This is a genomic window from Vibrio sp. (genome assembly GCF_984391705.1).
In genome coordinates this window covers 1-57,671 of the sequence record NZ_CFHWOM010000005.1, presented here as the reverse complement: position 1 = coordinate 57,671, position 57,671 = coordinate 1, and the positions used below count along the sequence as shown (strand labels likewise).

The window sequence follows — 57,671 nt, the reverse complement described above, 5'->3', positions numbered from 1 at the left end:
ATTCGCTGCCCACGACAAACACAACATGCCAACAATATGATTCTTCAGCATGAATTAGAAGACGCCGAGCACTCCACTCCGATGCCAGGATGTTTACAGCTACTAGAATTTATTGATAGTAATGACCTTCAAACCGCGATTATCACCCGAAATTGTGAGCAGGCTGCAAAACAAAAAGTGGCTCACAATCAACTGAACATTTCACGCATTATCAGTCGCGAACACTTTCCCCCTAAACCTGCTCCCGATTCCTTGCTGGCCCTTGCAAATGAATGGTCTCTTCTCTCTCATCAAATATTGTATGTCGGAGATTATCTCTATGACTTACAAGCAGCCTACAACGCCAATATGCCTTCTTGCTTGGTCACTCACGGTCAAAATGTGCAATTTGGAGAACACGCTTCACTCGTGGTTGATTATTTGGACGAGATCATCGAGGTATTTTAGAGCCTATTATCAAATAGTTTTTGATACTGTTTCTTAAGTTACTGACAGGTTACCAATGGTTAACAAGGTTTCAGTATGCAAAAATAAGCGCATAAATAAAACGAATAATCAGTGAGTCAAACATGCAAAAAAACAGAGTCCTTGTCCTTTATGCACACCCTTCACCTAGGCGCTCAGAAATAAACCAACCACTGTTCAAAGCCGCTCAAGATATTGAAGGCGTTACCGCAGTAGACCTGTACTATGATTATCCGACTTACAACATCAATATCGATCGCGAACAGCAAAGATTACGAGAACATGATGTAATCATTTTTCAGTTCCCTCTTTATTGGTATTCAACCCCTTCTATTCTTAAAGAGTGGCAAGATCTGGTCTTAGAATACGGCTTTGCTTACGGCAGTGAAGGGACTGAACTCCACGGTAAAAAATTCCTCTGCTCTCTTACCGCTGGAGGGAAAGAGGATGCCTATCAAACCAGTGGCTACAACCATTTTACCATCCGTCAACTGCTTCACCCTCTAGAGCAAATGGCTTCATTGACAGGAATGCAATATCTTGCGCCGTTCGCTCTCTTTGGCGCCCGAACCGCAAAAGAAGACGGCCGAATAGACCACCACGTTAAAGAATGGAAAAAGTTACTGACTGCTTTAGTGCGTAATGACTTCGATTATCAAAACGCAGCCAATGTTGAAAAACTGAGTATGTGTTTGGCTGATGTACAAACAGAGGACAAAGCATGACCGGATATTTCCTCCAAGCCTTTATTTATCTTGTCGCGGCAGTTATTGCTGTTCCTATCGCTAAGCGTTTAGGGTTAGGCTCAGTTCTCGGTTACTTAATTGCAGGTGTTGTCATTGGGCCTATCATTGGCTTAGTTGGCGAAGAGACGACAACCATCCAGCATTTTGCTGAGTTTGGTGTAGTCATGATGCTGTTCTTGGTCGGCTTAGAATTAGAACCTAAAATGCTTTGGTCGATGCGCAACCGACTACTTGGCTTAGGCGGTTTGCAAGTTGGTGCAACTGCAGCGATTATCATGGCGATTGCTATCTACTTTGAACAACCTTGGACTGTTGCGCTTGCGATTGGTTTGATCTTCGCACTATCTTCTACCGCAATTGTGCTGCAAACCTTCAATGAAAAAGGCCTGAGTAAAACAGAAGGCGGCCAAAACGCCTTTTCGGTGCTTCTTTTTCAAGATATCGCCGTGATCCCAATGCTCGCCTTCATCCCTCTACTTGCTCTACCAGAATTGGTTGAAAAGGCGCAATCTAGTGCCGCTGCAGCTGCGGAGCATCATGAAGAGTTGAGTCTTGTAGCAGGACTTCCCGGCTGGGGCTACGCTCTGGTTATCGTTATTTCTATCATTGGCCTTGTAGTCGGTGGTCATTACTTGAGCCGCCCCCTATTCCGCTTTGTCGCCAGCTCAGGTTTGCGAGAAATATTTACCGCAACGGCATTGATGTTAGTGGTTGGTATCGCAGCCTTAATGAGCTTAGTGGGGCTATCCCCTGCGCTTGGTACGTTCTTAGCTGGTGTTGTGTTAGCCAACAGTGAATTTCGCCATGAGTTGGAATCGAACATTGATCCGTTCAAGGGCTTACTGCTCGGTTTGTTCTTTATCACCGTCGGTGCTGGCATCAATTTCACGATTCTTTTCGATCAGTTCTTTGTTGTCATCGGATTAACACTTGGAGTCATGCTACTAAAAGCTGGCGTCCTGTTTGTTTTAGCACTGATTTTTCGTATCAAAAACAGCAATCGCTGGCTGTTTACGCTTAGCTTGGCGCAAGCGGGTGAATTTGGCTTCGTTTTGCTCAGTTTTACGGTTCAAAACCATGTCATTCCAGTTGACCTCGCGCAGACATTATCACTGGTAGTAGCGCTCTCCATGTTCCTAACGCCAGGTCTATTTATCTTCTTTGATAAAGTGGTTTTACCGCGTTATGAACATCAGTCTAATGACGGTGTTGCAGATGAAATCGACGAGCAAGGTACAGTTATCATCGCCGGAATTGGACGCTTCGGACAAATCGTCAATCGATTACTTGTCTCCAATGGCGTAAAAACCGTGGTTTTAGATCACCAAGCCGATCAAATAGACGTAGTTCGCCAAATCGAGACTAAAGCCTATTTTGGTGATGCTACACGCCCTGACTTACTCCATACAGCGGGTATTGAGGAGGCGTCCATGCTAGTCATTGCCATCGATAACCGAGAGAGCAGTGTCGAACTGACCAAATATGTGAAGCATACTTATCCACACGTCAAAGTACTTGTGCGAGCCTTCGATCGCGGTCATGGCTATCTGCTTCGCCAAGCTGGTGCTGACATCGTTGAATCCGAAACCTACCACTCTGCTCTTGAATTAGGAGCTCATGCAATGCGTGGCCTTGGTCACCACCCATTCTTTGTAGAGCAACAAAAGGCGGCTTATCAGCGCGTTGAAAACCGTAAATCTGATCGACTCTACCAAGCTTGGGAGGATGATTCAGAAGGCGAACGTTTCGATAACAACTATCGTAAGCTCTTTATGCATCTAGAAGAGCAGATCAAGGTCGAAATGTCTCGTGACCGCTCAGACAAACATGCCGCAGACGAACGCGGCTGGACTCCGCCACCAAAAGGGTACGCGGATGATTTTCAAGATTGATGCAATAGCATAACCCACACACAACCGAGGCTAAAATGCCTCGGTTTCAGTCTAAATCTTACTAAGCAAAATTATGACTACTCAAACAATCGACACGACACCGTCATTAGCAAGACAGCTTTTCAAAATGACATGGCCTATGCTGTTTGGCGTTTTATCCATTATGAGCTTCCAACTCGTTGACAGTGCCTTCATTGGACAACTAGGAGTGCTGCCTCTTGCCGCCCAAGGGTTCACGCTCCCAATCCAAATGATCATTATTGGTATCCAAGTAGGCTTGGGCATTGCAACGACTGCCGTTATCTCCAAAGCTCTTGGTGCAAAACAAGACCGCTACGCTCAGCAACTTGGCGGCCTGATTGTCGTTATGGGTAGCGTAGGCGTAGCGCTAATCTCAGTATTTATCTACCTCTCGCGCGAACCGATTTTAGCGCTGCTAAGTGCACCAGACACAGTACTGCCAATTATCGATAGCTACTGGGTTGTTTGGCTAATCAGTGCATGGACTGGGGCCCTACTCTACTTCTTCTACAGTATCTGCCGAGCGAATGGCAACACCATGCTACCCGGCACAATGATGATGGTGACAAGCTTACTCAACTTAGCCTTAGATCCAATTTTCATTTTCACTCTAGGTATGGGAATCAATGGCGCAGCGATTGCTACAATCCTCGCGTTTGGCATTGGCATTGTCGTCGTGGCCCCCAAAGTTAGCCGAAAGAACTGGCTTTGTTACAACTGGAATGATCTTGATATAGGCAAAAGCATTCGCTCGATCGCCAATATCATGGGCCCTGCCATGATCAGCCAATTACTTCCACCACTCTCTTCTATGCTGGCAACTAAACTGTTAGCCGGATTTGGTACCGCGGCCGTGGCGGCCTGGGCTCTGGGTTCACGCTATGAATTTTTCGCTATCGTCTCAGTGTTAGCGCTCACTATGTCAATGCCTCCAATGGTAGGACGACTGTTGGGAGCCAATAAGTTGGACGACATCCGAAAACTAGTGAGCATTGCATGTCGATACGTGCTTGGTTTTCAACTGCTCATTGCATTGCTGACATGGCTAAGCTCGCAATTTCTTTCCGATTTGATGACCAGTGAAGGACAAGTCAGCGAGATATTGCAGTGGCATCTGATGATAGTTCCGTTTAGTTTAGGTGCGCTGGGTATTTGTATGTTGATGGTCTCGATTGCTAATGCGCTGGGTAAATCCTATACGGCTCTAATGATTTCCGCCCTACGTTTATTTGCATTTTTCTTACCCTGTTTATGGGTTGGTGCTCAATTAGGCGGTATTGAAGGCCTATTTTGGGGCTCTTTAGTTGGAAACTTTCTTGCCGGCGGATGTGCATGGCTAATGTACCAAAAAGCGCTCAAGCAATTAGAACAAACATTAACCAACAAAGAAGTTGCATAGTACCCGCTATCACGTTAGTCTGAATTTTCAACACAATTGGAAATAACCATGAATTTTTCATCTACTTACCTTTGGCTCCTTCTCAATAATACCCGTAGCTGGTAGGTAGACTTATGCCTGGCTACGAGAGACCGTAGCCAGAGCCTTCGCCCTCTCGTAACCTGTCTAATAACTTTCAAGGATACGAGAACATGACAGACGAAACACAGCCCATCCCTTCCTCCAGCAATACTGTGACTCAGCTAGGTATATTGCTTGCCTTGGCCGGTTGTATTCTTTTTTCACTTAAGCCGGTTCTGATTAAGGTTGCCTACCAACATGATGGTGATGCCACATCAATCATGGCGCTTCGAGCTTTTAGTTCTTTACCCATGTACATTGCTATGTTTTTCTATCTTTGTCGGCTTCCATCAAATCGCGCCAAGGTCTCTAAACACGGACTAAAAGCGGTCGCAATAGGTGTTCTGGGCTACTACTGCGCTAGCTACTTAGATATCGCTTCACTCGCATTTATATCAGCTCAATTAGAACGCCTTCTTATCTTTCTATTTCCGACTTTTGTCGTCCTGATAAGCTGGGCTTTATATAAACAAATCCCTACCAAGCAAATTATCCTATCCGCCCTAATTGGATATTTAGGTATCGCGTTTATATTCGTGCACGATTTTCAAACTTTAGGTAACTCGATTGTAAAAGGAAGCTTGCTGGCCGCGGCATCTGCACTTGTATTCGCTTTCTATTTAGTATGGAGCAAACCATTGATCTCAAGTCTTGGTAGCTCATTGTTCACCAGTATTGGGATGGGCAGTGCAGGTATCGCAATCTTAATCCATCTAACCAGCAGTGGAGCTCAGGTAGAGCAATGGAGTTTTGAACTTATCGTTATTGGCGTTCTGCTTGGCATCTTCTGTACCGTACTCCCCTCTTATTTGATTGCTGCTGCGATGGCGAGGCTATCACCGACTCAGCTTAGTTTAACCAGCAATATTGGCCCTGCGATTACCGCTGTAGCAGCGGTATTTATATTGGGAGAGGAGTTTACGTTCTGGCATGCAATAGGTATGACCCTTGTTGTTTTCTCGGTAGTGGCGATGAACCGAAAGAAACCTTAATAAAAACAGGGCATTAATACTCTAAGATTTTGAACGTCTACAGCAAGATATAGTGATGACGGAAGATAGATAAACACGTATGATTCGGCATACGATTTTTATCCAATCAAGATTATGAGTACAAGAGCCCACCACCCTATTAAAGGCGCTAGCTGGATGCTAACTGCAGGTCTAGCTTTCGCTATCGTTAACAGCCTCGCGCAGGTTGCGAGTATCAATTTTGGCCTTTCTTCGACCACAGTAGCCTTAGTTCAATATGCCATTGCACTGGTCGTCATCTTGCCATATTTGAAGACTTTGGGTATTCGCCAGTCTTTAAAAACCAATCACTTAGGCATGCACATTTTTCGTGTCTTTCTATCGGTAATCGGTATTCAATTGTGGCTTTGGGCTTTAGCTTATCCAGTACCTATCTGGCAAGGTATTGCACTACTCATGACATCACCGTTATTTGCAACCGTGGGCTCAGGCTTATTCTTAAAAGAAAGAGTTGGCCCAGCTCGTTGGTTTGCGACAATTACCGGTTTCGTCGGAGCCATGATCATTCTTGAACCATGGGCAGACACTTTCAATTGGGCGTCATTGCTTCCTGTTGGCGCAGCGTTCTTTTGGGCATGCTACTCTTTAATGGTGAAGAAGCTCTCTTCCGATGACTCCCCATCTACCATGGTGGTGTACTTACTGGTTCTCATTACTCCATTTAACATCTTACTAGCGATACCAGATTGGCAAACACCGACAGGTGCTTCACTTTGGCTGGTCCTTCTTGCTGCAGGCGCTATGACAGCCCTAGCTCAATGGGCTATCGTTAAAGCATACTCCGTTGCTGACGCATCCTTTGTTCAACCGTTTGATCATGCGAAGTTGCCATTAAACGTGTTAGCGGGTTGGATGGTGTTTGGATGGGTTCCGCCAGGAAGGTTGTGGCTTGGCGCTGCTATCATCATCGCTTCGGTAGCCTTTATTACACAATGGGAATCAAAAAAATCGCGTAAGGCTGAAATTAAATCGGCCTAGTTCCTTTCTACTAGGGAAAGGTATTTCGGGAGAGAGCTCAATGACAAAACCAATCAAGATTACACTTTACCGCTGGGGCGGAAGCTGGGGACCATTCAGCGTAAAGATTCCTTGTGGCGAATGTACTTTAACTAAGGACATTCTTAAGGACACGTTTGAGAATGAGTTAGCTGATGTGCCGATTGAGCTGGAAGTTAAAGATTGGCTGTCTCACTGGTGGGAGCCATTAAAGGTCGGCGCTTGGCATGCTCCGATCCTTATGGTCGAAGGCAAAGTTATTAGTCAAGGTGAGGCTCTTAACCGAGGTGTGTTAGTTCAATCAGTCATTAAAGAGTGGACTACGCGCGACACCCTAAAAGGCAACATTGTTTATGGTAAAGCAACTTGTCCTTACTGCGTTAAAGCAAAGAAAATGCTCAACGATGCAGGCATTGAATATCAATACCATGATGTAGTGAAGGAAAGCGCTGCACTCTACCGAATGATTCCAGAAGTCAAAGCCATTATCGGTGAAAAAACTCCAGTGACAGTCCCTCAGATTTGGCTGGATGGCCAATATGTTGGCGGCGCAGATAACTTAGCTGCGTGGATTGAAGAACAAGGCTTAAGTAAGGTTCCAAATAACGTCGTCAACCTCGATGAGAATCAAAGCTCTGTTGGGTAAGCTCAACTAGAACTAATAAAACAAAAAAGCCGGAAAACATATCTGATTCCCGGCTTTTTAGCTATATCTCTATACAAGAAGTCTAAGCAACCTCTACCAAGCATACGGTCCCACTAACTTGATTGCGCCCCAGCTCTTTTGCTTTGTACAAAGAGTCATCCGCTTCAGAGTAAAGGCGGTCGAAACTAAACTCATTTTGATTGAGTTCCAATACTGCATAGCCGACAGACACGGTCAAATACTCACTACATGTATTTAAGTGATGTGGAATTTCCTCCTTCTCAATACAGGTTCGTACGCATTCCGCCAATTGTGCAACACTCTCAGGAGAGTGATTAGCAACTAACAGAGCAAATTCTTCTCCGCCAATTCGACAAAACACTTCGTTTTCCGACTGAGTGTGGTGTTGAAGGATGTTACCTATGCGCATCAAGGCGATATCACCCTGCATGTGACCATAGTGGTTATTGTAGAAACCAAAGTGATCAATATCGACCAAAATCAAACCGTAATGCTGCAGTCCCTCATCGCAAGCAACACACAATTCTTCTAATGAAGCTTCAAGCATGCGGCGGTTACCCAATCGAGTTAATGGGTCCATCTTCGCCATCACTTCTAGTTGCTCATTGGCTTTCTGTAACTCTCGAGTACGAGCTTTGACTTCGCGTTCAAGGTTCTCGTTCATTTCATGAATCGCCTCTTGAGCACGAGTTCGAAGTAATACTTCAGTTAGGTTTGAAGCAAACATTCGAATGACTTCACGCAATTGATGCGTCAATGGTGAACGCTTGATTAAGTTGTCGGCAGCGATAAAAGCAATTGGCTCACCATTATTGTCCACCAACATCGTCATCGCAGTCCAACCGAAGCCAACAATGTGAAAGTCATGATAAATTGGCACCGATTCTTCAAACACCACATCATTAGGGTTAACCCGAGCTGCATTCACAATCGCGCGATCAATCGTGTCAGAGCGATAATAAGACTCGTCAACCACGTTGCCCTGTATATCAGTTCCCCATGTACCTTGCATATAGGTACAACCTTTATCGGTTAGAAACACTGCAAAGCGGTCAATACCTAAGCGATTAATGGCAAACGTCACCGCAGATTTACAAACTTCGCTCACCGTCATACATCGAGAAAGTTCTACCATACTCGCATGCAACATGCGTACATTCTGCTCTTGGCGTTTACGAATATAAATTTGAGAGAGTAAAGAACCAAACGACTCTAGCATTTGGCGCTGGTAAGACGTAATCGGGTTACGGTTTATATAATTGTCCAACGCGATCCAGCCAATAATCTCATCACCATCACGCAAAATTAGCATTCCGTTCCAGCCTTGGCCAATGACATTACCTGCCGTATACAAAGGTGCGCCATCAACAATGACTAAATTCTCTTTACCTTCGAACAGTGCATCGATATACGTTTCTTCGAGCTGATGTAAATCATATTGGGTGTGGTGTTCACTGGCGGTGTTACCATGCTCGTCGGTACCATATGTGCCACTAAAACAACGTTTCTTAATATCGAGTAACATAAATACAGCTCGATCAAATCCAAGCTGATCTCGAACCGCTTCAACCGCCATTCGATATAACTCATCAAGGTTAGAAGGGTTAGAAATGCCAACGGCTACCTGCTGTACTAACTTCATGTTGTCGATAAACAGTTCTCTCTGTTTAATAACATCTAGATACTTAGCTTCTTTTATATCGCGCTGTTTGAATTCTTTTGCGGCTTCGGTTTCGGCTCGAACACATTGCCATCTTGCGGCAATGATCTGTAAAGCCTCTAGTTCATTATTTTCGTTAGACCGACTAACCAGCTCTGGATCGACATTTTCGGCAACCAAATAGGTACGCATTTCGGGGTGATTGTCGAGCATGAATACATAGCTTTCCGCCGACATGTGCTCTTCATACACCCATTGGCAGGTGTTCATTTTTAAAGGCAATAACCCATCAGAGGTGTCAAACTGAGACACCCAAGTCCAAAACGTTTCTGGATACAACTCTAACCCGGCAGGCTCCCCCTTTTTGTAGAGAAAACCTGCGAAGTCACTACCTTTTGGCTCTCGAAAAACACCGATATTTTCTGCGCCAAGTAGCTCATCGATATATTGGAATAGCGAGTTCGCAAGGAACCTCTGATTCCTCGCTGACAAGATATTTTTGAGTAGCATTCGGGGGAACATAATCCTAGCCTGGACCTTTTTATTATCTTTTTTCGGTCAAAAAAGTAACAGTTACCCTTATGCAATCAAATGATATTAGCGCCTCATTGTTAAGTCACTCGCATTTGTTAGTTGGCAAGTTTACGAGATATGATACCTCTTACATTTTTCATGTTGTGATTTCCCAAACTTTCATTATTAAGCTATCAGAAGATAAACACGGCTAGGAGGCGATGGGAACGAACAATCACTCTAACATCAAGGTTGAGATACAATTAAAGTACTAGACCATTTTGAGCACAAAAATGACAGGAGACTAGTTTGAAGGGTAAGTTATTGTTGTTGATGCTATGTATTTTTAGCTCATCAACTTTTGCTGCAGTAGATTTGGTAAAGGTCGATAAGTCCAAGCGCCGCATGTACTTGTTAGAAGGCCAAGACATTGTTCGTGAATACCGAATAGCTCTAGGACGTTCTCCAAAAGGTCACAAAAAGCAAGAAGGCGATCAAAAAACCCCAGAAGGCCGCTACTACTTAGACTTCGTCCTCGAGGACTCGAAGTTTTACAAGTCTATGCATATTAGTTATCCCAATCTAAAAGACCGTACCCTTGCGAAAAAGCAAATGGTCGATCCAGGTGGAGACATTAAGATCCACGGTTTGAAGAATGGAGAAAGTCGTCCAGCCAACTATGTACAAAGTTTTGACTGGACAGATGGCTGCATCGCTATTACCAACCAAGAAATGGATGAATTACTGAGTTTGGTTGATATCGGAACACCGATTGAGATCTATTGGTAGATTATTTTTCTCTTGTCACCCACCAGCACATCAACGAACCAATCGTTACCATCACAACACCTTGGAGGAAACTCTGAGTCAATGCGATACCTAAGATTACAGAAGAAATGATGGTCGACAAAACTGGAGTAAAGTATGAAAGCGTAGCCAGTAACACCATGTTCCCACCAATGATGGCATAGTTCCATAACGCGTAGCCACTTCCCATAAAGACACCAGCAACCAAGAGTAGTGCTCCAGACTCAAGATTTAGGCTCATGCCCGTTTCACCACTGAAAGCATATTTAACCCAAAGTGAAACTGCCGTCATGATGAAAAACAGTGTGATAGCATTTTGACCATTGGCGATACGCTTGGTTAAGTTGCAGTATATCGCCCACAAAAATGCCCCCGTAAACGCCATCGCGTAAGTGACTGGGTTAGTCGCAACGTTGGCACTAATCTGTGCAAGAGACAGACCTTGATCACCAGTAATACTCCACGCGACACCTAAAAACGCCAGTGCCACACTAGGGTATACCAGTAGATTGGTTTTCTTACCGCTAACGATTACTGCCAATAACACGGTTAACGCCGGCCATAGGTAGTTAATAACCAGCATTTCAATCGCTTGCTGACGGTCATTGGCCATCGCTAGTGCCAGAGCCAAACAGATCTCATAGGCAACAAAAAGGCCCCCGCCAAGAACGACGTAACGGAGGGAGTAATTGCGCCATTTTGGCACTCCCATTACCGCTACAAGAAACAAGGCCGCAACCGTATAAATTGCAGCTGCGCCGCCTACAGGACCGAGCATCTCTGTTACAGCTCGGGCAACACCCATCACGCTACTCCATAATAAAATGGCAGCAACCCCAGCAAGCGTAAATTTATGGCTTTGAAACATAATTATTATCTTTATTAAAAAAGCCGAGCTGTATGCTCGGCTTGCAGTGATAGCGAGAACCTAAGCCGAATTAGATGATTTCCCAACTATGGGTCATCTCTACACCTTGACCCAACATTAAACATACTGAACAGTATTTTTCTAGAGAATCAGCAGCTACTTGTGCCACTACTTCAGGGTCGAGATTATCGCCCGAAACAGCGAAGTGAATATTCACTTGGGTGAAAATACGCGGTGCAGTCTCACGTCGCTCCGTGGTTAACTTCGCGGTACACTCTTTTACCGCCTGACCTGCCTCTTTTAGCCCATCAACCACATCTACTGAGCTGCAGCCGCCTGCTGCCATTAACACCATCTCCATCGGGCTTGGCGCTGTCGCCCCACCATTACCATCCATCACCACTGAATGGCCTGATTGGGAGTGACCTAGAAATTTAAATTCTTCAATCCATTTAACTTCAGCTTGCATCTATATCTCTCTTGTTCTGTGCTAAAACTAAAACCGTAAAGTTCAAGTTATCATCGTTTGCATCTGCGGGCAGCTTATCGCTTTTCTCAAGCTCTTTTACACTGAATCCGCCGTTCAATCTACCCGCGATTCAATGTTTATTCCTCATTTTTCCTAAACGGTCATCACAACTCTAACTGCCAGTAATATTAAAACTGCACCTGATAGCCTGTCTATTAACTGAGCCTTTGATCGGATCTTATCAATAACCTTTGGGCTCGAAAGCAAAAAGGTTATTAGTGTGTACCAAAGCCCATCAACAATCAGTGGCGTTGCAACAATCACCGCTTTAGCGCCATAGCTGTCACCAACCGCGACAAATTGGCTAAATAGGGCGATAAAGAAAAGCGCAATCTTTGGGCTAAGCAATGAAATCAGTAATCCTTCTTTTGCTGATTGTATTACGCTGGTTTCCTCACCCGATTCCAATTTAGCGGCAACTCCCCCTTTAGAACGCAGAGCGTTGTATCCTAAGTACGCAAGATAGGCAGCACCCGAATAGCTGATTATTTTAAATAGCAGAGGCGATTGCTGCAGTACGACAGCCAAACCAATTAGAGTAATAAAAGCGTAAACACCAATTCCTAACGCGTGAGCCCAAGCGGTTGCAAGCCCATTGATTCGTCCACCAGCAAGGCTGTGTTTAGCGACTATGGCTAAGCTTGGGCCAGGTGACATCGCGCCAAGCAAACAGATAGTAAACAGTGAAAACCAAACGGTAAGAGTCATAAATCAATCCCGATATATTCTAGATGACCATAAATTAAATCAAGCGAAGTATGATTTGAAATTGAAGTTTCTCATTACCATTATGATTTCAAATCATACCTATCGAATATGGACAAGTTTGCATCACATGAAGAACACGTTCCCTCATCCACTGATGGGCTTTATCTAAATCATATTTGGGATGCCACATTAGCCAATATTGATGAGCTTCAGTATCAAATGGCAAACTGGCATAGGTTAAGTCATGATCTCGAGCCAAATTAAACGCGATATGCTCCGGAACGATCATCAAATGATCACTTGATAACAATGCGTTGGTTGCAGCAGAGAAAAATGGCACCCTTAACGCAATACGTCGCTGAAAGCCTAATTTTTTAAGCGCAAGATCTGCTGGGGTATCTTTATCTCCCCCTCCCGTGACCTTCACATGGGAATACGAAGTCAACTGGGTACAGCTCAATGAGCTCAAACCCGACAGTGGATGCGATGACCTCATCAAGCAAAGCGATTTATCTTGACCAATTTTCACACTGCTCAGGTGCTTGGGCTGGCTCGGCAACATAGTGGATGCCAAGTGTATGCCTTGCTCGTTTAGCTGTGACAAGTACTCTGGTTGCCATAACCGATAGGCAATATCCACATTCGGAGCAGCCTCAGACATTTGCGCCGCGACAGTGGGCAGAATGTTCTGCGCAACATAATCGCTAGACGACAACACAAACTCTTGCTGCCAAATTTTCGGGTCGAAAGGCTTATCACTAAGCAGAACATCTACTTCCCCCAGTAGCTCGGTCAGTTTTGCTCTCATCGCTAACGCCTTAGGGGTCGGTAACAGTTGATTACCATCTCTTACTAACAGAGGGTCGCCACATAATTCCCTAAGCTGTGATAACTGACGACTAACCGCTGATTGGGTAATGCTTAGCTTATCCGCTGCGCGACTGACGTGGCATTCATCAAGCAATACCTGCAGTGAGCGTAATAGGTTTAAGTTAACGTGTTCAAGAGCCATGGGTATTAAAAAACTCAGTTAAAACAGTATGGGTCATTAAATGCCTAAGCTCCGGGATCGTTTGTAGTTGATCACGAATTTGATTCAACCTTTGCATAGTCGGAGCCTCAACAAATAGCATCATGTCAGTTTCACCACTGATCGCATGACACCACTTTACGCCATCAATTTGATAGATTTTTTCCGCATATGTTTCACAATATTGAGTGGTAGAAGACATATCAAACTTCAAAGCCAAATATGCTTGGATCATAGGCGCTTCATCCGCAGAGGACGCCACTTGAGCGTGGTAGCCCAAAATGACCTTGTCGCCTTCTAACTTCTGAATCCGAGCTGTCACCGCTGAGCGAGACAAACTCACCTGACGTGCTATTTCACTCACGGATGCTCTGGCATTGCGTTTCAGTATCTCTATGATTTTTTGATCAAATTTATCCATATTCGTTATTCTCATAGCCCAACTTATCCTGTTGATTACAAGTAATGTGACACAAATATCGCGATCGTGAAAGTTATCAATTTGACTATTTCATCTTGTTATTCCGTCAAAGTGACAGTTATCTACGACGAATTGATGGCTGCCTAACTGACCACTATTAAGTAAGCTGTAGTCATGACGCTAAGGAAGGAATGCAATGAGCGAACTCAAAAAGGAAATTACCTTAATATCAGGCATTGGCCAGCTTTCAACAACATTACTAGGTACTGGGCTATTTATGGTACCCGCTATCGCTGCGGGAATTGCTGGACACTTTTCATTATGGGCGTGGTTGCTACTCTTTATCGCAATCTGCCCAATAGCACTGACTTTTGCTCAATTGGGAAAACGTTACCCTAATGCCGGTGGAACCGCATATTTTGTCCGCCAAGCTTTTGATAAGAAACTAGAAAAAAGTGTCGCATGGTTATTTGTTAGCGTCATTCCTGTAGGCGTCCCTGCTGCGATTGCTTTAGCAGCAGGCTTTTTACAACAGTTGCTCCCCGAGGCCATTAACTCGTCGATGGTCGCGCAATCTTTAACGGTCTTGTTGCTCGTCATGGTCAATCTTGCAGGAACCAAGTCCTCTGGACGACTCCAAACGGCGATTGCGTTAAGTATTTTTGCCTTAGTTGGAGCGTTTTGGTGGCAAGGTGATGTGCAGGCTAGCGATCTTTCCATGCCGACTCTCACCAGTGACTCTATGTGGAGTATTGGTGCCGCACTGGGCGTCATGTTTTGGTGTTTCGTAGGAATTGAGGCGTTCGCACATATGGGAGAGGAATTTAAAAATCCTCAACGTGACTTTCCCATCGCAATCCTGATCGGCTGTTTCGTGGCGGGAGCCACTTACTGGGCTTGCTCGGTGGTCATTCTGAAGCATCAGGCTTATGGTTCAGCCGCTTTTGACAGTGCATCGATTCCTTGGTTATCCGAGCAACTGTTCGGACAAAATTTCAAACTGCTTATTAGTGCCCTTGGCTTTGCCGCCTGCTTTGCCAGCGTGAACCTCTACACCCAAAGTTTGTCTCGCATGGTTTGGGCTCAAGCTAGAGAGTATCGGCCAAAGAGCGCATTAGCGAGACTCTCTCTTCGCGGCGTCCCCGCCAATGCGACACTCGTAATAGCAGTTGTATTACTAGTCTCATGCTTAATTGGAGAGTTATCTGGCCTAGACTTAGAGTTCTTTTTAAAACTTGCAAACGGCATATTTGTACTCGTTTATCTTCTAGCGATGTTAGCCGCGTATAAGTTACTTTCTGGACCAAGTCGATGGCTAGCGGGGTTTTCTCTAATATTGTGTGTTGTTGTCTTCATCTGCCTGAGCTGGTCAATGCTTTACGCTCTGTCAGTTTTCGCCTTACTCTCGTTGCCCTGGAGCAAATGGTTAGGCAGCAGGTCAAGCAGTATCGAGCAGCCTTAATCTAACAGTGAGCCAAATATCTTTGCTAGTTCAGCGATGTTTGGCTCTATTTTCTCTTTCGCTACATTACCAAAACCAAGCACAATACCACTCCAGTCACGTGTTATACCTTGCTTCACGGCGCTGTCTTCATAGTAATTCAGCGCTCTTAACACCAAACCTTTGTTTTTTGCTCGTTGCACAAAGTCATCTTCATTTACAGAGTTCCGCCACTTCAAAGTTACATGCAATCCAGCGGCTTGGCTGACCACTTCCACACAGTCGCCAAAGTAGCGCTCCACAGATTGGCAAGTAAGCTGATGTTTCTCTTGGTACAAACGGCGCATTTTACGTATGTGACGTAACAAATCACCTTCGCGAATAAAATCTGCCAACGCTTCTTGAGTGTGAGCAGGGGTATCTCCCCCCGTGGCATCCTTAACGGCCAAACAAGGCTCGACTAGAGACTCAGGTACAACTAAGTAACCCAACCGCAAACCATTGAACATCACTTTACTGAAAGAGCCAACATAAATGACACGCTCTGAACCACCAATGTCACTCGCCAGTCCTTGTAGGCTCGTATAGGGGCGGTGCGCGAACTGAAACTCGCTATCATAGTCATCTTCAATAATCCACCGCTTACCTTCGACCGCCCATCGAATCAACGTCAGCCTCTGTTCGGTATTCAAAGTCGTCCCCATCGGGTACTGGTTACTTGGCGTGATATAAAGCGCTTTAGCCTTGCTTGATAATACCTCTTGTACATCAAAACCATCTCGCTCTTTGACCATCAACGGCTTAACATTTACGTCCCTTAAGCTAAGTACCTTGCTCATTTGCGCGTAGCCAGGTTGCTCCATTAGCAAAGAATCATTGCGTTGCAAAATCACGCTACTCGCAATATATAGTGCTTGCTGTGCACCAGAGGTAATAATGATTCGTTGTGGCGTACAAGAAACACTTCGGCTGCTCGCTAAGTAATCAGCAAGCGCGGTTCGTAGAGCCAAGCTTCCTTGTACATCTTGGCTTCCCAATAAACTTACTCGCCCTGAGTGGCGCTGTAAAAAACGCTGCCACTTTTCAATAGGAAACTGCGCTAAATCAGGTATGCCCGGTGAAAAAGGTTGGTTAAGAAGTTGCGGCGGCGATGCAGTTATGGGAGTTGGTTTATTTTTGGGGCCAACCTCATTTGTATTTAAGTAGTACTCTGGTAAGTCAACAGAGACAAAGAATCCCGCACCAGGTCGACTCTCTAGATAACCTTCCGCAACTAACTGTTCATAGGCAGCAATAACCGTATTGCGACTGATTGATAGCTCTCCCGCCAGCTTTCGAGTAGAGGGTAACTTTCCCCCTAAAGGCCAAAGTAGGCGAATAATTTTGTTTCTGATGGCATGAAATAACTGCTCTTGAAGTGAGCAATTATCGAGCTCAAGCGTTAAGTCTCCGACGTCGATAGGTGTCAAACTGGATCCATCCATATGTATAAACTGGCCCTAATAAAAGTACCACTATAACGATACCTTGTAACCATTCAGTCAATAAGAATGGAAGCTAAGCAATGCTATCGACAACAAAGAGAAGTGAAATCAACAAAGCACAACATAAAGCCGTCTTTGACCCTGAGAAGCTCAACGCCATTATCGACGAGTCTCTTATCGCGCACATTGCTATCGGGTCCGAAAGTGGTCCCGTCGTCATTCCAATGCTTGCGTGGCGAGTCGACAATCACGTCTATATTCACGGCGCAAACAACAGCAGGCTAATGCGAAGTCTCAGTAAAGGCGAACAGACCTGTCTCACCTTTACTTTGTTTGATGGTTGGGTACTTGCTCGCTCAGCGTTTCATCATAGCGCCCATTATCGCTCCGCAGTCGTATTTGGCGGCTTTGAACGAGTTGAAGACAAAGACGAAAAAAATAGGGTGCTTAACTATTTTGTGGAGCACATCGCTCCAGGAAGAACCCAAGAGGTCAGGCTAAGCAGTGATAAGGAGCTAGCAGCCACCATGGTGCTCAAACTGCCTTTAAGTGAAGCATCTGTAAAAATCAGTAACTTTGGCGTTAACGATGACAAAACAGACTTAGATCGCCCAGTCTGGGCTGGAGTGTTACCTTATCGAACCGTTGTTGGTCCACTAGAGCCCGTCGAAGCTTCAACTCACCTCGAAGAACCCGATTACAGCAAAGCTTATGGGGATCGTTGGCACAACTCATAACTTGTGATGTTCACTAAAATGTATCGTGGAAATGCTGAAGATACTGCTTTGGCGTCAAGCCACGATGCTTTTTAAACATTCGGTTAAAACTGGCACAGTTCTGATAACCCAAACGCTGAGCGACCTCTTCCACTGGGACTCCTTTACTTAAAAGGTTCGCCGCTGAATTGGTCAACACATATCCCATAACAGTAGTAAAGTTCATACCAAACGCGTGTAACTTACGCTGAAATTGTTGCGTTGATAAACCCAATAAGCCTGATACTCGCTCTAACGTCGGTAACCCATAGTGGCAACTGTAGTTGATCACTTCATAGATCACTTTAACTTCGTCATCAGGCTCAGGCATATTAAGAAACTCATCCAAATCGGAAAAATTCATCGCTAACCGGCGCTGAGAAAACTGAGTTTTTTGCTGTGTCGCGAGACGCAGATCCGAGTGGAACCATATCTCCGTTTTAGAGTGACTCCATTCGACATTGCATCCGAAGTAATCTTCGTATTTGGTGATGTTTTTCCTTGTACCTGAAACGAGCACTCGCATCGGGCTAAACTCTTCGCCTAAGTAAGTGCGTAGGATCTTAGTCATGAATACCGCCACTCTGATACTATCGTGGACTTTACACTGCGGCTCTACATAAGGGTTATGGTAAACCCACTTTAAGATCGAGCCACTCTGTGCGCCTGACAAATACGCGCCAGACTGAAGTGAACTAAGACCATAGTTAATTCGGCGAAACGTCGATGCCAAATCGTAGCCGGACAAAAACCAACGTGAAATAGCGCCAAGTTTGTCTAAGTCGATCTCACGGCTTAACTCGAGTACAACATCGGGATTACCAGAGCACTTTTCCAACTGCTCATACCAACGGTTGACTTCCGAAAGGGGCAACAACGTCATCGAGTTTTCCAGTGCACTTTCTGGGATATGAAGCGCCCCTTCCTCAATGGAATATCGATGTCTTGCTAAGTTGTGCAATTGTTTAATACCCAACGCACGAATAAATCGCACTCTAACCATACTGATTACATCATAATTAAATAAGTTTTGATTCAATCTGTCACAAAATATCGAAGTTAGCAAATCTTGATCACAATTACTGTCACTTAGAAAACTTGGAGACCTAGATGAGTCTATTAAGCGTCCCTTTTGTTGGCACTGGTGCCGATACCGCGCTGCACGTCGTCGCTGCCATCGTGTTAGTAGGTACTGTCGGAGCTGCGATATACGGTTTCTGGCGATTCCACGAACTTCCGATTAATAAAGCGCACAGTAAAGATCACCATCAGATTGGGCTAATCACAGCACTCACATGGATAGGATTTATTTGGCATTGGGTATGGGTTGTCGCCGTTATTCTTGCCTTCGTCGATATGGAAAAAGCCATCGTTAACCTACGTGACACTTGGCGTCACGCGCCAAAACACGAACCAAAGCAAGAGGAAGCGTAATGTTAGAAGGCTTAGCTGTATGGGCATTGTTCATCTATCTACTTCGTTTAGTGGGGATGCCTTGGAACAAATTCACTCAAGGATTTGCGTATCTAGGTGGGGCGTCATGGTTAATGTTTGTTTGGGTTGGCTTAATAAACTTTACGCCCATGGATCTCTCTGGTGGTTCTGTCGTACAGTCTCCACACATACAACTTCGTCCAGACTCAGCCAATGTCACCGGTAAAGTGGACAAGATTTATATCGAGCCAAATCAACAGGTCACTAAAGGCCAATTAATCTATCAACTCGATGATACCCAGTACCAAATAGCCTATAACCAAGCGAAAGTTAGCGAAGAAGCAGCGCTTGTGGCAATGGACGTCGCACAAGAAGATATAGCAATCGCTCAAGCAACTTACGCTTCAATGCAACAAGATCTGGCAACGACCGAAAGCCAACTCGCAATGGCAAAGGTAGATTACGATCTACAAAAGAAAATGCTCAAACGCTACCAAGATCAAAACCGTGTGGTTAAAAACACCATTACAGATAGTGACATCGACAAGCAAGAAACTACAGTTGCAAAAGCCAAACTTAATATTGAAACGATCAAATCGCAGTTAAAAACCAAGCAGGTGGAAGCTGACAAAGCAAAGCTTTCGATCAGTAAATCTGAACTTGCAGTTAAGAGTAAACAAGCTGATTGGCAAAAAGCGAAAGAGCAATTAGCCAAAGCGCAATGGGACCTAGACAGTACCAAGGTTTACGCGCCAGCCGATGGTTTTGTGACTAACTTTATTTTGCGTGAAGGTCAGCGCGTTTCTATGATGCCTCGCCTGCAAATGTATACCGAAGAAAAGTACGTCTTAATGCGCGTAAATCATCAAGCAATTCGAAATGTAAAACCTGGACAAGCAGCCGAATTTGCCTCTTCCGTCTATCCTGGAAAAATCTTCACCGCAGAAGTCGAGGGAATTGTAGAAGGTACCGGAGAAGCGCAAAGCAACTTACTCGGATTAGACCAATCCGTACGTAAAACGACGGGGCAAAACCTACAAAACAAACACCACTTTGTACGCCTTAAAATCCAAGAGCCAGAAGGCTATGATATTCCTGTGGGTTCGGTGGGGCTAGCATGGGTCAGCGGTGAAAAGCCGATCAGTTTTATGGCATTTCTAGATGTTATTCGCGGCATAATAATTAGAATGAAGTCCCAACTTTACTTCTTCTATTCTATTTAACTTCAATAAGTTAGAAGTCATTTCATTAAAACAACCGCTTCCAAGTAGAAGCGGTTTTCTTTTCAATTGTGTTCAATTTCTCACTTTTCCCGTATAAATAATTTTAACTGTGGTAAACGCCACATTACGGGAGAAAATCATGCCGACGAAGGAACGAAGCCTTCCTACTCACCGCGTCTCTAGGTTCAGCAAATTTGCTTCACTGGCGACTCGCGTTGCGGGCAACGTCATCGCTGAAGGAACAAAACAACTAGCTCAAGGAAATAAACCCAAAGCTCGTGAACTCTTGATGACCCCCAAAAACATTAGCCGTCTAACGCAACAACTCGCACACCTTAGGGGCGCTGCAATGAAGATGGGCCAAATGTTGTCGATGGATGCCGGGGATATTTTAGAACCCGAACTCGCGGATATTCTGGCGCGATTACGCTCTAATGCCGATCCAATGCCAGCGAAACAGCTAAATCAAGTGATGGTGGATGCACTTGGTGAACAATGGAAAACAAAGTTTTTAGCATTCAACTTTAAGCCGATAGCCAGTGCTTCCATCGGGCAGGTACACCATGCATACAGTGATGACGGACGAAGTCTAGCAATGAAAGTCCAATACCCAGGTGTCCGAAAAAGTATTGATAGTGACGTCGACAATGTCGGCTCACTATTGAAAATCGTAGGTCTAGTTCCAGATTCAGTCGACTACAAAGGATTACTGGAAGAAGCAAAACTGCAACTGCATGATGAGGCCGATTACCTTAGAGAGGCTCAATTTGCTACTCGTTATCACCAGGCTCTAAGGAATTCAGAGCAGTTCGTGGTACCTGAAATATACGAAGAACTGAGCTCGGACACTGTATTGGCAATGGAGTTTATTGAGGGAGAACCAATCGAAGCCATTGTTGAGTGCGAACAAGAGGTACGAAACTCCGTCATGTCGAGCCTAATAACTTTGCTATTCAAAGAGCTTTTTGAATTAAAGATGGTGCAAACGGATCCTAACTTCGCAAACTATCTTTTTTTACCAGAAACCCTACAAATAGGTTTATTAGACTTTGGCGCTACTCGTAACTTTAGCGAAGCATTCAGCTCTGGCTACCGGAAAGCGTTTCGAGCGGTTTTAGATGGTGACGACGGGGCCCTCAATAGTGCCCTCGAACAAATTGGTTTTTTCAGCCAAGACATTTTGGAAGAGCAACGCCTAGCAATTCTAAATTTGGTCAAAATGGCCTGTGAGCCAATGCTCGTCGATGAAGAATACGATTTTAGTAGTAGTTCATTAGCTCTGCGCCTTCGAGAAGCAGGAACAGTTCTTAGTATGGAACAAAACTACTGGCACTCCCCTCCAGCAGATGCTTTCTTCCTACACCGTAAAATTGGAGGGATGTATCTCCTTGCAGCCCGAATCGGTGCAAAAATCAACATTCATCGACTTGCTAAGCCTTATCTTGACACTAAGCCACGTTAGGGGGATTGTTTTTCTGTCACTTTCAAGTACCTTGATGTTCAGTTAATTTGACCATACTGATTGTCGGGGTGCTCAGTGAGCCAATTCCAAGACCTCTCCATATTAATTGAACAAATTGTTCAAGCCGAAGATAACGATCAAGTTACGATTCTTAACGACTCCATAGAGCTTGGTTTAGAACCAGGTTCCGTCGCATTGATACTAGAAGCGTTTCCAATCGACGAGCGTGTTCGTTTATGGCGTAGCTTACCCCTTGAACTGCATATTGAAGTCCTAACTGAGTCGCGTTCTGAAGTTCGACATTCAATCATTGATGAATTGTCTGAAACTGAGCTAAAACTCACCCTTGCTAAACTCGATAACCTTTCTTTGATTGAATGGGCGGATTCGCTTCCAGAAGAGATCATCAACGAAGCCCTCCAGCTAATCGAAAAAGATGAGTTAGAGCTGTATGACCAAGCGAACGAATATGAAGATGACGAGTTAGGCCGCTGGGCTGAGCGTAAAGTAGTAACGCTACCATTTAACATTTCGGTCGAAAAAGCCAAAGTTCTCATGGAGCGTCATAGTTATGACGCCCCCCAGCAAATCTACTTAATCAACAAACGTAAACAGTTTCGCGGCGTTGTAAGTTATATTGATCTGCTTCGCGCTTCACCAAGCGACCGCTTAAGAAGCCTGACTGTTGAGAATACAGTTACATTGAACGCCAAGCTCACGCTTGCGGAGAGTATTGAAGCGTTAGAGCACTCTTCTCTAGCGGCCATGCCTGTGACAGATGATGAACAACTGTTGGTCGGTGAAGTGGATTGGCAATTTGCACTCAGTACGCAACGAGAGATCTACGAGACTCGCTTGATGGCGGGTACTGGTATGGATGAAGGCGATGACCTATTTGCGCCGATTCTAAAAAGCTCGCAAAAGCGAGGGGTGTGGCTTGGGATAAACCTAATGACGGCGATTCTAGCTTCTGTCACGATTGGTCTATTCGAAGATGTTATTGCTCAAGTGGTTGCTCTCGCAGTACTGATGCCGATTGTTGCCTCAATGGGTGGTATTGCAGGAAGTCAGACTCTGACCCTAATGATTCGTGCTATGGCATTAAACCAGATCACTTCAGGTAACCGCTGGGCTCTACTCAAGAACGAGATCGGCATTGGCTCAATAAACGGCTTACTCTGGGCTGTTATTATAGGTGCGATTGCTGGGCTTTGGTTCCAATCCATGATTTTGGGGGCCACAATCGCTTTGGCGATCATCGTAAATATTATTACTGCCGCATTATTTGGCGTGCTCATTCCAATAGCCCTAGATAAGTTTAAGCTCGACCCTGCATTGGCCGGCTCGGTAGTTCTAACTACAGTAACAGATGTCGTCGGTTTCTTTGCTTTCTTAGGCACCGCTAGTTTGGTTATGTTATAGCGTTATTGATATCAATTATATCATTAGCAAATGTATGGGAATTCGCATTTTGCATTTTCAATTTGCAAAAATCATAAGCTAAATCAGCGAAAATCGACCAAAAATAACGCAATTAGGCGCTATTAAAGTTGGCACATATACTGCAATAGTATTCATGACCCTTATTAAGCCGAGGGTCACCTAGCCAACTGACGTTGTTAGTGAACCATTTTGTTCACAGATATATCGGCCAATCTCAAGTATTGAGGTTGGCCTTTTTTTATCCCTTATCGCCATCGATAAGTTGAACATCTCATTCATTTTTCGTTCATTATCAGTATGACATCCTATTACCTAACACGTTTAGATGAGAGTCACAATGAACCTAAAAACAATCACCCTAGGCCTATTCTCTGCTATTACAGCTTGCCTTGCTCTTTGGAGTCTTCTACCGGCCGAACTTGAACTAGCACGAAAAGTACCCGCATTTTTTGCCACCATTTCAATGTTTTCAATGGCACTAGCGATCTTTCTTAGCTGTCGACCTAAATGGATTGAACGCTTCATTGGCGGTATGGATAAAGCGTACATTTGGCATAAGTGGCTAGGTATTTTTGGTTTACTTGGCGCATCGTTCCATTGGATGCTAGTTCCCGGCCCTGCTGGGAATGGTATTGACCCAATTATCGCAGAAGTCGGTGAAGAAAGTGGGCAATGGGCTATGTATGGCCTACTACTTTTAGGCGGTGTAAGTATGGTTAAACAAATCCCCTACCGCATTTGGTATTACACTCATAAACTTATGGGGCCTATTTTCCTTGTCTCTATCTACCATACGTTTTTCTCAGACGTGCCTTTTGAAGTAGGAACAAAAACCGGCGTTGCGTTAGTCGTTGTGTCGCTTATTGGATGTATAAGCTGGATCTACAAAATGGTATTGAAGCCACGTGGTTATTGCCAATATCGAGTAAGCGAATCCGTGCAACTCGACGATACGATTGAAGTCCATCTCACCCCGATTGAAAAGGGTATCCAATACCAAGCAGGCCAATTCGCGTACTTAGATTTTGGCTATGACAAAATTGAACACTTTCACCCCTTTACGATCGCTTCAGAGCCAAATGAAGACCACTTAACCTTCGTTATTCGTAAACTGGGTCGCCACACAAACGAACTTTATGAAAGAGTTAAGCCAGGTGATATTGTTACTGTTGACGGTGCCTACGGCCAGTTACATGCACGCAAGTCTCTGCAGCAACCTCAAATATGGATCGCAGGCGGAATAGGTATTACACCATTTTTGGCTTGGATTAAGAGTCTTAAAGGTGAACATCCTCCAGTCCACCTCTTTTATGTCGGGCGTGGAAAACTCTACACTCAAATACTCAGTAAGCTTGATCAGTTACTTCCGACCAGCCAAGTAACGCTGTATACCCAAACGGAGATTGGTGAGCTTCTGAACGGAAAATTCATCCGCCAACAGCTACAAAGCGAACTACATAACCATCAAGTTTTCGCATGTGGGCCAAAAAAAATGATGAATGACCTAAAAATACAACTTTTATCACTTGGCCTTCCTGCCACACAATGGCACAACGAAAACTTCGCCATGAGATAACGTTTGCATAAGCTAAAAAAAGAAGTGCTTGCCACTTCTTTTTTTATAGAATGACATATAAATACAATTAAGACTAAAAAAAACAATACCTATAGATATATTCATATTTTCACTCTTAATTTACTCATAGGAAACGATTTCATCGAAAAATACACCGCAAACTAAATTATTGAATTTTAAACATAAAAATACAAAACAAACCAATTAAATCGTTAACCATTAAATTTATCATTGACAGCTTGATTTAGATCACCATAATACCGGCCGTTTACCTGAAATTTACACACAATTTGTATTGATAATCTATTTGCGGAGGTTATAGATGGCTGCGGACAATAACTACAGTCTTGGACCGGTACCGGCAACGGCAAGGAAAGGCGTCGCTTCATTAACAATGGTAATGTTAGGGCTCACTTTCTTCTCTGCAAGTATGTGGACAGGCGGTTCACTTGGCACTGGCCTTTCATTCAATGATTTCTTCCTCGCTGTTCTCATCGGTAACCTAATCCTCGGTATCTACACTTCTTTTCTTGGTTACATCGGCGCTTCTACTGGCCTCTCTACTCACCTTCTTGCTCGTTTTTCTTTTGGTACTAAAGGCTCTTGGCTTCCTTCTGCGCTTCTTGGCGGTACACAAGTTGGCTGGTTTGGGGTTGGCGTTGCGATGTTTGCCATTCCGGTACAAAAAGCAACGGGCATTGATACCAACACATTAATCATCGTCTCTGGCTTACTCATGACCGCGACGGTTTACTTCGGTATCAAAGCGCTAATGATTCTATCGGCGATTGCTGTACCCGCAATTGCAATCTTAGGTAGCTACTCAGTTTCAATGGCGGTTGATAGCATTGGCGGGTTGGAGCAACTACAACTAATTCAGCCAGAGACACCCATGGATTTCTCTGTCGCACTTGCAATGGTAGTAGGTTCATTCGTTAGTGCCGGCACGCTCACTGCTGACTTTGTCCGCTTTGGTAAAAAGCCAGCTGGCGCAGTATTAGTGACTATGGTGGCTTTCTTCATTGGTAACTCTCTGATGTTTATCTTTGGCGCTGCGGGCGCCGCGGCAACCGGTAAAGCTGATATTTCTGACGTAATGATTGCGCAGGGTCTTCTGCTCCCTGCTATCATCGTGCTTGGCTTAAACATCTGGACAACCAACGAAAACGCCCTGTACGCTTCGGGCCTTGGTTTCTCAAACATCACTGGGCGTTCAAGCACAGTAATGTCTATCATTAACGGTATCGTCGGCACTGTCTTCGCGCTGTGGTTATACAATAGCTTTGTAGGCTGGTTGACCTTCCTTTCGACAGCAATCCCACCAATCGGCGGTGTAATCATTGCTGACTTCTTATTGAACCGTAAGCGTTACCAGGACTTCGAAAAAGCGAAATTCCAAACGGTTAACTGGGCAGGTATCATCGCAGTCGCTATAGGTGTTGCGGCAGGTAAATTCATCCCTGGTGTTGTGCCGCTAAACGCAGTATTAGGTGGCGCACTAAGCTATGTTGTACTTAATTCACTACTAAACAAACAAGCGCTGAAATCACAAACAGCGTAAGGAAGCATCATGACAACGCTATTGATCAAAAACGCGACGCTACGCAATCAAGAAGGTCTCAAGCAGATTCTGATTGAAGACGGTCAATTCAAGCAAATTCTCGAAAGCGATGCGGATATTGCTTACCAAGGTAACATTCTTGATGCAGAGGGCGGCCTTGCGGTGGCGCCTTTCTGCGAGCCTCATATCCACTTAGATACCACTCAAACAGCCGGCGAACCAAACTGGAACATCTCTGGTACTTTGTTTGAAGGTATCGAGCGTTGGGCGGAACGTAAAGAGATGCTGTCAATCGAGGATGTAAAAACTCGTGCTAAGCAGACTCTAAAATGGCAAATCGCCAACGGTATTCAACACGTTCGTACTCACGTTGACGTTTCTGATCCAACATTGGTCGCACTTAAAGCAATGATCGAAGTGCGTGAAGAGATGAAAGAGTGGGTCGACATCCAAATCGTTGCATTCCCACAAGAAGGCATTCTTTCTTACCCGAACGGTAAAGAGCTACTAGAAGAAGCAGTGAAGTTAGGCGCAGATGTTATCGGTGCAATCCCTCACTTTGAGTTTACTCGTGAATATGGTGTGGAATCTCTGCACTATGTGTTCGAATTGGCACGCAAATACGATCGCCTGATTGACGTTCACTGTGATGAAATCGATGATGAGCAATCTCGCTTCGTTGAAAATCTGGCTGCACTGGCGCACAAATATGAGATGGGCCATAAAGTAACGGCTAGCCACACAACAGCGATGGGCTCTTACAATAGCGCTTATGCTTCACGTCTATTCCGTCTACTTCGTATGTCTGGCATCAACTTTGTGGCTAACCCACTGGTGAACATTCACCTACAAGGCCGCTTTGACGACTATCCAAAACGCCGTGGTATGACTCGAGTAAAAGAGATGCTAAACGCTGGCATTAACGTTTGTTTCGGCCACGATGATGTGTTTGACCCTTGGTACCCACTAGGCACAGCGAACATGCTGCAAGTTCTGCACATGGGTCTGCATGTTAGCCAAGTGATGGGTTACGACCAAATCAACAACGGTCTAGATCTGATTAGCGATAACTCAGCGCGTACGCTGAACATTCAAGACAAACACGGTATCGAAGCCGGTAAGCCTGGTAGCCTACTGATCCTTCCTGCTGAAAACGGCTTTGATGCTCTGCGCCGCCAAGTGCCTGTGCGTTACTCTGTTCGTCACGGTAAAGTGATTGCAGAAACGCAACCTGCAACAACGCAGATTCATCTTGGTGAGCAAGAGGAAGTGACGTTTAAACGTTAAACAATAAAGGAGGCGTTATGCCTCCTTTTCGTTTGCCAACTGGTTGTTATTATTTACTTAAAGCGGTGTTTTAGAAGCTATACTTCGCGCCCAAACGTAACGTATCTTCACCCGACTCAATCAAGCCGTTTGCATCTTTAACGTCTTTCAAGCCATTAGACATGAACGATATGTAGCTCGATAAGTTACTGTTGAATTTGTAGTAACCAACAACTTCAAAGAAATCTGCTGTATCCACTTTTGTCTTGGCATCCGTATTCTCATCTTCAGCTTGGCCGTAAACCACTTTTGCTGTGATTTGGTCAGTAAACTTGTACGCTACGGCCGCTTCTACTGCAGTGAATTCACTCTTGTAAGGAGCATTCCCAACCTGGTCATTGTCACCAAACGAATAAGTAACTGCGAGGTATAATGCATCCATGGTATAGGCCGCACCAAACAAAGCTGAAGATTGTTGATAATCTTTGGTTAAGTCCGCTTTAGAGTATGCAGCACCAAAGTCTAACCCCATAGGTAAGGAATAAAGAGCAGCCAGTCCAAAACCGTCTGAATCTTTTTCGTCACTCGCGGTAAAAGTGGCTTGTAACTCTAACGCATCAAACTTGCCTCGATACGCAAACGTGCTGTCTTCCTTATCTGAAGCAGCATCAATGTATTGCTGAGTACCAGAGAATTCAGATACGTCTGTTAAATCTGAGATGATCACCGCTGCAGTATCTTGACGCCCCACCGAAAATGCGCCGATGTTTGTTTCAAGACCTGCATACATGTAGCGATTCTTAAAAGTATCTTTACCCGTTCCTTGCTCCGCTTCATAAACAGCAAAGCCTGTTAGGTCGTTAGTCAGCTCCGTTTTGCCTTTCAAGTTAAGTCGGGCACGTGACTTATCTTCCATTGTGCCTTCAACCTCAGCACCACCAGAGCCAATGAAGTCACCACGAAACTCTACTCGCCCCCCGACTTTCAGCTCTGTACCTTCAGAATCATAAACGGTCGCCGCTAACGCCCCACCCGAAACCAAAGCCGATACCATCACCGTCGCTACCACTGTCTTTTTCATCGTTACTTACCCTGTAGATTTAATATGGGCATCTGCCCTAATCAATAACTGAGGGTAGGGTAAAAGCTGAGCGTGACTGTTTGATTGCTAATCAGTGGCACTTTAATGGCAGTTATGTGGAATTCAGATGACAGCACAGGAAAAATTTTAAGCAGAAAAAGAAAACCCCACTAAGCTCTCGCCTAGTGGGGTATAGTCTTACTCGCAGCAATCCGGCTACTAATAGGTGCTCCCTGCATCTATTCCTTGATAGTACGCTGAATCCTTCAGCACTTTCCGTATCATCGCCATCCTAGCGGTGTCCTTGGCAATCCAGCCCGTTAGCTATCCTCGCTAACTCTCATCACTTAATCCTTAAGCGGTGTCCCTGATTCTATCGTCCTGATAGCATTGCCTTAGTCCGTCAAGCGTCCATTGTCTTTCCTTGTGTAACCATCCTAGTTACTAGCGTCCAGCCAATGTCCTTTGCTTTCCATGCCGACCATTCGTCCTGAATAATCGAATCTTCATCCTGAAGATGACCTATCCTTGGGTCTTTCCTGTTCCGTGTCTGCTCCCTGCTGACAAATTAAGATTATGCGAATCACGCTATTTCACAACGATGAATTAAGACAAAAACTCCACGGTAAACACGAACAAAATTCACACATAGCAATTAAAAACAAATACTTACAGAGACACTTTAAAAATATCTCAGTCATAGTTTCTCTGAACGCTCACGCCTTTGTAAGAGATCTCGCACAAAGCAACTAGCTAATTTCCACTGTGCATCTCCCACTACCAAAACCTATCACGTGATTAAGATCACTTAAAATAACGAAATCATGATGAATACATGGAAAACAAAGTGCATTTTACTGGACTAAGCTCATCTAAATTAGGATATTATTAGCAGATCTCTATCACATTTAACGCTATACCTATCCCGGATAGGCTGTCACCTCTAGAGGAAAGACTCAATGATATCGAAATGGGCACAACGCTTTTACCAAATGGCGGAACTTGTTGGCTCTTGGAGTAAAGACCCTTCAACGCAAGTTGGCGCGGTAATTACCAAACAAAACCGTATTGTTTCCGTCGGGTTCAATGGTTATCCACATGGCATTTCAGATAGTGCAATGACAGATGATAGAGAAATGAAATATTTAAAGACTCTGCACGCCGAAGAAAATGCCATCTTATTTGCCAAAAGAGACTTAGATGGTTGTGAAATTTGGGTTACCCACTTCCCTTGTCCAAATTGCGCAGCGAAGATCATTCAAACTGGTATCTCTGCAGTCCATTGTCCGGAACAAACACCAGACTTCTTATCTCGCTGGGGAGATAAAATAAAAGTGAGTCAAGAAATGTTCCTTCAAGCCGGAGTGAAAGTTAACTGGCTGCCGCTAAGCGACTTAGAAGGTGACGTGTAACCTCTCGAAAATATCAAATAGCTGCTTTGATTTATAAGGTTTTGGCAAATATGCATCCATCCCTACGTCGAAGCAGCTTTGAATTTCTTCAGGAAGAACACTCGCCGTCAAAGCAATAATAGGTACTGGCGGATGGTTGTTCTCTTTTTCCCAACATCGGATTTCTTTTGTTGCTGTCAGGCCATCCATAATTGGCATCATGCAATCCATTAGTACTGCACAATATTCCTGTTTACTTTTGACCAAATTAAGCGCTTCTAGGCCGTTACTAGCGATCGTGAACTCAATACCAACTTTACTCAAAAAGAAACTCGCAATCTTCTGATTCATTAAGTTATCTTCAACAATAAGTACCCGTTTAACGCTACCGACATCTGGCTTAGGGGGAGAACTTGCCCGTTGAGCAATGCTAAATCGTGAATCCTTCTGGCATTGACTCAAGATGTTTTCAAAACGCTTACCTAACAATGGTAAACTCACCTGAGTAGACAGCAAAGCCTCCAAATCTGACTCGACATACAAGTGGTGTTGCATGCCAATAATATCTGCAGATGGAAACCTCGCTCTTAGCTCAGACAAATCTTTTCTCGATCGGGTATGGCGGGCCAAACAGTAAACCACGACATCAAACTCATCTTGAAGATCGTATACCTGGGTACAGTTCTCGCATTGAACCAAGCTTAGCCCCAGTCGCTGACACTCGCTGTACGCTAACTGTTGATGGACAGCTTGATTGGATATAAACAAGCCTTTTAACTCATATTGAGTTTGCATTGGGGAGGTTTCTGGCAGTTGAAGTGGGACTGAGAACATAAAACGGCTCCCTTCCCCAGTTCTGGATTCCACACTGATATCTCCCCCCATCAGTTCCACCAGTTGGCTGCAAATCGTTAACCCTAAACCCGTTCCCCCAAATCGACGGGTAATCGTTCCATCTTCCTGGGTAAAAGGTTTAAAAATATCCTGCAGTTTATCTTCCGCAATACCGACCCCAGTATCCGTTACCTCAATACTCAAATGATCACCATCAAGAATAGAGACACGGACCATTACGGAACCGTTAGGGCTGAATTTAATCGCATTGCTAAGCAAATTCATCAGAACCTGCTTAACACGGAATTCATCCATTTCTACATGAACGGGTATCTCACCAGAAAACTCAACTTCTAACGTGACTTCTTGCTTAAGCGCTTGAGCATTCACCATGTTCATCGCTTCGAAGGCCAGCTCTCGGATATTTGCAGTATGAGGAGAGAGAACCAAGTTACCCGATTCAATCTTCGATAAGTCTAATATGTCATTGATTAGGACAAGTAGTGCATGGGAAGAGGCGTCCACATCATTTAGGATTTCTTTCTGGCTCGAACTCAAATGGCTATCGGACAGAATCTCAGTCATGCCGATAATGCCGTTCAACGGAGTTCGAATTTCATGAGACATATTTGCTAAAAAAACGCTTTTCGCTTGGTTAGCCGCTTCTGCATTATTCTTCGCATCGACAAGCTTTAATTCATAAGCTTTCTGGCGCTTAATTGTATAATTGAGCTCATGCGCAAATCGAGTAAACTCGTCATTACCATCAATGGGGATTTGTTCGACATTCTCGCTGTCTCTCATATTACCCATCACACGCAGTATTCGAGAAAGCTTCGAGTTAATTCGATACAGCGTGCTCGCTCCCCAGGCAAACATAACGATAAATACAAATACACCCGCGCCAGCAATTAACCACATTGAGCGCTGACTGGCATCAATAGCCTCTTGCAATTCGTCTTGTAGTTGGCGCGAGAAAATCGTCAGTTGCTTTTCAACTAATTGGTTTCGTAGTTCAACAATACCAACCGACTGTTTAAGTTCTTCCGCTGAAAAACGGTTATATAAAATTTGTTCTTTGACGAAAGCACCTTGTTGGAAGTCTCGGCTTGTAAAGATGGCCAACAGAGCCTCAACCTGCTGTGTATCAGCTCCTAATCCAATGAATTTATCTAAGTAATACTGTTGCCTCTCGCTTATTCGGAAATACTCCGGCGCATATTCAGCGTATGGCCACCCTTCCACTTGAATTTCTTGAACCAACCAAGCTTCTCTCTCCATCCAAAAGTGAAGCCAGCTCAAATCGCTTAAAATAAGGTCCAATTGATGGACTCGATTGTTAGTATGTGTCCCCTCTAAGGAAAGTACATTGGCGTATAAGTCATAGAACACGGTATAAATAAGTCGTCCCAGCTCAACCGTTTCTTCAGGAGAAGCATGCTCAAGCTCAGGGAATAACTGGATTAACTCCTGAATATAACTTTCCGATATATCTTGTTGGTGCTTATGGAGTAGGTCTTCTCGTTTACGCTGTTCATTTATAGAGAGTAATTCTAACGTACCATTCGCCAGAGCGATGGATGTTTGACCACTTTTGCCACGTAAACGCTTAGTTAATGCCGAATAATTATGATGTGAAAACTCCATCAATAAATTGATAGATGAGTTTTTGTCACTGATGAGTTGATAGCTGTGAAGCCGACCCTGAATCTGATTGACTAAGTTGGCACTTAGCAAAATGATGACTATGGTTGGTAATAAACACAGAACTAATAGGCGACTTTTAATCGACATTCTTGTCAAAAGCATTTTGAGTTCAATCCTTGAATCAAATTTGCATTCCAGTTACCAAAGTGTAGAAGAATATTGGAGACTAACCACACTTAAGCATTACTAATTGAATATATTACTCCCTGAATTTCAATACTAATTGCTAAGGAAATAAGAGTTTATAGCTAGTTTGCTAGGAATAATTAAATTTGTAAAACCATCCAATAACTCTATGGACAGAAATAACAATAATGAGAAAAATCCATAACCTATTTCGGTGTTCACTGACAAAGCTAACTTTCATCGTAAGCTTAATGTTCGGTTTGGCAGCGTATGGTCAATCCACGGAAGGTGTTAGTTTTGCAATCGTAACCTTCAACGTCGAAATGGGAAACTTGAGATCTAACCAAGTAAAAATGCTCTACCGGGGTAGGCTTTCTCATATAAATGGCATACCCGCACGGTTAATGGACTTACCTAAATCGTCCAATCTTCGCAATCAATTCTATAAAGAACTGCTCAATAAAAGTCCTAGCCAAATGAGTGCTATATGGGCAAAACAAACCTTTTCTGGTAAGGCTCTTGCGCCTTTCGAAATAAAAAACGAATCAAAAAACGAAATAACCAGTTGGCTTAAACATAACGAGAATGGCGTGGCATATGTACCAACCCATCTTATTCCTGAGGACGCTTATGTCATCTATCAAATGTAACAATTCCGGCTTACGATATTATTTAAGTTCGCTACTCATGGTGCTTCTGCCCATGACAAGTTGGGCGCAAATTCAACTGGGTGATGACATCCAACTCAGTGGTTTTGGTACGGTAAGCGCAGCGAAAAGTGACAACTCAACACCAGTATTGTTTTCTAGAAACATCACCGATGAATGGTGCTTTGACTGCGATACCACGTTTGGTGCTCAATTAGATTGGCAGGTCACGGCAAATATTCGCACCACAGTACAGGTGTTAAAGCGCCCTCAAGACACTTTCTCAAATCCAGAACTTGAACGCGCCCATATTGAGTTCGCCTATGATAATTTACGCTTTAAAGCAGGCCGATTGCGGATCCCACTTTACATAATGTCTGAATATTACTACGTCTCAAGTGCTTACCCTTGGCTACGTTTACCCCCTGAGGTATATGCGAATAACTTAGGTATTACACACTACGAAGGAGCAACACTCGATTGGGAGATTCAGCTTAATGATGAACTTCAGCTCACCTTCTCACCGTATATCTCAGTACCAGAAAAAGAGCGCTACGAGCTATATGGAGCAGACTTCACGTTAGATACCGATTACGCGTTTGGTTTTTCATCAGAGCTGTACTTTGACGAGAATTTTATCCACCTCGCCTATTCGCGTGTGAGTACAGAGCAAGAAGGGCTTGTCACTGGGGATGTCGATTATAACCTGAATTTCTTTTCTATCGGGCTGAGTTACTACATAGGTGACGCTCTACACTTTCAAGCTGAAACCCTGCTTGAAAAAGAGCTATCGTCCAACTGGTATGCTGGTTTTGATTATCGAATCGGACAATTTACTCCCTATGTACAATATGGGCAGGCTCGTAAAGGCAAAGATAGCCAAAGTTATTTAATCGGTCTGCGCTACGATCTACATCCACAGATCAATGTATCTGCTGAATGGCAACGTATCGAAGGTGATAAAAAAATGATAAGTGGAGAGTTCACTGAGCTACAAAACCCGATGAAACCGTTTGCGTCGAAAGTCGACTTAGTCTCTGTGGGTCTTTCGTTTACCTTTTAAGTTGATAGCGCTTTCAAGATCACAACCAATGAACCAACAGAGTATCTCTGTTACATGTTTTTTGTGGTACAGGTATTTTTTGTCACAAATTAACTTCCTAAGTTTTATTTTGTCAATAAGCATTACCACCTAGAATTATTAACTTATTTCACTTAAACAACCCACCTATACAGCAAATTTAGCTGCAATTATTTTTACTAGCAGAATAAGATGTCATGCCTTACAATTCTGCCGCATAAAAATTACAAAAATAAAACACTGTTAGTTTATCTCTACTGCTGCCCTACAAGCTGGTAGAGTCAGTCCCCCAAACGTGAAAGGTCCAAACGAAACATGAGTCCAGAGAAACACCTATTAGATTGGCAAACCAGCCAAACGATTGCGGAATCTATTTCTCCACTACTTGGTCAGCTTTACCGTCAAAAAGGCGTTGAAGTCTTACTTTTTGGTAAAACTCTCGTCAACGCAGCTACCATCGATATCATTAAAACACATCGCCTTGCCCGTCGTTACACCGGTACACCTCTCACTCCAGAACAAACACTTCCCCTAATCAAAGCCTTGTCAGAAATGGAGTTGTCTCCATGTCGAGTTGATGTAGGGCAACTGGCTCACCAATTCTGGCAAGGCCGAGATGATGCGCACGGTGTTAAGGACTTCCTTCACACATCTCTTTTAGGTGCTATGGATGGAAAAACAGTCTCTGAGCCTCGTGATGTTGTGCTTTACGGTTTCGGCCGTATTGGGCGTCTTCTGACTCGTCTGCTTGTCGAGAAAAACGGTCCGGGCTACCCACTACGACTTCGTGCTGTTGTCGTTCGTGGCGGCAAAAAAGGAGACTTAGAAAAGCGTGCAAGCTTGCTACGTCGCGATTCAGTTCATGGTCAGTTCAACGGCAGCATTATTGTCGATGAAGAGCGTAAAGCGATCATCGCTAACGGCAACTTCATTCAGTTTATCTACGCTAACAAGCCAGAAGAAGTGGACTACACCGCATTTGGTATTAAAGATGCTCTCGTTGTTGATAACACAGGCGTTTGGCGTGATGCAGAAGGCCTAAGCCAGCACTTAGCATGTAACGGTGCAGAGAAAGTTCTATTGACCGCTCCAGGTAAAGGCGATATCAAAAACGTTGTATTTGGCGTAAACGACAATGTCATTCAAGCTGAAGATACCATCATTTCAGCGGCGAGCTGTACGACCAACGCAATTACCCCAATTCTGAAAGCAGTTAACGATAAATATGGCGTGATTTCTGGTCATATTGAAACGGTTCACTCATTCACGAATGACCAAAACCTAATCGATAACTTCCACTCAGGTGAGCGCCGTGGCCGTAGTGCTTCACTAAACATGGTTCTTACTGAAACAGGTGCAGCAAAAGCGGTAGCGAAAGCACTACCAGAGCTAGCTGGCAAGCTAACGGGTAACGCAATTCGAGTACCTACCCCGAATGTATCAATGGCGATTGCGAACCTAAACCTAGAAAAAGGGACAGATAAAGAAGAGCTTAACGCGTACCTGCGTGAGATGGCCCTTACGTCAGAGCTGTCTGCACAAATCGATTACACAGAATCTACAGAAATTGTATCAACCGACCTCGTTGGTTCACGTTTCGCAGGTGTTGTCGATGGTGCAGCAACGATTGCCCAAGACAGCCGCTGTGTTCTTTACATCTGGTATGACAATGAGTTTGGCTATAGCTGTCAGGTTGTTCACTGTATGGAACAAATGATGGGTGTACGCTACAAAACTTACCCAGTTAAGTAATTTATTCTCCTACGGATATCGCCTCTGGCCATATGGCTAGAGGCAAAGCTCCACAACACTATAACGTATAATAATCCCCCGTAGTTGCCACTCCCTTTTAATGGAGTGGCTTTTTTGTATCTCGTTCATGTTTCATTCATTTACACCCTCGTATTCTAAAAGCCTAACGAGAAGAGGTACGTATTATGAATAGAATCATTTCAAGTGTTTTCGCGCTGTTTATTGGCATGTTTACCATTCTGTTTGGACTTATCTTAGCTATTCCGTTGACCATTGCTGCGCTCATTACAGGCAAAAAAATTGAGAAGTCTCTAAAAATGAATAGCGCTGCGTTCAGCCACTCGAATCAGAAATCTGTTCTAGAGGGCGAATATGAAGAAGTCACAAAGTAAAAGAGAAAAAGCAGAATACCTAATGCGAAAGAAGTCAGCATTTGCGTTTTATACCGCTGCAGCCATCACCTCCGTAATCCTAGGCTGCAGCAATGCTCCACAAGATCCAGCGTTTGATAAAGCAGATGCCCTACCAAGCTACACTCAAGATAGTTTTGAGCAGTATGTCGATGAGACTAAACAGTGGCTTGCTCTCAATCGCATCTTCTTTACGCAAGACAAAGAATCTGAATTAGCACAAGTATTACCACGAGAATATCAACCTGCTAACCCTAACGGTCAGGGGGTTTTGCTCGTCCATGGATTAGGGGATTCACCTTATTCCTTTCGTGACATTGCCAGCCACTTAGCCGATCAAGGCTACTTAGTAAGAACACTATTGTTACCAGGGCATGCTAGCAAAGTCGGCGACTTGCAACTTCCAAGCTTGCAGGATTGGCAAGGCGTGGTAGATCATCACATCAAACTACTGAAAGAATCCACCAGCACAGTGTGGCTTGGCGGCTATTCCACAGGTGCCAACTTAGTGACCTCAGTGGCATTGCATGACAAGTCAATACAAGGGCTATTGCTGTTCTCTCCTGCTCTAAAGCCAGGGTCTAGCGCGGTGCAATTTGCGGAGTTGGCAAGCTACTTTGTGACATGGGCCGATCAAGATCCTGAGGACAACCCGCTGCGCTACAACTCCCTACCTATGAGTGCTGCGGCGGTCTATTATCAAACTTCGTCTGTAGTTAGGGAGCAGCTTAATACAACGAATTATGATCGCCCGGTGTTCATGTTACTGAGCGAAGGCGACGAGGTGATCAACACCGACTACGCGATTCAGACATTTAGCGACAAGATGGTGAACCCAAACAATCACATCGTTTGGCAAGGTGAGCATGATCTGGCTGAGCCACGTTCAACTCGCTTTACAATGAACCTGCCTGAGCAAAGAATCTCTAACGGCTCCCATATGGGGTTACTCTTCTCTCCTGATAACCCCAATTATGGTGCCAAAGGAGTGAACCGCATCTGCAGCAATGGACAGTCGGAAGAGCAATTGAATCACTGCATGAATGGCGATGAAGTTTGGTACTCCTCCTGGGGCTATGTAGAACCTGGAAAAACACATGCTCGATTGACCTACAATCCCTACTTTGAGCAAAGCATGGCAATAATGGACACAGTCATGGCCTCCAAACCTAATTCATAAAAAAACGCCCAGCATCGCTGGGCGTTATTGATTACTTTTCTATTTGGGTATGATCTATAGGAAACAACTTGCTCTCAAATACCGTCGCATAGATAGGTATATCTTTAAGTCGATTTACATCAACCTTGTATGGGTCTTCTCCTAAAACAGTAAAGTTGGCTGTTTTGCCCACTTCAATACTGCCTAAAGTGTCTTCCATTCCCCATGAGTATGCCGCTTCAATTGTAATACCGCGCAGCGCGCCATCAAGAGACAGAGCCAAGTCCGGACGAAGCACTTTACCCTCATTGGTTTGTCGAGTAACCGCGCTCCAAGCAAGCAGTAAGGGATCAGAAGGTGCCATTGGCATATCCGAATGCAGTGAAACAGGAATACCTTCTTTTTCAATTGTCGCTAATCGCACCATGGCGTGTGCTCGCTCTTCACCTAAGCCAACCTCCCCAAAACGCTCACCAAATCCAGTCACGTAATATGGGTTCACACTGATGATTGCACCGAGCTCTTTAAGTTGTTTTACCTGCTCGTCGGTAGAGTTAGCAAAATGGACAATCGTAAATCGATGATCGTCTCTCGGGTATTCAGCTTGTCGACGTTTCATTATCTCTATGAGTTTTTCGACACCCTCATCGCCATTAACATGCACGAGTATCTGGTAATCTTTCTCCCAGAAAGCCTTAGTGATTGCTTCTACATCATCAGGGGTTTGAATCCACTCACCATGATGACCATCTAAATAGCCATCTTTCATTTTCATCAACTGAGAAATAATAGCGCCATCAAATAAGATTTTAATCTGTTTATCGAAATACCGAACCTTGCCCTCTTGTGGCAATGTTTTAGTCACCTCTTCTACCGCTTCAACCACACCGTCTTTCCCCTTCAGTAAGAAAGGCGTTTTACTCTCTGGAGTAAAGAATGAGTACATCGGCGTATCATCAGAGCCAAGGATTTTCAAATAAGTCTCGGTCATTTCTGGTGGAATAAAAGCGCCTGGCTCATTGTAAGCAGTGACGCCTTTTTGATGTAGCATTTCAACCATTTGCGTTAAACCAAACTCAAAACGTTCAGCATTGCCTAGATCTTTGTATATACGTGGAAGTAAATAAATCAGAGCCCCTCCTTCCCAGAAGTGACCTGCAGCTAAGTCAGACTGACCTTTAACTTCTTCGCCAAGTGTATCAATATCTTCTTGGTTCAAACCATACTTTTCAATGAACGCACTGTTTACATAAAACTCATGAGCGGAACGGTGCCATACCCCAATCGGACGTGTTTGCGATACCTGATCCAAAATTTCTCGATTTAACTCACCGTGGAAAAAATTGTTGTACCCCCAAGTCCACAACACTTCATTCGGGTTTTGCAATTCCTGCTCTGCCGATTTTAGCGCGGACAAATATTCTTCATGTCCGCTTACCGCTGGCCATGTTCTACTTGGCAACTGCCATTCTTCAGGAGCAATAACGGGCATACTCAACGTAAGAGCGCCCAAGAATGGGTGAAGGTGCTGCTCAATGAAACCAGGCATGATTACGCGTTCACCTAAATCAACAACCTTTGCATCAGGGTAGAGTTGCTTGGCTTTGTCTTGTTGGCCAACGAACTCAATCACACCGTTATCACTTGCAAAGACGGCTTGTGCTCGTGGCTGATCTGCATTCATCGTGATAACGCTAGAACCAATATACAAGGTGCCTTCGTGAGCCGGTTCCGGTGACTTTTGAGCCTTGTTGTCTCCAGGGCTACATGCGGCTAGCAAGACAGATAAGCCGAGTATTGATGCAGCGAGTAGGTTTTTCCTAGCGGTTAATAAATTCATTTTTCTCTCTCTTTGTTTATCTGTACAAGCTTCCAATGTGTTTGCAATAAACGTAATAGTCTTGAACTCTCTTCTTACAATTAACGCATGTTTAATATGCAATTAATGTAATGAAAAACCTCAAAACGTCGGTTTCAAAAGTGAGAACAGCTACAATTATTCGCTTGCAGTGTAGCGTTTATGAAAGGTCACTTTTGCGTCTACAATCGAATAGATGTTGCGGATAATTAACAGCTTTGTTATTTAGTAGTAAGACAAATCGCATGAACCCTATAACTACAAAGGATTGACAGATGAGTAATGGTCAACGAGATATTACACTACGCTTTCTAGCTGAGCCCGGAGATGTAAACTTTGGTGGTAAAGTCCACGGTGGTGCCGTTATGAAGTGGATCGATTTAGCAGCCTATGCCAACGCTGCGGCATGGAGTGGCAAATACTGTATTACCGCTTATGCTGGAGGCATTCGCTTTGTTCAACCTATACACGTAGGAAACCTAGTCGAAGTAAGTGCAAAGGTTATCTACACTGGTCGCAGTTCAATGCATATCGCAATTGATGTTCAGGCAAGTGACCCTAAAGAGTTGAAAAATCGCTTAACGACGCACTGCATCGTTATCATGGTGGCTGTAGATGAGAATGGTAAACCTACCGACGTGCCTGAGTGGGTACCCAAAACAGACGAAGACATCGAGTTAAGAGACTCTGCCATTCGCCTAATGAATATGCGTAAGCAAATCGGCGAAGAAATGGAAGCCCATGTAAAATACTTAAAATAAAACGATAGTGAGCAATTGAGCATGAAAGCCTTCAATTGCTCTATTTACCCGACTCAACCACCAGCCCTTAAGGCATTTTGACAAGTGCTTTATCACTCTAACCATGAAACGACTTCATCCGATCAATCACTACATACAGTAAAACTAAGACTCGCTCACTCTTTTTTGTCAGGGGTTTGTTAAGCAATAGTATTGTCATTTTTCTTTCATCTTCATCTGCTTAAATCCGCTAGCAATCTAAATAGATGAAGGATTACCTGTGAGCTTAAGTGGCATTACACTGAGTGAAAATACGTTAAATAACCCGAAATCCGTTGAGTATCAGTGGGTGCGTACTATGTACGTCGAGGGCTATGAAGATCGAGAAATTAATCACTATATTCAAACTTGCTTCGGTGGTGATGACACTTTTGCCGATCTGTTTAGGAAGGTCGCTTTATCACAAGAAAGCGTTTACGTATTACTCCGTTATTTAGGCTGCGCCCCCTCAAACCGAGAATTTTAATCCACTTTTCCACAGCTCAATCCAGTCGCCAATGTAACAGAACACTCTGTTGCATATTCATTTGAACACTGCGTCGCATCCACTAATCGTTCAGATATCTTTCCGTGTCTTAATTCTTATACTTGAAACGGTTGATTTTAGGCATAAAAAAACCCGGGACAAGCCGGGTTTTGGTTACAAAAACTGTTAGAAGTAAATAGTAAGGAATCTCACTAACAGCCAGCTATGCGTAACGCCAGAATTGCACTCTGCTTAACTGATCGGCGGCCAAACCAAAATTGTTAAGTCGAGATACAAAATGGGCGACCTTGCGGTCGCCCTTATCGTTCTTATTAACCTTTCACACCGCCGGCGGTTAATCCTCCGACCAACCAACGCTGCGCAAGTAAGAATACGATGGTAATTGGTAGTGCAGACAATACTGCTGCAGCTGCAAAATCACCCCATAGATAGTTCTGAGGGTATAGATACTGCTGCATACCAACCGCTAATGTATAAGAGTTTACATCAGAAAGTAGTAGAGATGCTACAGGAACTTCACCCACCACACCAATAAACGACAGAATGAATACCACTGCAAGGATAGGCACAGACAATGGTAGCAGTACTAACCTGAACGCTTGCCAAGGTGTTGCGCCGTCAAGTGCGGCCGCCTCTTCTAGTGAGTTATCAATTGTTTCAAAGTAACCTTTGATCGTCCAAACATGCAGTGCGATACCACCTAAGTATGAGAAGATCAAACCACCGTGCGTATTCAATCCTAGGAACGGAATGTACTGTCCTAGCTTATCAAACAACGCATATAGTGCTACCAAAGCCAGTACCGCAGGGAACATCTGGAAGATCATCATTGCTTTCAAGATAGTATCTTTGCCTTTAAAGCGCATACGAGCAAACGCATAAGCAGACGTGGTTGAAAGTGCCACAATCAGAATCGATGTAATGCCTGCCACTTTCACTGAGTTCCAAAGCCACAGTAGTACTGGGAAAGGAGGTGGTGTTACAGAACCATCAGCGTTTGTCACCGAAAACCCAAGAGCCAGTTTCCAGTGCTCCAAAGATGGGTTGTCAGGAATCAAGCTACCTGTCGCGAAGTTACCTTCACGGAATGAGATAGCCACAATCATCAATAATGGGAAAATAATCGCTGACAGGAATATCCATAGCGCAGCGTGTGTTGCCCATACACGGTATTTAAGTGATTTACCTTGTACCATTGCCATTGTCGGTACTCCTTAATCCTGAGACAGCTTAGTGAAACGTAGGTTGAGTAGTGCAAGACCACCGACCAATAGGAAGATAAGTGTCGCGATTGCACTTGCCAGACCAAAGTCTTGACCGCCGCCGCCTTCAAATGCGATACGATAGGTGTAGCTTACTAGTAGATCTGTGTAGCCCGCAGGTTCAGAGGTACCAATCATGTTTGGACCACCTTGAGTCAACAACTGGATAAGCACGAAGTTGTTGAAGTTGAACGCAAAGCTCGCAATCAAAAGCGGAGTCAAAGGTTTGATCATCAGAGGCATCGTGATGCGACGGAAATTGTCGATAAAGTTCGCACCATCAATCGCCGATGCTTCATATAAGTCATCTGGGATTGCTTTCAGTAGACCCATACATAGGATCATCATGTAAGGGAATCCAAGCCACGTGTTGACAAAGACGATCATCACTTTCGCCATTAATGGATCAGAGAACCAAGACGGGCTGATGCCAAATAGCGCTTCCAATACCATGTTGATCTCACCAAAGCTTTGGTTAAAGAGACCTTTAAAAATAAGAATCGAGATGAAAGCTGGTACCGCATATGGAAGAATGAGTAGCACGCGATAAATAGCGCGACCTTTAATCTCTTCCCACTGAACAACACTAGCCAATACCAAACCAATAATCACAGTAAGGCCAACTGTCAGAGCAGAGAACACAACGGTCCAAATAAAGATGCTTACGAATGGCTCTTTAATACCGTCATCTTTCCAAACTCGTTCAAAGTTCTTCGCCCCAATACCTACCACGAAACCTGGTGAAACCGTCGAACCCGTGAATTGTCCATTCTCGTCTACAGGTTGGTAGAAACCCACTTCCAAGTTAGGACGCAGCATCTCACCGGTGCGGTTGTTGTAGATAGACTCACCATCGTCTTGAAGTGTGTATAGTGGTACCACAGCAGCAAACTTACGTAGACCACTCATACGAATGTCTTCGCCCGTAGGCAAATGCAGGTCCACGGCTCCAAGTGTCGCTTTGTTTTTGATGATAGTTTTGATTTTCTCTTTGTCACCAGCAACAGAATCCACCAAGGAGAGATCCATATCCGCAGCTGGAGAAGCCAAATTGAACGCTTCAGTCGCTAAAAGCTGATCGCCTTTTTTGACTGCGATGCGGTGGCCATTCTCCGTCTTGTATAAAGTAAATGGGTAGCTGTCACCACTTTGGAAAGTTCGATCAAGTAAGACCGTTTGTGCGCGGTCAAAGGAAAGCTGATTTTTCGCACTGTAGTTGGTGAAGGCGAGGTTGACCGTATAAGCAAGAGGAAACAGGATGAACAGAATCATGCCTGCAATGCCTGGATAGATATAACGGTGCGCGTAAGTCTTTTTACTACCAAAGATATACAACGCCAGTGCGGTTAGGATAAGAGTAAGCAGCGCAAACGCTGTCTCACCACGAGAATACATTAGGACGGTGGCATAGCCATTAACGATACCGACAGAAGCCAGAACTGCCCATTTTATAAAGACGTTTTTACTTGATGGCAAGCTCGTTGTTGTAGATGTCATCGCATCTGTACCTTGAACTGACTGCATAAGAGAACCTGCTAGCGATAATAAAACTTAGAAAAAGGAGGAGAGGTTACCCTCTCCTCAAAAGGGTATTACTTAATTATTTAGTCATTTGTTTTTCTGCGTCTGCCAGTGCTGCATCTACAGTTTGACGACCATCAACAACGTTCACGATAGCGTTCTTAGCCGCGCCCCAGAATGCACTCATTTGTGGGATATTTGGCATGATTTCGCCATTCATCGCGTTGTCCATTGTAGCTGCAATACGCTTATCTGAATCAAGCTCACGTTGGAATGAGTTTAGCGCTACCGCACCCAGTGGCTTGTCATCATTGACTTTACGTAGACCTTCGTTAGTCAATAGGTAGTTCTCAATGAACTCAACCGCTAGGTCTTTGTTAGGAGACGCTGTGCTGATACCCGCAGTCAATACACCAACGAATGGCTTAGAAGAGTGACCGTTAAACTTCGGTAGTGTTGTTACGCCGTAGTTGATACCTGATTTCTCAATGTTACCCCAAGCCCAAGGACCGTTGATGGTCATCGCTGTGTTGCCTTGGTTAAACGCCGATTCAGACACTGAGTAATCCATGTCAGATGAAATCACGCCTTTTTCAACTAGGTTTTTAACGAAGCTCATTGCGTCTTTCACGCCGTCTTTCGCGATACCCGCATCTTTAATGTCGTAACCTTCAGCGCCGTATTTAAACGCGTAGCCACCGTCAGCTGCCATTAGCGGCCAAGTAAAGTACGGTTCTTTTAGGTTCCACATAATTGCAGACTTGCCATCTTTCTTAAGCTTCGCGTCTAGTGCTTCCACTTCTTCCCAGCTCTTAGGTGGGTTAGGTACTAAGTCTTTGTTGTAGATTAGAGATAGAGATTCTACCGCAACCGGGTAGCCAATGATTTTGCCATCGTATTTAACTGCGTCCCACGCAAAATCTACAATGCCTTCTTTAATTTCTTTAGATGGTTTAATTTCTGCAAGAAGCCCCGACTCTGCGTAACCACCGAAACGGTCATGAGCCCAGAACACGATATCAGGACCATCACCCGTTGCCGCTGTCTGTGGGAACTTGTCTTGAAGCGCATCAGGGTGAGCCACTGTTACTTTAATACCAGTGTCTTCTTCAAATTGTTTACCTACTTCAGCAAGTCCGTTGTAACCTTTATCGCCATTAATCCAAATGGTTAATTGACCTTCTTCGATAGCAGCATTTGCACCAAATGAGCCAAGAGCAACTAGAGTACCTAGTGCCACTGTGCTTAGGGCATTTTTCATGTTCATATCCTTTTTAATTTTTGTGTTGTAGGGGTCAACCTAGAGGCTTCACCGTATTTCGCCATATATTCTCAGCCAAACTGAACATTAGCTCATCCTCCTACTCCCTACGCCCTCAGTATTATGGACTATTTTCGTGATCCCTATCGTTAGAGCTTGGAGAGCAAAATCACAAAAACGACTCTTTATGTGATCGATTTCAATATTAATGGAGAGATTTATTTGAACTGGATCTAACTCCGCCTTCTCACCCCTCCTCTCCCTCATCCTTATCTACTACCCCTACAAAAAAAACCTCCGGGAGGATGCAGTAAAGGACGAATAAAAGGAAACTACAGCCATCCAAGAGTGGATAGTAAGAACCCTTAACAGTCGTTCTTTGAAAGAGCACGCTGATTTGCAACGCCGCAGGGGTTTGCTGTGACAACATAATCATTCGTAGGGTTGTAATCGGAAGATTTCACAAAAACGGGGGAGATGCTTATGCTGTACGGGGGAAGCAAACTCTGTTTTGGCTTTGGTGGGTGATGTGAGTAATCCTTCACCCAAATTTTCTTACTAATTGAAAGAATCCATTCCTTACCAAATTCCTACTGTTACTGCTCGCGCGATAACTCATATAATGATGAGCAGTAAAAATAAAAATATTGATCGAGGGCGAGCTAGATGGCGAGTGTCACGTTAAAAAATGTATGTAAAGCTTACGGTGACGTACTAATTTCAAAGAACGTTGATTTAGAAATCAAAGAGGGCGAGTTTGTTGTCTTCGTCGGTCCATCAGGTTGTGGTAAATCAACTCTACTTCGTTGTATTGCAGGCCTAGAAGATATCACGTCAGGTGACTTGTACATCGGTGAGCAACACATGAATGATGTTGAACCGTCAAAGCGTGGTGTAGGTATGGTATTCCAATCGTATGCCCTATACCCTCACCTAAACCTCTATGACAACATGTCGTTTGGTCTTAAGTTAGCAAAAGCAGACAAGAAAGAGATCGACCAACGCGTTGAACACGCTGCAGAAATTCTTCAATTGAGCCACCTACTAGAACGTCAGCCAAAAGCGCTTTCCGGTGGTCAGCGTCAGCGTGTCGCAATTGGTCGTACTCTAGTATCTCAACCAAACGTATTCTTGCTTGATGAGCCTTTATCTAACTTAGATGCAGCTCTGCGCGTACAAATGCGTTCTGAAATTACTAAGCTTCAACGCAAACTCGGTTGTACCATGATCTACGTTACGCACGACCAAGTAGAAGCAATGACGATGGCTGATAAGATTGTGGTGCTTGACGCTGGTTTTGTATCACAAGTAGGTAAACCACTGGAACTGTACCATTACCCTCAAAACCGTTTTGTTGCTGGCTTTATTGGCTCACCAAAGATGAACTTCATGAGTGTATTCATCGAAGCGGTTGAGAAAGAGCGAGTAATGGTTCAATTGGCCAATGGCACGACTTTCTGGATTCCTGTTGATGGTACGACTGTAACAGCAGGGGAACGTATGTCTCTGGGTGTTCGTCCAGAGCACTTACTACCAGCCAACGAAGGCGACGCTACCATTGAAGGTGAAGTCAATATCGTCGAAAAACTTGGTAACGAAACCCAAGTGTACATGCACATTGATGCCGCTGACGCTGATATGATTTACCGTCAACCAGATACGCTTTCTGTAGAGGTGGGTGATAAGCTCTCGGTTGGTATTCCAGCGCACCGCTGTCACCTATTCCATAGTGATGGCAAAGCATGTCGCCGCTTACATCAAGAAGCCGGTGTTGAGCGCCCTGAAGCTTAAACCTACATGGTTATTTCAGCCCGAGTATTTTACTCGGGCTTTTTCGTTTTGAATCATCACTTGTACACCCACAAACCCTACTCAAATCACATTCCTTACAAATACGCAACCAAGCTCTTATAAAGAACCTACAATTAACAAGGTATCAACGAGATGAGAGCCTGCTTTGGACAGACAAGGGACTACTTTCAACAAGGCCCTACCTTGGGTGATCTGCGTGTCCGCGTTTCTAAACGTGCTCTTTGTTGTATACCTAATAGTCCAAGCCAATGCGATAAATCGCCTAGAATCGGTTGTTTTAGAAAAAGCACCGATCAGCGTAGAAATGACGCAAAAGCTGGCCGATATTGAAAGAACCATCGGCTATGTTGGATTCATCCACCATTTTAAAAACTACATCATCCGTCGTGACGAACAGCACTACTTAAAAGCCATGACGAGTTATGATGATGCGGTAAAAAAAATCATCGAGTTTGAGGCTTTAACCGATAAAGATGAGCTAATACATAAAATAGAACATCTGAAGAGCACGCTCGAGGAGTACCATATCAATCTCATAATGGCGAAACGCTTCTCTTCTGATTTAAGCATTCAGACATTAGATAAAATCGTCAAAGTGAATGATTCGGAAGCCGAGAGAGCCCTACGCGCTCTGCAAACTTACTTATTGCCGAAATTTGAAGATATCTTCGAGCAGACAGCCATAGAACTTTCGAAGCTAAGTCAGCTCACTTTGCTATTCAATATCATAGTAGCCCCGATCATTGTTATCGTTAGCTATTTCATCATCCAGATAGTTCGACGTGTACATAAACTCACGAGTCAGCTTTCATCAATCCTCGATATTTCTCCCGATGGAATCGTTTATATCTCTGAGCAAGGCATTATTCTTCAAGCAAACAGCAAGGCATGTGAACTACTGGAGTACTCTGAACACGAATTGACGAAAGTCCCGCTAGAGCAGTTAGTCGCACCTGAGTATCGACAGTACTGTGCTTATTATCGCGAACAAGTGTTTAGTGCGAACAACCGTAAGAATCTGGCTCAGAAACCCCGTAAGATGCGCGCGCTAACTAAGTCTAACAACGAGATTGAACTTGAGATAACGGTAGCCTCTGGCTATGTGGCGAACGAGAACCGAAGTGTGTGCATTATACGAGATATGACCCATCACAACGCACTTAAGCAAAAAGCTGAAAAAGACCATTTGACGAGTCTTCTCAATCGCTGGATGCTCGATGAACTGCTGCAAAAAGAGCTCGACCGATGCCAGCGTTCCAACCAGCCATTGTCTCTTTTGCTGGTCGATATTGATAACTTCAAATCTGTTAACGACAACTTTGGTCACGATGCAGGCGATATTACGTTACGTAAAACCGCCGACTACCTACATCGAAGCACGAGATCCTACGATCATATTGGCCGCTGGGGCGGCGATGAGTTTATTTTGGTATGCCCAAACTTAGGCGCAGAAGATGCAATAAACTACGCTCAGCGACTGGTCACTAACTACCAGCAGTATGAGAAACCAGCGCAACACAATACATCTCTAAGTATTGGTATTTCAACAACCTCAGAGTGTTCCAACAACAAGCAAATGCTATTCAAAAATGCCGATATTGCTCTGTATCACGCCAAGAAAAGTGGGAAGAATTGTATTGCCCACTTTGATCAGAGATTCTCCGATATCAATGCAAACGCCACCTGCTGTTAATCCAAAGACTATGAACTTTTGTCTTTTGAACCAGAAGTCTGATTTCGTTTAAACAGTCCTTCCATCAACTCCATCGGAAGTGGAAACGCGATTGTTGAACTTTTTTCGCCGGCAATCTCTGTCAAGGTTTGCAAATAACGCAGTAACATTGCATTGGGCTCTGCCGCCATTTTGTTGGCCGCTTCCACTAACTTTTCTGACGCTTCCATTTCACCTGACGCATGTATCACTTTTGCTCGTCTTGCTCGTTCGGCTTCAGCTTGTTTCGCTATCGCACGTATCATACTTTCATTGAGATCGACGTGCTTAATTTCTACATCCGATACTTTGATCCCCCACCCGTCAGAACGTGCATCTAAAATGGTTTGAATATCGGTATTGAGCATCTCTCGATTAGCAAGCATCTCATCAAGTTCGTGCTGCCCAAGAACGGAACGTAAGGTTGTTTGCGCTAATTGGGAAGTGGCTGCTAGGTAATCTTCCACATTGATGATGGCCTTTTGAGAATCAACCACACGAAAATAAATCACCGCATTAACTCTCACCGATACGTTATCGCGGCTAATCACATCCTGACTGGGAACATCCATCACTACCGTCCGCATATCCACTTTCACCATTTGTTGAACCATAGGGATAACCACTATAAGTCCAGGGCCCTTTACAGTCTGAAATCGGCCTAAGAAGAACACGACACCTCGCTCATATTCACGCAAAACATGGAATAAGCTAAACGCGATCAATAACACTAAACCAACAAGGATCACAGGCGTTAGCATTCCACTAGATAGCAATTGCTCCATCATATTACCCCCTTTGTCGTTTTCTAATACGTAATGTCAATCCTTCAACCGATTCAACCGACACAACTTCACCGGAAACAAATTCGCCACTCCCCTGAGCCGCCCATCTCTCACCGTTCACCCGCACATAACCGCTGTGACTAAAACTGGATTCTACAATCGCATCACCACCAATGAGGTCTTCAATCCCACTCACTACTTGGCTCTTTCGCAGCTGTAAAACTCGGCGCAATACAAACATCACAAATGCCGCTGACGTAATGGCAATGATGTAAATGAGGTGCACAGAAATACGCAGTTCAGGTATGTCACTATCAAATAGGAAAATGGACCCTAGGATAAAGGCGCCGACACCACCAAACCCTAATATGCCGAAGCTCGGAATGAGTGACTCCGCCACCAGTAGCCCTACTCCCAACATAATCAAAGCGACGCCAACATAATTCACCGGTAGCATTTGGAATGCATAAGTCGCGACCAACAAACAAATTGACCCAACAACACCTGCTACCCCAAACCCTGGGCTGTAAAACTCCAGCAACAACCCGTAGAAACCGATAATCAGCAGCAAATAAGCAATATTGGGGTCAGTAATTGTAGAGATAAACTGATTACGCCAGTCCGGTGTGCGACTCTCTAAATAGGTATTGGAGAAAGACAAAGTAAGTTCCGATTGCCCCATGTTGATCGTCTTGCCATTTAGCGATTTGATGAGTGCTTTAGGCGAATCAGAAATCAAGTTGATAACGTTTTTTTCTAGCGCTTCGCTAGACGACAAGGTTGCCGCTTCACGAACTGCCAACTCCGCCCAGTCGGCATTGCGTCCTCGCAACTGTGCCAATGAGCGGATATAGGCGATAGAATCATTGAGAATTTTTTTCTCCATCGCACTTGGGCTCTCTGGCTTTTCTTCAGATTGATTAGGAGAGCTTCCCCCTCCAATACTCACCGGGGTAGCAGCACCAAGTGTCGTCGCCGGCGCCATAGCAGCAATGTGACAAGCATAGAGAATAAAAGTACCTGCGCTAGCCGCCCTAGATCCCTGTGGGTGTACCAGGCAAAGAATAGGAATATCAGAGGATAAAATAGCCTGATTAATGTCGCGTAAACTGCTTACTAACCCGCCTGGAGTATCAAGCGTGATGATAAGAGCAGGAACATTTGATTGACTATTTGCGAGCTGAATTTGCTTAGCGACATAGTCACCCACAGCAGGGCCGATAGCACCGCTGATTGAAATGACTGCGACCGTCTGATTCGGCTGCTCATTTGCAACTTGCGCTGGAATACTGACAGACGGCCACACCATGATCATTAAGCTGCAAAGCAACAATTGGAACTTTCGCAGGAACATCATGTGATCCCATCAGTACTGTTACTCTGAGTTTAGACTACATTTCAAGTCTGGGGAGGGTATTGCTCCTTAACTAAGTACAGTCGCGCATCCAAATTTTGTCACCTAGTACGAGGAACCAAACAACCTTTACCAGTAAATATAATTTTGTGACAAACATAATAAATTAATTAAAAACACACTTAATAAACTAAATACATATTATGCGAATATTTCCAACCCTAACTGTACAAAATTCACCCAATACAAATAATAATTCAATCCTAAACAAATTAATCCAAACCTATGATTAAAGACTGAATATTATTCACACTTAGGTAATTTCATTCCATCACAGTTTTTATTTATGGCTATTTTTCGACCGCAGATATTTATATACAGTCGCTTTGAATAAACCTTACAAGGATGCTGTCATGAAACTTAAATACCCAAGATTAAACCCTGTTGTATTTGCTTTGATAACTGCGACTGCTCTATTCGGTTGTACAGATGAAGAGACAACGATCATTGAGCCTGCAAAGCAAGATCAATCTAAGCTAATGCGTGACGTATTTTCCGATTATCAGAACGCAATCAATACGTTAGACAACACTACATTTGGGCAAGTAACAGACCAAATGGCAACATCCATCCAAGCTGTCGACAGACTTTATTTAGACAAATTGGAATCTATTGACCGAGACCAGCTATCAGATGAAGACAAAATATACTACGACACATTTATGTTCGACCGTAATATATCTTTACGAGGTGCCAGCTTACCAAATACGCGTTTTGGTAATTTTGATGTGCCTATTACCCACTTCTATAATTACATAGAATGGAATGCAGACTGGGCAGGAAGCAGCCAAAGCTCGTTAGAAGATTATAAAGAGCATATTCAAGTTGTCAGAGAATTTACTTCTTGGGTCAATAATTTAAAGTCACTTTATTCACTCGGTATTATTGACAGCGCGCAATTACCCAAAGTACTTATCACTCGACTCATCGAATCAACAGAAAATACTGTGGCTCTAAATAACTATTCAATGATGAAAAAAGGGTTAGACCACTTAAAAACACTAGGTGATGACGAGTTTTCTTCAGAATATGAAAAAGCGGTCGATGACTCCATTACCGCTCTTACCATACTTATCGATTTCTTAAAGAACGACTATTATACCGCAGCCCGAGGTCCTAACGGCGATATCGATGACACCAATATCGGTTGGGGTGACCTACCTAACGGACAAGCGTGGTATCAATGGCAATTGGATAGAAATAGCACAACAGGCAAGCCGGCGCTGGAACTTAGCCAGTTAGGCGAACAATTAGTCGCCGATGCAAAAGCTGAAATGATCCGTGTAGCAGAGCTCGTAGTCGACAAAAGAGGCGCTGCAATTACCGCAGATTGGAATAATGGAACAGGCATTGTATCGAGAACGTTTAATCTTGTTGACGGCAATGGTGATATTGTTCTCAATGAGTTTTTTGACTACCTCAACAGTGAGCAGTTTTTCTACGGCCGAGATGGGCGAACAATTACAGATACTGAGTACAAAGATTTATGTGTCGTCGCGTCAAGCCCCACTGCCTGTGAGGCCGCACTGGTGGACTATAATACTTTCAAAACCGATGCCAATGATGTTGTGGCCGGATACTTCAAGCCAATCCAAGCAGACTACACTATCAAGCCTGAGCCAGCCGCTCGCGAACCGTATGCAGGTGTAGCATCTTATGGCAGTAACGTGTTCAACCTCAACACGCATCCAAACTACAGCCTCCAAAAATGGAATGTTTCCACACTACTGCTTCATGAAGCTGCGCCAGGGCATCACTTCCAAAATGCGTATGCAAACGAATATCCACCAGCAGACAAGCCCGATTACATCAAAGGGGTTTGGTACACGTCTTACGGGGAAGGCTGGGCCTTATATACTGAATGGCTAGGCCTAGAGATGGGCATTTATGGCTCACTAGATACGAGTGGCAAACCAACTTTTGCTGACGCAACAGGTATGTGTAAAACAGATCTGGATTACTCTCAGTTCCAAGGTGGTATTTATACAGACGCCGAAGAATGTAATGCCCTTCAGTACTTTGGTAGCTTGAATGAAGCGCAGTTACGTAACATGCGCCTAGCCGTTGACACAGGTATTCATGCAAAAGGTTGGAGTATTCAGCAAGCACGTGACTATATGTCAGCAAACTCAGCGCTTGGGGTCGGTGATATAGAGTCAGAAACGTTTCGCTATGCGGCCTACGTTGGCCAAGCTGTTTCCTACAAGTCAGGCTTCTTAGTGATTAAAGCGCTACTTGATAAAGCGCAAAGTGAATTGGGTAATAAGTTTGACTGGGCGATGTTCCATGACCAACTATTAAAATATGGTGATCAACCGATGGAAGTCGTTGAAACCAGCATAAATAATTGGATCAAAGCGCAACAGTAACCCATGAAAAAAGAGCCTAGCGTTTGTGCTAGGCTCTTTTTTTACTTGATTGGCGTATATCCGTACTCATCAATTATCGATTTCGCGTCGCTTCCGAGTATGTATTTAATGAAAGCTTTCCCATCGTTATCAATCTTATCAGGCTGGTAGAGTACTAAGAATGGTCTAGACAGCTCATAGCGCCCTATCGCAATGTTCTTTTGGCTCGCTTCAACACCTTCAAACTGAACCGCTTTAACAGAACGATCAACTGACCCGGTAGAGATAAATCCGATCGCTTGTTTATTATGGTTAACAATGGTTTTCACCATACTGTTGCTATTTACAACTAGATTATCTGGGTTGATATCTGAAACTAAGCGCCCATTAATCACTTTCGTCAGGCCTAAAAGACTTTCAAAACTGTAACGTGAGCCTGAAGACGCCTCGCGCGTCACAACCGCAATTTTCTGGTCATTACCACCAACTTGTTTCCAGTTAGTAATTTTGCCTTTATAGATGTCATACAACTGCTCACGAGTCACGTTCTGAATTGGGTTCGACTGATTAACGACAACAGCTAAGCCATCAAACGCAATTGGCGTGACCGTTAAAGACTCATCTTGCTCACTTTCTGTTAGATAGCGAGAGCTCATGCCAATATCTGCTACGCCCTTTTGGATTAACGTAATACCCGCTGTGGAGCCGACTCCCTGAACCGCAATGTAGCTATCCGGATGCTCGCGATTAAATCGCTCAGCCAACACATCCATCACTCGTGCTACGGACGTAGAGCCTGATACATTCACTTCGTTAGCCATAGCAGAAGGTATAGCGAGCGGTAAAGCAACCAGTGCAGCTAGCACAAAACGAACCATATTTTTCTCCAATTCAAATCTAAGTAAGCGACTTAATTGGCAGCCATCTTATTGCGGTTAGATGACATTTTTGTGAAAAACTATACAGACAACGAAATAACCATTAAATACTATGATTAGATTGAGATAGGGAGTCGCCATGTCCGTTGTGAGTTTGCTACAAAGACAAGTTGAAAGTCGCGCGCAGCTGATTTGTCAGCAGCGTAATCGAAGTTTGCCTGCTGAATTAGGCAAAGCGAGCTACGAAACAATCGGCAATGGTGTCGTGTTTATTAAGCAACACTTTCTGCTCGATTCTAGCCATTGTGATTACATGATGCCTGTAGCGAAAGTAGCATGGAGTGAGAAAACACTAAGTTGGGAATTGTTTATGCCCGATGACTTCGTAGCAGATAACTGGCTTCCTTACCCATTTCTAGCCCATAGCAGCGACTTAACCGCTATAATGCGTGAAGTAGACAAAGACCCCAAATCAATGTTTTGGGAAGATTAAAAAAAGGGTGCTAAATTAGCACCCTTTTTACTGATTTCAATGAATTATTCAGTTTCCGAAGTAACTTCTTCTACTGTTTTAACATCTTCAAATATCTGAGTCGGTTTAGCCACGATGCTGCGGTTTTCTTGGTTCACTTCTGAAAGTACAACTTCAAGTACATCACCCAGACGATAAGTCACTTCTTTATCAATTAAGATAGTCCCTTCATCTGCATTGCATTGTAAACGCTCTTTATTTGCCAAAATCAATGAGCCTGGAATAAACGCTGCTGCACCATTCTCTACGAGTCGAACTCGCATGCCTGCGCGGTTAATATCAAAGATTTCGCCGTGGAACTTGGTCTCTTTAGCTGGCTCTTCTGAAAGCGTACGGGCGTATAGCCAATCACCTACGTTACGCTCTGCAATCTTGTGGTGTTTACGGTGAAGCGCTAGCTCCTCGCCCACAGTTTCATCTGCAGTTTGTACTGGCTCTTTACCCAAGATATGCGCCTTCAGCATTCGGTGGTTAATCATGTCACCGTACTTACGGATTGGTGAAGTCCACGTTGCGTATAGCTCAAGACCCATCGCGTAATGAGGTAAAGGTTGGTTACCAATTTCACTGTACGCTTGAGACTTACGGATGCGGTTATCAAGGTAAGAAGTTTCTTGGTCAGCTAACCAGCGACGTAACGCGGCAAAACCTTCAAGAGTCGCTACCGACTCAACCGTAAATGGCAGTTCACCTTCTGGGTTAACGAGTTTAACCACATCTTCAATCTTCTCTGGTTTGAAACCAGCATGAGTATTAAATACGCCCGAATCAAAACTTGCTTGCAGCGTTTTACCCGCACAAATGTTAGCGGTAATCATCGCTTCTTCTACTAAACGGTTTGCACTACGACGCATATCAGCATGAATCGCCACAACATCGTTGTCTTCACTTAGCTCGAAGCGGTAGTCAGGACGGTCTGGGAACACAACAGCATGTGTTTCACGCCATTCTGCTCGCGCTAACGAGAACTCATACAAATCACGTACGATTTGAGCGATCTCATCGTTTGGTTGCCATGCTTGTGACGAACCATTTTCAATCCAATCAGAAACGTGGTCATAAGCTAAACGAGCGTGAGACTTAATGTTTGCGGCAAAAAACTTAATGTCGTCACCGATTACACCGTCTTTACTCACTGATACGCTGCAGCAAAGCGCCGGACGCTCTTCATTTTCAATCAACGAACATAGTTCATCTGCAAGATCGCGCGGCAGCATTGGAATGTTGCGCCCTGGTAGGTAAATAGTAAACCCACGCTCACGAGCAACCTTATCCATCTCGCTGTCCGGCGTGATGTATGCGGTTGGATCGGCGATAGCAATCGTCAGTTCGAAATCACCAGATTCGGTTTTCTTTGCGTATAACGCATCATCCATATCCTTCGTTGATTCACCATCAATAGTGACAAAAGGAATATGGGTCATATCGATACGTTCAAGATCCGCATCGTCTTTGATTTCCCAATTATCGATACCCGCTGGCTCACTGTTCGGCAAATCGTTTTGTGCCAGTGTTACCCACCAAGGTGCGATTTTGTCATCGGCATCAGTGATCTTCTCAGTGATTTCAACAAAAAAGCCGTTATCACCTTTCAGAGGGTGGCGAATAAGCTGAGCGACAACCCAGTCACCTTCTTTTAAATCGTCACTCTTAATGCCTTTACGTGTCTTGGCTTTCAGTGACAACTTCTTCAACTGAGGATGATCAGGCGCTACGTTTAATTTGCCTTTAAACAGCTTAACGCGACCTATAAAACGATTAAGACCTTGTTCCAATAGCTCTTCTGGTTCAGCTTGCTCACGCTCCTTTTCAGTGCGAATGATTGCCTTCACTTTATCTCCATGCATACATTTCTTCATGTATGGTGGTGGAATAAAGTAGCTGGTTTTACTATCCACTTCTAAAAAGCCAAAGCCTTTTTCAGTTGCTTTGATCGTGCCTTCTTTTTTTGGAAGGTTTTCTTGAATTTGTTGCTTCAATTGAGCCAGTAGCGGGTTATCTTGGAACATCTATACATTTCTTACTGAAAAAATTGAGCACACTATATCATTGGCATTATGGCCAAGCTACCGTGAGCTGATAACTAATCCATCAATGACCGGCAAGGCTCAGCATTTTCGTCCAATCCTTAACCACCTGTGGTGGCGTTATGCGCAGATTTCTCTTTGCTGAGAAAAATTTGTGATGGAATTCAATTTTTTCTGGCTTTTTTTATGCTTTTAGGGAATAATCCGCCCCCTTAAATCGGTGCTACACAATATATACGGTGCATCGAGATTTTACGTCCCTAGTGGCTTGATGCGATTTACGACTTGTCCGCATCTGAACGGAATCAGCTCTCAACTGGATTGGTATTGGAATTGGTAGAGCTCGTGGGACCTTTTGTTGACATAAAAATAGTAGGATCCCAATGACAGATTCTGTAATTCAGTTTAGCGACCTAGCGCTTAACGACTCTATCCTTTCAGCTCTTGATGGTATGGGTTTTGTTTCACCAACTCCAATTCAGGCTGCTGCTATCCCGCACCTATTGGCTGGTAAAGACGCATTAGGTAAAGCTCAAACTGGTACTGGTAAAACTGCAGCTTTCTCTCTACCTCTTCTTAACAAACTAGACCTTGGCCAACGTAAGCCACAAGCAATCGTACTTGCACCTACGCGTGAACTTGCGATTCAGGTTGCTGCTGAAGTTAAGAACCTTGGTAAAAACATCGCTGGCCTAAAAGTGCTAGAAATCTACGGTGGTGCATCTATCGTTGATCAAATGCGTGCACTTAAAAACGGTGCTCACATCGTTGTAGGTACTCCTGGCCGTGTTCAAGACCTTATCAACCGTGACCGTCTACACCTAGACGAAGTACACACATTCGTTCTAGACGAAGCTGATGAAATGCTAAACATGGGCTTTGTTGATGACGTAACTGAAATCATGGAGCACGCTCCTGAGTCTGCACAACGTGTACTATTCTCTGCGACTATGCCTCCAATGCTTAAGAGCATTGTTGAGCGCTTCCTACGTGATCCAGAAACAATCGACGTTGCTGGTAAAAACCACACTGTAGACAAAGTAGAGCAGCAATTCTGGGTTGTTAAAGGCGTAGAAAAAGACGAAGCAATGTCTCGCCTTCTAGAAACAGAAGAAACTGACGCGTCAATCGTATTCGTACGTACTCGTCAAGATACTGAGCGTCTAGCTGACTGGCTATGTGCACGTGGCTTCAAGGCGTCTGCACTACACGGCGATATTCCTCAGTCTCTACGTGAGCGTACTGTTGATCACATCAAACAAGGTGTTA

General features: G+C 44.2%; 48 protein-coding genes (1 of these 48 running past the window's edge). 30 read left to right on the top strand and 18 right to left on the bottom strand.

The genetic code is table 11. The features are described from left to right. The 7 genes from AC4MRV_RS05775 to AC4MRV_RS05745 form a co-directional block, all read left to right on the top strand. A protein-coding gene (locus tag AC4MRV_RS05775; protein ID WP_491186477.1) for an HAD family hydrolase crosses the window boundary here: on the top strand, window positions 1-447 show its 3' portion. The gene continues 150 nt to the left of window position 1, outside the view; 447 of the gene's 597 nt are visible here — the last part of the coding sequence; its start codon lies off the left edge, out of view; the stop codon is at window positions 445-447. Between the two features lie 122 nt (window positions 448-569). After that, window positions 570-1,190 (top strand): NAD(P)H-dependent oxidoreductase, encoded by a 621-nt coding sequence (locus AC4MRV_RS05770; RefSeq protein WP_491186476.1) that lies wholly within the window; start codon window positions 570-572, stop codon window positions 1,188-1,190. Next, window positions 1,187-3,103, top strand: coding sequence for a monovalent cation:proton antiporter-2 (CPA2) family protein (locus tag AC4MRV_RS05765; RefSeq protein WP_491186475.1), 1,917 nt, complete (start codon window positions 1,187-1,189; stop codon window positions 3,101-3,103). The genes AC4MRV_RS05770 and AC4MRV_RS05765 overlap by 4 nt, the downstream gene beginning before the upstream one ends. A 73-nt stretch (window positions 3,104-3,176) precedes the next feature. Continuing rightward, complete coding sequence (locus AC4MRV_RS05760) at window positions 3,177-4,523, top strand: MATE family efflux transporter (protein WP_491186474.1); 1,347 nt, start codon at window positions 3,177-3,179, stop codon at window positions 4,521-4,523. Window positions 4,524-4,714: 191 nt separating this feature from the next. Beyond that, a complete protein-coding gene (locus AC4MRV_RS05755) occupies window positions 4,715-5,635 on the top strand; it encodes a DMT family transporter (RefSeq protein WP_491186473.1) in 921 nt (306 codons plus the stop codon). 114 nt (window positions 5,636-5,749) lie between these two features. Continuing rightward, a complete protein-coding gene (locus tag AC4MRV_RS05750; protein WP_491186472.1) occupies window positions 5,750-6,652 on the top strand; it encodes a DMT family transporter in 903 nt (300 codons plus the stop codon). A gap of 40 nt (window positions 6,653-6,692) precedes the next feature. Then, the gene (locus tag AC4MRV_RS05745) at window positions 6,693-7,316 is read left to right on the top strand and encodes a glutaredoxin domain-containing protein (protein ID WP_491186471.1); all 624 of its coding nucleotides are present in this window, start codon (window positions 6,693-6,695) and stop codon (window positions 7,314-7,316) included. Between the two features lie 82 nt (window positions 7,317-7,398). Here the strand turns inward: AC4MRV_RS05745 and AC4MRV_RS05740 are convergent, their stop codons facing one another. After that, window positions 7,399-9,519, bottom strand: a complete 2,121-nt coding sequence (locus tag AC4MRV_RS05740) for a sensor domain-containing diguanylate cyclase (protein WP_491186470.1) — start codon at window positions 9,517-9,519, stop codon at window positions 7,399-7,401. Between the two features lie 324 nt (window positions 9,520-9,843). Between AC4MRV_RS05740 and AC4MRV_RS05735 the strand changes: the two genes are divergently transcribed. Next, entirely contained in the window at window positions 9,844-10,299 is a 456-nt protein-coding gene (locus AC4MRV_RS05735) for a L,D-transpeptidase family protein (protein WP_491186607.1), read from the top strand. A 1-nt stretch (window position 10,300) separates the two neighbouring features. Here the strand turns inward: AC4MRV_RS05735 and yddG are convergent, their stop codons facing one another. From yddG to AC4MRV_RS05710, 5 genes are all read right to left on the bottom strand, one after another. Further along, complete coding sequence (yddG, locus tag AC4MRV_RS05730) at window positions 10,301-11,185, bottom strand: aromatic amino acid DMT transporter YddG (protein WP_491186469.1); 885 nt, start codon at window positions 11,183-11,185, stop codon at window positions 10,301-10,303. Between the two features lie 70 nt (window positions 11,186-11,255). Further along, window positions 11,256-11,654 carry an OsmC family protein gene (locus tag AC4MRV_RS05725; protein ID WP_491186468.1) on the bottom strand — a complete coding sequence of 133 codons (399 nt, stop codon included), beginning with the start codon at window positions 11,652-11,654 and terminating at the stop codon, window positions 11,256-11,258. 153 nt (window positions 11,655-11,807) lie between these two features. Further along, window positions 11,808-12,422, bottom strand: coding sequence for a LysE family translocator (locus AC4MRV_RS05720; protein ID WP_491186467.1), 615 nt, complete (start codon window positions 12,420-12,422; stop codon window positions 11,808-11,810). Window positions 12,423-12,510: 88 nt separating this feature from the next. Continuing rightward, the gene (locus tag AC4MRV_RS05715; protein ID WP_491186466.1) at window positions 12,511-13,434 is read right to left on the bottom strand and encodes a LysR family transcriptional regulator; all 924 of its coding nucleotides are present in this window, start codon (window positions 13,432-13,434) and stop codon (window positions 12,511-12,513) included. After that, window positions 13,424-13,873: an Lrp/AsnC family transcriptional regulator gene (locus tag AC4MRV_RS05710; RefSeq protein WP_491186465.1), complete on the bottom strand. Its 450-nt coding sequence runs from the start codon at window positions 13,871-13,873 to the stop codon at window positions 13,424-13,426. Before AC4MRV_RS05710 ends, AC4MRV_RS05715 begins: the two co-directional genes overlap by 11 nt. Before the next feature lie 196 nt (window positions 13,874-14,069). Between AC4MRV_RS05710 and yjeH the strand changes: the two genes are divergently transcribed. Continuing rightward, window positions 14,070-15,335, top strand: a complete 1,266-nt coding sequence (gene yjeH, locus AC4MRV_RS05705; protein ID WP_491186464.1) for an L-methionine/branched-chain amino acid transporter — start codon at window positions 14,070-14,072, stop codon at window positions 15,333-15,335. Here yjeH and pdxR read toward each other — a convergent pair. Beyond that, a complete protein-coding gene (gene pdxR, locus AC4MRV_RS05700) occupies window positions 15,332-16,798 on the bottom strand; it encodes a MocR-like pyridoxine biosynthesis transcription factor PdxR (RefSeq protein ID WP_491186463.1) in 1,467 nt (488 codons plus the stop codon). The two genes, yjeH and pdxR, sit on opposite strands and share 4 nt — an antisense overlap. A gap of 80 nt (window positions 16,799-16,878) precedes the next feature. On the opposite strand from pdxR, the gene AC4MRV_RS05695 reads away from it, so the two are divergent. Continuing rightward, window positions 16,879-17,535: a pyridoxamine 5'-phosphate oxidase family protein gene (locus AC4MRV_RS05695; protein ID WP_491186462.1), complete on the top strand. Its 657-nt coding sequence runs from the start codon at window positions 16,879-16,881 to the stop codon at window positions 17,533-17,535. A gap of 13 nt (window positions 17,536-17,548) precedes the next feature. On the opposite strand, the gene AC4MRV_RS05690 is transcribed toward AC4MRV_RS05695, so the two are convergent. After that, window positions 17,549-18,556, bottom strand: coding sequence for an AraC family transcriptional regulator (locus tag AC4MRV_RS05690; RefSeq protein ID WP_491186461.1), 1,008 nt, complete (start codon window positions 18,554-18,556; stop codon window positions 17,549-17,551). 107 nt (window positions 18,557-18,663) lie between these two features. Between AC4MRV_RS05690 and AC4MRV_RS05685 the strand changes: the two genes are divergently transcribed. The 7 genes from AC4MRV_RS05685 (at window position 18,664) to AC4MRV_RS05655 (ending at window position 27,539) form a co-directional block, all read left to right on the top strand. After that, window positions 18,664-18,987, top strand: a complete 324-nt coding sequence (locus AC4MRV_RS05685; RefSeq protein ID WP_491186460.1) for an MFS transporter — start codon at window positions 18,664-18,666, stop codon at window positions 18,985-18,987. After that, window positions 18,987-20,210, top strand: a complete 1,224-nt coding sequence (locus AC4MRV_RS05680) for an HlyD family secretion protein (RefSeq protein WP_491186459.1) — start codon at window positions 18,987-18,989, stop codon at window positions 20,208-20,210. Before AC4MRV_RS05685 ends, AC4MRV_RS05680 begins: the two co-directional genes overlap by 1 nt. Before the next feature lie 139 nt (window positions 20,211-20,349). Further along, window positions 20,350-21,672, top strand: a complete 1,323-nt coding sequence (locus AC4MRV_RS05675; protein ID WP_491186458.1) for an ABC1 kinase family protein — start codon at window positions 20,350-20,352, stop codon at window positions 21,670-21,672. A gap of 75 nt (window positions 21,673-21,747) precedes the next feature. Beyond that, entirely contained in the window at window positions 21,748-23,094 is a 1,347-nt protein-coding gene (locus AC4MRV_RS05670) for a magnesium transporter (RefSeq protein WP_491186457.1), read from the top strand. 358 nt (window positions 23,095-23,452) lie between these two features. Then, the gene (locus AC4MRV_RS05665; RefSeq protein ID WP_491186456.1) at window positions 23,453-24,691 is read left to right on the top strand and encodes a ferredoxin reductase family protein; all 1,239 of its coding nucleotides are present in this window, start codon (window positions 23,453-23,455) and stop codon (window positions 24,689-24,691) included. A gap of 322 nt (window positions 24,692-25,013) precedes the next feature. Further along, a complete protein-coding gene (gene codB / locus AC4MRV_RS05660) occupies window positions 25,014-26,252 on the top strand; it encodes a cytosine permease (protein ID WP_491186455.1) in 1,239 nt (412 codons plus the stop codon). A 9-nt stretch (window positions 26,253-26,261) separates the two neighbouring features. After that, entirely contained in the window at window positions 26,262-27,539 is a 1,278-nt protein-coding gene (locus AC4MRV_RS05655) for a cytosine deaminase (RefSeq protein ID WP_491186454.1), read from the top strand. A 70-nt stretch (window positions 27,540-27,609) separates the two neighbouring features. On the opposite strand, the gene AC4MRV_RS05650 is transcribed toward AC4MRV_RS05655, so the two are convergent. Beyond that, window positions 27,610-28,599, bottom strand: coding sequence for a porin (locus tag AC4MRV_RS05650; RefSeq protein ID WP_491186453.1), 990 nt, complete (start codon window positions 28,597-28,599; stop codon window positions 27,610-27,612). 959 nt (window positions 28,600-29,558) lie between these two features. On the opposite strand from AC4MRV_RS05650, the gene AC4MRV_RS05645 reads away from it, so the two are divergent. Next, a complete protein-coding gene (locus AC4MRV_RS05645; protein WP_491186452.1) occupies window positions 29,559-30,011 on the top strand; it encodes a dCMP deaminase family protein in 453 nt (150 codons plus the stop codon). Here AC4MRV_RS05645 and AC4MRV_RS05640 read toward each other — a convergent pair. After that, window positions 29,994-32,633 carry a hybrid sensor histidine kinase/response regulator gene (locus tag AC4MRV_RS05640; protein WP_491186451.1) on the bottom strand — a complete coding sequence of 880 codons (2,640 nt, stop codon included), beginning with the start codon at window positions 32,631-32,633 and terminating at the stop codon, window positions 29,994-29,996. The genes AC4MRV_RS05645 and AC4MRV_RS05640 overlap by 18 nt on opposite strands. Before the next feature lie 275 nt (window positions 32,634-32,908). Between AC4MRV_RS05640 and AC4MRV_RS05635 the strand changes: the two genes are divergently transcribed. From AC4MRV_RS05635 to AC4MRV_RS05615, 5 genes are all read left to right on the top strand, one after another. Then, window positions 32,909-33,307, top strand: coding sequence for a hypothetical protein (locus tag AC4MRV_RS05635; protein WP_491186450.1), 399 nt, complete (start codon window positions 32,909-32,911; stop codon window positions 33,305-33,307). Between the two features lie 52 nt (window positions 33,308-33,359). Beyond that, window positions 33,360-34,367: a porin gene (locus AC4MRV_RS05630; protein WP_491186449.1), complete on the top strand. Its 1,008-nt coding sequence runs from the start codon at window positions 33,360-33,362 to the stop codon at window positions 34,365-34,367. Between the two features lie 333 nt (window positions 34,368-34,700). Further along, window positions 34,701-36,137, top strand: a complete 1,437-nt coding sequence (locus AC4MRV_RS05625) for a glyceraldehyde-3-phosphate dehydrogenase (protein WP_491186448.1) — start codon at window positions 34,701-34,703, stop codon at window positions 36,135-36,137. 185 nt (window positions 36,138-36,322) lie between these two features. Beyond that, window positions 36,323-36,529: a hypothetical protein gene (locus AC4MRV_RS05620; protein ID WP_491186447.1), complete on the top strand. Its 207-nt coding sequence runs from the start codon at window positions 36,323-36,325 to the stop codon at window positions 36,527-36,529. Between the two features lie 22 nt (window positions 36,530-36,551). Beyond that, the gene (locus AC4MRV_RS05615; RefSeq protein ID WP_491186606.1) at window positions 36,552-37,727 is read left to right on the top strand and encodes an alpha/beta hydrolase; all 1,176 of its coding nucleotides are present in this window, start codon (window positions 36,552-36,554) and stop codon (window positions 37,725-37,727) included. 31 nt (window positions 37,728-37,758) lie between these two features. Here AC4MRV_RS05615 and AC4MRV_RS05610 read toward each other — a convergent pair whose 3' ends face one another. Continuing rightward, window positions 37,759-39,546, bottom strand: a complete 1,788-nt coding sequence (locus AC4MRV_RS05610; protein WP_491186446.1) for an amidohydrolase — start codon at window positions 39,544-39,546, stop codon at window positions 37,759-37,761. A gap of 293 nt (window positions 39,547-39,839) precedes the next feature. Here AC4MRV_RS05610 and AC4MRV_RS05605 point away from each other — a divergent pair, with 293 nt between their 5' ends. Further along, window positions 39,840-40,325: an acyl-CoA thioesterase gene (locus AC4MRV_RS05605; protein ID WP_491186445.1), complete on the top strand. Its 486-nt coding sequence runs from the start codon at window positions 39,840-39,842 to the stop codon at window positions 40,323-40,325. 259 nt (window positions 40,326-40,584) lie between these two features. Beyond that, a complete protein-coding gene (locus AC4MRV_RS05600; protein ID WP_491186444.1) occupies window positions 40,585-40,830 on the top strand; it encodes a hypothetical protein in 246 nt (81 codons plus the stop codon). Between the two features lie 332 nt (window positions 40,831-41,162). Here the strand turns inward: AC4MRV_RS05600 and malG are convergent, their stop codons facing one another. From malG to malE, 3 genes are all read right to left on the bottom strand, one after another. After that, the gene (gene malG / locus AC4MRV_RS05595; protein WP_005469620.1) at window positions 41,163-42,053 is read right to left on the bottom strand and encodes a maltose ABC transporter permease MalG; all 891 of its coding nucleotides are present in this window, start codon (window positions 42,051-42,053) and stop codon (window positions 41,163-41,165) included. 12 nt (window positions 42,054-42,065) lie between these two features. Further along, the gene (malF, locus tag AC4MRV_RS05590) at window positions 42,066-43,637 is read right to left on the bottom strand and encodes a maltose ABC transporter permease MalF (protein ID WP_491186443.1); all 1,572 of its coding nucleotides are present in this window, start codon (window positions 43,635-43,637) and stop codon (window positions 42,066-42,068) included. Between the two features lie 76 nt (window positions 43,638-43,713). Then, window positions 43,714-44,895, bottom strand: coding sequence for a maltose/maltodextrin ABC transporter substrate-binding protein MalE (malE, locus tag AC4MRV_RS05585; protein WP_491186442.1), 1,182 nt, complete (start codon window positions 44,893-44,895; stop codon window positions 43,714-43,716). Window positions 44,896-45,561: 666 nt separating this feature from the next. Between malE and malK the strand changes: the two genes are divergently transcribed. Together malK and AC4MRV_RS05575 are read left to right on the top strand one after the other, a co-directional pair. Continuing rightward, entirely contained in the window at window positions 45,562-46,686 is a 1,125-nt protein-coding gene (gene malK / locus AC4MRV_RS05580; RefSeq protein ID WP_491186441.1) for a maltose/maltodextrin ABC transporter ATP-binding protein MalK, read from the top strand. 217 nt (window positions 46,687-46,903) lie between these two features. Then, complete coding sequence (locus AC4MRV_RS05575) at window positions 46,904-48,400, top strand: diguanylate cyclase (RefSeq protein WP_491186440.1); 1,497 nt, start codon at window positions 46,904-46,906, stop codon at window positions 48,398-48,400. 8 nt (window positions 48,401-48,408) lie between these two features. On the opposite strand, the gene AC4MRV_RS05570 is transcribed toward AC4MRV_RS05575, so the two are convergent. Together AC4MRV_RS05570 and AC4MRV_RS05565 are read right to left on the bottom strand one after the other, a co-directional pair. Then, window positions 48,409-49,206 carry a slipin family protein gene (locus AC4MRV_RS05570; protein ID WP_491186439.1) on the bottom strand — a complete coding sequence of 266 codons (798 nt, stop codon included), beginning with the start codon at window positions 49,204-49,206 and terminating at the stop codon, window positions 48,409-48,411. 1 nt (window position 49,207) lies between these two features. Then, window positions 49,208-50,557 (bottom strand): NfeD family protein, encoded by a 1,350-nt coding sequence (locus tag AC4MRV_RS05565; protein ID WP_491186438.1) that lies wholly within the window; start codon window positions 50,555-50,557, stop codon window positions 49,208-49,210. A gap of 413 nt (window positions 50,558-50,970) precedes the next feature. Here AC4MRV_RS05565 and AC4MRV_RS05560 point away from each other — a divergent pair, with 413 nt between their 5' ends. Beyond that, on the top strand, window positions 50,971-52,986 hold the full coding sequence (locus tag AC4MRV_RS05560; protein ID WP_491186437.1) for a DUF885 domain-containing protein: 2,016 nt from the start codon (window positions 50,971-50,973) through the stop codon (window positions 52,984-52,986). A 41-nt stretch (window positions 52,987-53,027) separates the two neighbouring features. Here AC4MRV_RS05560 and AC4MRV_RS05555 read toward each other — a convergent pair whose 3' ends face one another. After that, window positions 53,028-53,843, bottom strand: coding sequence for a phosphate ABC transporter substrate-binding protein (locus AC4MRV_RS05555; protein WP_491186436.1), 816 nt, complete (start codon window positions 53,841-53,843; stop codon window positions 53,028-53,030). A 139-nt stretch (window positions 53,844-53,982) separates the two neighbouring features. Here AC4MRV_RS05555 and AC4MRV_RS05550 point away from each other — a divergent pair, with 139 nt between their 5' ends. Further along, window positions 53,983-54,336, top strand: a complete 354-nt coding sequence (locus tag AC4MRV_RS05550; RefSeq protein WP_491186435.1) for a DUF3024 domain-containing protein — start codon at window positions 53,983-53,985, stop codon at window positions 54,334-54,336. A 44-nt stretch (window positions 54,337-54,380) separates the two neighbouring features. Here AC4MRV_RS05550 and rnb read toward each other — a convergent pair whose 3' ends face one another. Continuing rightward, window positions 54,381-56,384, bottom strand: coding sequence for an exoribonuclease II (gene rnb / locus AC4MRV_RS05545; RefSeq protein ID WP_491186434.1), 2,004 nt, complete (start codon window positions 56,382-56,384; stop codon window positions 54,381-54,383). Window positions 56,385-56,785: 401 nt separating this feature from the next. Between rnb and AC4MRV_RS05540 the strand changes: the two genes are divergently transcribed. Then, window positions 56,786-57,671, top strand: an 886-nt coding sequence (locus AC4MRV_RS05540) for a DEAD/DEAH box helicase (RefSeq protein ID WP_491186433.1), incomplete at its 3' end; no start/stop codon positions are given.

What these genes read in the sequence shown, in the direction of transcription:
- AC4MRV_RS05640 (WP_491186451.1), bottom strand. Translation starts at nt 32,633, where the DNA reads ATGCTTTTGACAAGAATGTCGATTAAAAGTCGCCTATTAGTTCTGTGT.
- yjeH (WP_491186464.1), top strand. Translation starts at nt 14,070, where the DNA reads ATGAGCGAACTCAAAAAGGAAATTACCTTAATATCAGGCATTGGCCAG.
- malF (WP_491186443.1), bottom strand. Translation starts at nt 43,637, where the DNA reads ATGCAGTCAGTTCAAGGTACAGATGCGATGACATCTACAACAACGAGC.
- AC4MRV_RS05685 (WP_491186460.1), top strand. Translation starts at nt 18,664, where the DNA reads ATGAGTCTATTAAGCGTCCCTTTTGTTGGCACTGGTGCCGATACCGCG.
- AC4MRV_RS05695 (WP_491186462.1), top strand. Translation starts at nt 16,879, where the DNA reads ATGCTATCGACAACAAAGAGAAGTGAAATCAACAAAGCACAACATAAA.
- AC4MRV_RS05760 (WP_491186474.1), top strand. Translation starts at nt 3,177, where the DNA reads ATGACTACTCAAACAATCGACACGACACCGTCATTAGCAAGACAGCTT.
- AC4MRV_RS05710 (WP_491186465.1), bottom strand. Translation starts at nt 13,873, where the DNA reads ATGGATAAATTTGATCAAAAAATCATAGAGATACTGAAACGCAATGCC.
- AC4MRV_RS05745 (WP_491186471.1), top strand. Translation starts at nt 6,693, where the DNA reads ATGACAAAACCAATCAAGATTACACTTTACCGCTGGGGCGGAAGCTGG.
- AC4MRV_RS05560 (WP_491186437.1), top strand. Translation starts at nt 50,971, where the DNA reads ATGAAACTTAAATACCCAAGATTAAACCCTGTTGTATTTGCTTTGATA.
- AC4MRV_RS05655 (WP_491186454.1), top strand. Translation starts at nt 26,262, where the DNA reads ATGACAACGCTATTGATCAAAAACGCGACGCTACGCAATCAAGAAGGT.
- AC4MRV_RS05645 (WP_491186452.1), top strand. Translation starts at nt 29,559, where the DNA reads ATGATATCGAAATGGGCACAACGCTTTTACCAAATGGCGGAACTTGTT.
- AC4MRV_RS05570 (WP_491186439.1), bottom strand. Translation starts at nt 49,206, where the DNA reads ATGATGGAGCAATTGCTATCTAGTGGAATGCTAACGCCTGTGATCCTT.
- AC4MRV_RS05765 (WP_491186475.1), top strand. Translation starts at nt 1,187, where the DNA reads ATGACCGGATATTTCCTCCAAGCCTTTATTTATCTTGTCGCGGCAGTT.
- AC4MRV_RS05550 (WP_491186435.1), top strand. Translation starts at nt 53,983, where the DNA reads ATGTCCGTTGTGAGTTTGCTACAAAGACAAGTTGAAAGTCGCGCGCAG.
- rnb (WP_491186434.1), bottom strand. Translation starts at nt 56,384, where the DNA reads ATGTTCCAAGATAACCCGCTACTGGCTCAATTGAAGCAACAAATTCAA.
- AC4MRV_RS05635 (WP_491186450.1), top strand. Translation starts at nt 32,909, where the DNA reads ATGTTCGGTTTGGCAGCGTATGGTCAATCCACGGAAGGTGTTAGTTTT.
- AC4MRV_RS05620 (WP_491186447.1), top strand. Translation starts at nt 36,323, where the DNA reads ATGAATAGAATCATTTCAAGTGTTTTCGCGCTGTTTATTGGCATGTTT.
- AC4MRV_RS05735 (WP_491186607.1), top strand. Translation starts at nt 9,844, where the DNA reads ATGCTATGTATTTTTAGCTCATCAACTTTTGCTGCAGTAGATTTGGTA.
- AC4MRV_RS05675 (WP_491186458.1), top strand. Translation starts at nt 20,350, where the DNA reads ATGCCGACGAAGGAACGAAGCCTTCCTACTCACCGCGTCTCTAGGTTC.
- malE (WP_491186442.1), bottom strand. Translation starts at nt 44,895, where the DNA reads ATGAAAAATGCCCTAAGCACAGTGGCACTAGGTACTCTAGTTGCTCTT.
- malK (WP_491186441.1), top strand. Translation starts at nt 45,562, where the DNA reads ATGGCGAGTGTCACGTTAAAAAATGTATGTAAAGCTTACGGTGACGTA.
- AC4MRV_RS05770 (WP_491186476.1), top strand. Translation starts at nt 570, where the DNA reads ATGCAAAAAAACAGAGTCCTTGTCCTTTATGCACACCCTTCACCTAGG.
- AC4MRV_RS05725 (WP_491186468.1), bottom strand. Translation starts at nt 11,654, where the DNA reads ATGCAAGCTGAAGTTAAATGGATTGAAGAATTTAAATTTCTAGGTCAC.
- malG (WP_005469620.1), bottom strand. Translation starts at nt 42,053, where the DNA reads ATGGCAATGGTACAAGGTAAATCACTTAAATACCGTGTATGGGCAACA.
- AC4MRV_RS05665 (WP_491186456.1), top strand. Translation starts at nt 23,453, where the DNA reads ATGAACCTAAAAACAATCACCCTAGGCCTATTCTCTGCTATTACAGCT.
- AC4MRV_RS05625 (WP_491186448.1), top strand. Translation starts at nt 34,701, where the DNA reads ATGAGTCCAGAGAAACACCTATTAGATTGGCAAACCAGCCAAACGATT.
- AC4MRV_RS05680 (WP_491186459.1), top strand. Translation starts at nt 18,987, where the DNA reads ATGTTAGAAGGCTTAGCTGTATGGGCATTGTTCATCTATCTACTTCGT.
- AC4MRV_RS05690 (WP_491186461.1), bottom strand. Translation starts at nt 18,556, where the DNA reads ATGGTTAGAGTGCGATTTATTCGTGCGTTGGGTATTAAACAATTGCAC.
- AC4MRV_RS05755 (WP_491186473.1), top strand. Translation starts at nt 4,715, where the DNA reads ATGACAGACGAAACACAGCCCATCCCTTCCTCCAGCAATACTGTGACT.
- AC4MRV_RS05750 (WP_491186472.1), top strand. Translation starts at nt 5,750, where the DNA reads ATGAGTACAAGAGCCCACCACCCTATTAAAGGCGCTAGCTGGATGCTA.
- AC4MRV_RS05715 (WP_491186466.1), bottom strand. Translation starts at nt 13,434, where the DNA reads ATGGCTCTTGAACACGTTAACTTAAACCTATTACGCTCACTGCAGGTA.
- AC4MRV_RS05720 (WP_491186467.1), bottom strand. Translation starts at nt 12,422, where the DNA reads ATGACTCTTACCGTTTGGTTTTCACTGTTTACTATCTGTTTGCTTGGC.
- codB (WP_491186455.1), top strand. Translation starts at nt 25,014, where the DNA reads ATGGCTGCGGACAATAACTACAGTCTTGGACCGGTACCGGCAACGGCA.
- AC4MRV_RS05555 (WP_491186436.1), bottom strand. Translation starts at nt 53,843, where the DNA reads ATGGTTCGTTTTGTGCTAGCTGCACTGGTTGCTTTACCGCTCGCTATA.
- AC4MRV_RS05605 (WP_491186445.1), top strand. Translation starts at nt 39,840, where the DNA reads ATGAGTAATGGTCAACGAGATATTACACTACGCTTTCTAGCTGAGCCC.
- AC4MRV_RS05615 (WP_491186606.1), top strand. Translation starts at nt 36,552, where the DNA reads ATGCGAAAGAAGTCAGCATTTGCGTTTTATACCGCTGCAGCCATCACC.
- AC4MRV_RS05650 (WP_491186453.1), bottom strand. Translation starts at nt 28,599, where the DNA reads ATGAAAAAGACAGTGGTAGCGACGGTGATGGTATCGGCTTTGGTTTCG.
- AC4MRV_RS05630 (WP_491186449.1), top strand. Translation starts at nt 33,360, where the DNA reads ATGACAAGTTGGGCGCAAATTCAACTGGGTGATGACATCCAACTCAGT.
- AC4MRV_RS05565 (WP_491186438.1), bottom strand. Translation starts at nt 50,557, where the DNA reads ATGTTCCTGCGAAAGTTCCAATTGTTGCTTTGCAGCTTAATGATCATG.
- AC4MRV_RS05740 (WP_491186470.1), bottom strand. Translation starts at nt 9,519, where the DNA reads ATGTTCCCCCGAATGCTACTCAAAAATATCTTGTCAGCGAGGAATCAG.
- AC4MRV_RS05610 (WP_491186446.1), bottom strand. Translation starts at nt 39,546, where the DNA reads ATGAATTTATTAACCGCTAGGAAAAACCTACTCGCTGCATCAATACTC.
- pdxR (WP_491186463.1), bottom strand. Translation starts at nt 16,798, where the DNA reads ATGGATGGATCCAGTTTGACACCTATCGACGTCGGAGACTTAACGCTT.
- yddG (WP_491186469.1), bottom strand. Translation starts at nt 11,185, where the DNA reads ATGTTTCAAAGCCATAAATTTACGCTTGCTGGGGTTGCTGCCATTTTA.